Source organism: Enterobacter sp. 18A13 (assembly GCF_007035975.1).
Classification (GTDB): domain Bacteria; phylum Pseudomonadota; class Gammaproteobacteria; order Enterobacterales; family Enterobacteriaceae; genus Enterobacter; species Enterobacter vonholyi.
Genome location: NZ_AP019634.1, coordinates 2742084 through 2798943, shown reverse-complemented (window position 1 = coordinate 2798943; position 56860 = coordinate 2742084). Strand labels below are relative to the sequence as shown.

57 protein-coding genes and 1 pseudogene (2 of these 58 only partly in view) are annotated in these 56860 nt (G+C 54.9%); 31 read left to right on the top strand and 27 right to left on the bottom strand.

Annotated features, from left to right (window positions below; translation table 11 throughout):
* Positions 1–237, bottom strand: partial view of a pyruvate kinase gene (gene pyk, locus FOY93_RS13620; protein ID WP_008500455.1) — the 5' portion only. The gene continues 1206 nt to the left of window position 1, outside the view; only the first 237 of its 1443 coding nucleotides appear in the window; its start codon is at positions 235–237; the stop codon falls past the left edge of the window.
* 140 nt (positions 238–377) lie between these two features.
* Positions 378–1247 (bottom strand): MurR/RpiR family transcriptional regulator, encoded by an 870-nt coding sequence (locus FOY93_RS13615; protein WP_143345261.1) that lies wholly within the window; start codon positions 1245–1247, stop codon positions 378–380.
* 356 nt (positions 1248–1603) lie between these two features.
* On the opposite strand from FOY93_RS13615, the gene zwf reads away from it, so the two are divergent.
* The 3 genes from zwf to kdgA all read left to right on the top strand — a co-directional run bounded on the left by zwf (position 1604) and on the right by kdgA (position 5805).
* Positions 1604–3079: a glucose-6-phosphate dehydrogenase gene (gene zwf / locus FOY93_RS13610; protein WP_008500457.1), complete on the top strand. Its 1476-nt coding sequence runs from the start codon at positions 1604–1606 to the stop codon at positions 3077–3079.
* A 233-nt stretch (positions 3080–3312) separates the two neighbouring features.
* Positions 3313–5124: a phosphogluconate dehydratase gene (edd, locus tag FOY93_RS13605; protein ID WP_143345260.1), complete on the top strand. Its 1812-nt coding sequence runs from the start codon at positions 3313–3315 to the stop codon at positions 5122–5124.
* A gap of 39 nt (positions 5125–5163) precedes the next feature.
* Positions 5164–5805: a bifunctional 4-hydroxy-2-oxoglutarate aldolase/2-dehydro-3-deoxy-phosphogluconate aldolase gene (gene kdgA / locus FOY93_RS13600; RefSeq protein ID WP_063409039.1), complete on the top strand. Its 642-nt coding sequence runs from the start codon at positions 5164–5166 to the stop codon at positions 5803–5805.
* Positions 5806–5846: 41 nt separating this feature from the next.
* Here the strand turns inward: kdgA and purT are convergent, their stop codons facing one another.
* The gene (gene purT, locus FOY93_RS13595) at positions 5847–7025 is read right to left on the bottom strand and encodes a formate-dependent phosphoribosylglycinamide formyltransferase (RefSeq protein WP_063409040.1); all 1179 of its coding nucleotides are present in this window, start codon (positions 7023–7025) and stop codon (positions 5847–5849) included.
* A 171-nt stretch (positions 7026–7196) separates the two neighbouring features.
* On the opposite strand from purT, the gene FOY93_RS13590 reads away from it, so the two are divergent.
* Both FOY93_RS13590 and ptrB read left to right on the top strand, forming a co-directional pair.
* Entirely contained in the window at positions 7197–7844 is a 648-nt protein-coding gene (locus tag FOY93_RS13590; protein ID WP_111964812.1) for a tellurite resistance TerB family protein, read from the top strand.
* Between the two features lie 85 nt (positions 7845–7929).
* Positions 7930–9990 (top strand): oligopeptidase B, encoded by a 2061-nt coding sequence (gene ptrB, locus FOY93_RS13585; RefSeq protein ID WP_133294686.1) that lies wholly within the window; start codon positions 7930–7932, stop codon positions 9988–9990.
* Here ptrB and exoX read toward each other — a convergent pair.
* The 3 genes from exoX to FOY93_RS13570 all read right to left on the bottom strand — a co-directional run bounded on the left by exoX (position 9987) and on the right by FOY93_RS13570 (position 11665).
* Entirely contained in the window at positions 9987–10649 is a 663-nt protein-coding gene (exoX, locus tag FOY93_RS13580; RefSeq protein WP_010432611.1) for an exodeoxyribonuclease X, read from the bottom strand. The two genes, ptrB and exoX, sit on opposite strands and share 4 nt — an antisense overlap.
* 24 nt (positions 10650–10673) lie before the next feature.
* Positions 10674–11324, bottom strand: a complete 651-nt coding sequence (locus tag FOY93_RS13575; protein ID WP_133294685.1) for a carbon-nitrogen hydrolase family protein — start codon at positions 11322–11324, stop codon at positions 10674–10676.
* A 110-nt stretch (positions 11325–11434) separates the two neighbouring features.
* Entirely contained in the window at positions 11435–11665 is a 231-nt protein-coding gene (locus FOY93_RS13570; RefSeq protein ID WP_008500465.1) for a DNA polymerase III subunit theta, read from the bottom strand.
* Positions 11666–11802: 137 nt separating this feature from the next.
* Between FOY93_RS13570 and yobA the strand changes: the two genes are divergently transcribed.
* Genes yobA through FOY93_RS13555 form a run of 3 tightly spaced genes read left to right on the top strand, consistent with a single transcriptional unit; the run spans position 11803 to position 13400 of the window.
* On the top strand, positions 11803–12174 hold the full coding sequence (yobA, locus tag FOY93_RS13565) for a CopC domain-containing protein YobA (protein ID WP_115875680.1): 372 nt from the start codon (positions 11803–11805) through the stop codon (positions 12172–12174).
* 1 nt (position 12175) lies between these two features.
* A complete protein-coding gene (gene copD / locus FOY93_RS13560) occupies positions 12176–13045 on the top strand; it encodes a copper homeostasis membrane protein CopD (protein WP_133294684.1) in 870 nt (289 codons plus the stop codon).
* Positions 13046–13061: 16 nt separating this feature from the next.
* Positions 13062–13400, top strand: a complete 339-nt coding sequence (locus FOY93_RS13555) for a YebY family protein (protein ID WP_111964807.1) — start codon at positions 13062–13064, stop codon at positions 13398–13400.
* Between the two features lie 440 nt (positions 13401–13840).
* Here the strand turns inward: FOY93_RS13555 and FOY93_RS13550 are convergent, their stop codons facing one another.
* Both FOY93_RS13550 and FOY93_RS13545 read right to left on the bottom strand, forming a co-directional pair.
* A complete protein-coding gene (locus tag FOY93_RS13550; RefSeq protein WP_143345259.1) occupies positions 13841–14737 on the bottom strand; it encodes a glycosyltransferase family 17 protein in 897 nt (298 codons plus the stop codon).
* Between the two features lie 173 nt (positions 14738–14910).
* Positions 14911–15852, bottom strand: a complete 942-nt coding sequence (locus tag FOY93_RS13545) for a VirK/YbjX family protein (RefSeq protein ID WP_133294682.1) — start codon at positions 15850–15852, stop codon at positions 14911–14913.
* Between the two features lie 167 nt (positions 15853–16019).
* On the opposite strand from FOY93_RS13545, the gene pphA reads away from it, so the two are divergent.
* A complete protein-coding gene (gene pphA, locus FOY93_RS13540; RefSeq protein ID WP_111964804.1) occupies positions 16020–16664 on the top strand; it encodes a protein-serine/threonine phosphatase in 645 nt (214 codons plus the stop codon).
* A 34-nt stretch (positions 16665–16698) separates the two neighbouring features.
* On the opposite strand, the gene FOY93_RS13535 is transcribed toward pphA, so the two are convergent.
* The 4 genes from FOY93_RS13535 to yebS all read right to left on the bottom strand — a co-directional run bounded on the left by FOY93_RS13535 (position 16699) and on the right by yebS (position 22451).
* The gene (locus FOY93_RS13535; RefSeq protein WP_008500472.1) at positions 16699–16938 is read right to left on the bottom strand and encodes a YebV family protein; all 240 of its coding nucleotides are present in this window, start codon (positions 16936–16938) and stop codon (positions 16699–16701) included.
* A gap of 107 nt (positions 16939–17045) precedes the next feature.
* A complete protein-coding gene (gene rsmF, locus FOY93_RS13530; RefSeq protein WP_133294681.1) occupies positions 17046–18488 on the bottom strand; it encodes a 16S rRNA (cytosine(1407)-C(5))-methyltransferase RsmF in 1443 nt (480 codons plus the stop codon).
* 77 nt (positions 18489–18565) lie between these two features.
* The gene (locus tag FOY93_RS13525) at positions 18566–21199 is read right to left on the bottom strand and encodes a PqiB family protein (protein WP_168708035.1); all 2634 of its coding nucleotides are present in this window, start codon (positions 21197–21199) and stop codon (positions 18566–18568) included.
* Positions 21168–22451, bottom strand: coding sequence for a membrane integrity lipid transport subunit YebS (gene yebS / locus FOY93_RS13520; RefSeq protein WP_045908227.1), 1284 nt, complete (start codon positions 22449–22451; stop codon positions 21168–21170). The genes FOY93_RS13525 and yebS overlap by 32 nt, the downstream gene beginning before the upstream one ends.
* 132 nt (positions 22452–22583) lie before the next feature.
* Here yebS and FOY93_RS13515 point away from each other — a divergent pair, with 132 nt between their 5' ends.
* The 4 genes from FOY93_RS13515 to htpX all read left to right on the top strand — a co-directional run bounded on the left by FOY93_RS13515 (position 22584) and on the right by htpX (position 27007).
* On the top strand, positions 22584–23081 hold the full coding sequence (locus tag FOY93_RS13515) for a GAF domain-containing protein (protein ID WP_133294679.1): 498 nt from the start codon (positions 22584–22586) through the stop codon (positions 23079–23081).
* Between the two features lie 96 nt (positions 23082–23177).
* A complete protein-coding gene (proQ, locus tag FOY93_RS13510; protein WP_028018656.1) occupies positions 23178–23864 on the top strand; it encodes an RNA chaperone ProQ in 687 nt (228 codons plus the stop codon).
* Positions 23865–23883: 19 nt separating this feature from the next.
* The gene (prc, locus tag FOY93_RS13505; protein ID WP_127731432.1) at positions 23884–25932 is read left to right on the top strand and encodes a carboxy terminal-processing peptidase; all 2049 of its coding nucleotides are present in this window, start codon (positions 23884–23886) and stop codon (positions 25930–25932) included.
* A gap of 193 nt (positions 25933–26125) precedes the next feature.
* Positions 26126–27007: a protease HtpX gene (gene htpX / locus FOY93_RS13500; RefSeq protein WP_014884290.1), complete on the top strand. Its 882-nt coding sequence runs from the start codon at positions 26126–26128 to the stop codon at positions 27005–27007.
* A gap of 50 nt (positions 27008–27057) precedes the next feature.
* Here the strand turns inward: htpX and FOY93_RS13495 are convergent, their stop codons facing one another.
* Positions 27058–28431, bottom strand: coding sequence for an MFS transporter (locus tag FOY93_RS13495; RefSeq protein ID WP_133294678.1), 1374 nt, complete (start codon positions 28429–28431; stop codon positions 27058–27060).
* A gap of 179 nt (positions 28432–28610) precedes the next feature.
* Here FOY93_RS13495 and kdgR point away from each other — a divergent pair, with 179 nt between their 5' ends.
* Positions 28611–29402 (top strand): DNA-binding transcriptional regulator KdgR, encoded by a 792-nt coding sequence (gene kdgR / locus FOY93_RS13490; RefSeq protein WP_111964800.1) that lies wholly within the window; start codon positions 28611–28613, stop codon positions 29400–29402.
* Between the two features lie 61 nt (positions 29403–29463).
* Here the strand turns inward: kdgR and FOY93_RS13485 are convergent, their stop codons facing one another.
* Complete coding sequence (locus FOY93_RS13485; RefSeq protein ID WP_111964799.1) at positions 29464–29703, bottom strand: YobH family protein; 240 nt, start codon at positions 29701–29703, stop codon at positions 29464–29466.
* 161 nt (positions 29704–29864) lie between these two features.
* On the opposite strand from FOY93_RS13485, the gene mgrB reads away from it, so the two are divergent.
* The 7 genes and pseudogenes from mgrB (at position 29865) to rlmA (ending at position 35098) form a co-directional block, all read left to right on the top strand.
* Entirely contained in the window at positions 29865–30008 is a 144-nt protein-coding gene (gene mgrB / locus FOY93_RS13480; RefSeq protein ID WP_013096124.1) for a PhoP/PhoQ regulatory lipoprotein MgrB, read from the top strand.
* Between the two features lie 74 nt (positions 30009–30082).
* Positions 30083–30373 (top strand): YebO family protein, encoded by a 291-nt coding sequence (locus tag FOY93_RS13475; RefSeq protein WP_111964798.1) that lies wholly within the window; start codon positions 30083–30085, stop codon positions 30371–30373.
* A gap of 23 nt (positions 30374–30396) precedes the next feature.
* Positions 30397–31386, top strand: coding sequence for an MBL fold metallo-hydrolase (locus FOY93_RS13470; protein WP_143345258.1), 990 nt, complete (start codon positions 30397–30399; stop codon positions 31384–31386).
* Positions 31387–31911: 525 nt separating this feature from the next.
* Positions 31912–32056 (top strand): annotated as a pseudogene (locus FOY93_RS13465) (DUF2627 domain-containing protein).
* A 13-nt stretch (positions 32057–32069) separates the two neighbouring features.
* Positions 32070–32279: a transcription antiterminator/RNA stability regulator CspE gene (gene cspE, locus FOY93_RS13460; protein ID WP_001062678.1), complete on the top strand. Its 210-nt coding sequence runs from the start codon at positions 32070–32072 to the stop codon at positions 32277–32279.
* A gap of 231 nt (positions 32280–32510) precedes the next feature.
* Positions 32511–34217, top strand: a complete 1707-nt coding sequence (ftsI, locus tag FOY93_RS13455; protein ID WP_143345257.1) for a peptidoglycan glycosyltransferase FtsI — start codon at positions 32511–32513, stop codon at positions 34215–34217.
* 65 nt (positions 34218–34282) lie between these two features.
* Positions 34283–35098 carry a 23S rRNA (guanine(745)-N(1))-methyltransferase gene (gene rlmA / locus FOY93_RS13450; RefSeq protein WP_133294675.1) on the top strand — a complete coding sequence of 272 codons (816 nt, stop codon included), beginning with the start codon at positions 34283–34285 and terminating at the stop codon, positions 35096–35098.
* Here rlmA and mntP read toward each other — a convergent pair.
* The 5 genes from mntP to manX all read right to left on the bottom strand — a co-directional run bounded on the left by mntP (position 35095) and on the right by manX (position 39250).
* On the bottom strand, positions 35095–35661 hold the full coding sequence (mntP, locus tag FOY93_RS13445; protein ID WP_127731419.1) for a manganese efflux pump MntP: 567 nt from the start codon (positions 35659–35661) through the stop codon (positions 35095–35097). The two genes, rlmA and mntP, sit on opposite strands and share 4 nt — an antisense overlap.
* A gap of 398 nt (positions 35662–36059) precedes the next feature.
* Positions 36060–36518, bottom strand: a complete 459-nt coding sequence (locus FOY93_RS13440; RefSeq protein ID WP_111964794.1) for a DUF986 family protein — start codon at positions 36516–36518, stop codon at positions 36060–36062.
* Positions 36519–36573: 55 nt separating this feature from the next.
* Positions 36574–37425 (bottom strand): PTS mannose transporter subunit IID, encoded by an 852-nt coding sequence (locus tag FOY93_RS13435; RefSeq protein WP_028018668.1) that lies wholly within the window; start codon positions 37423–37425, stop codon positions 36574–36576.
* Between the two features lie 12 nt (positions 37426–37437).
* The gene (gene manY, locus FOY93_RS13430) at positions 37438–38238 is read right to left on the bottom strand and encodes a PTS mannose transporter subunit IIC (RefSeq protein ID WP_008500490.1); all 801 of its coding nucleotides are present in this window, start codon (positions 38236–38238) and stop codon (positions 37438–37440) included.
* 46 nt (positions 38239–38284) lie between these two features.
* Positions 38285–39250: a PTS mannose transporter subunit IIAB gene (manX, locus tag FOY93_RS13425; RefSeq protein WP_136195766.1), complete on the bottom strand. Its 966-nt coding sequence runs from the start codon at positions 39248–39250 to the stop codon at positions 38285–38287.
* Between the two features lie 463 nt (positions 39251–39713).
* Between manX and yoaE the strand changes: the two genes are divergently transcribed.
* Positions 39714–41273, top strand: coding sequence for a CNNM family cation transport protein YoaE (gene yoaE, locus FOY93_RS13420; RefSeq protein WP_111964792.1), 1560 nt, complete (start codon positions 39714–39716; stop codon positions 41271–41273).
* Between the two features lie 6 nt (positions 41274–41279).
* Here the strand turns inward: yoaE and FOY93_RS13415 are convergent, their stop codons facing one another.
* From FOY93_RS13415 to pabB, 4 genes are all read right to left on the bottom strand, one after another.
* Positions 41280–42878 (bottom strand): EAL domain-containing protein, encoded by a 1599-nt coding sequence (locus FOY93_RS13415; RefSeq protein WP_133294672.1) that lies wholly within the window; start codon positions 42876–42878, stop codon positions 41280–41282.
* A 130-nt stretch (positions 42879–43008) separates the two neighbouring features.
* A complete protein-coding gene (sdaA, locus tag FOY93_RS13405; RefSeq protein ID WP_023312197.1) occupies positions 43009–44373 on the bottom strand; it encodes an L-serine ammonia-lyase in 1365 nt (454 codons plus the stop codon).
* Positions 44374–44557: 184 nt separating this feature from the next.
* Complete coding sequence (locus tag FOY93_RS13400) at positions 44558–45136, bottom strand: CoA pyrophosphatase (protein WP_143345256.1); 579 nt, start codon at positions 45134–45136, stop codon at positions 44558–44560.
* Positions 45137–45142: 6 nt separating this feature from the next.
* Positions 45143–46468: an aminodeoxychorismate synthase component 1 gene (gene pabB / locus FOY93_RS13395; protein WP_133294670.1), complete on the bottom strand. Its 1326-nt coding sequence runs from the start codon at positions 46466–46468 to the stop codon at positions 45143–45145.
* 61 nt (positions 46469–46529) lie between these two features.
* Here pabB and FOY93_RS13390 point away from each other — a divergent pair, with 61 nt between their 5' ends.
* Positions 46530–46712 (top strand): YoaH family protein, encoded by a 183-nt coding sequence (locus FOY93_RS13390; RefSeq protein ID WP_008500497.1) that lies wholly within the window; start codon positions 46530–46532, stop codon positions 46710–46712.
* A 6-nt stretch (positions 46713–46718) separates the two neighbouring features.
* Here FOY93_RS13390 and FOY93_RS13385 read toward each other — a convergent pair whose 3' ends face one another.
* On the bottom strand, positions 46719–47063 hold the full coding sequence (locus FOY93_RS13385; RefSeq protein ID WP_008500498.1) for a RidA family protein: 345 nt from the start codon (positions 47061–47063) through the stop codon (positions 46719–46721).
* A gap of 133 nt (positions 47064–47196) precedes the next feature.
* On the opposite strand from FOY93_RS13385, the gene yoaA reads away from it, so the two are divergent.
* The 5 genes from yoaA to rnd all read left to right on the top strand — a co-directional run bounded on the left by yoaA (position 47197) and on the right by rnd (position 53576).
* On the top strand, positions 47197–49107 hold the full coding sequence (yoaA, locus tag FOY93_RS13380) for a DNA repair helicase YoaA (protein WP_143345255.1): 1911 nt from the start codon (positions 47197–47199) through the stop codon (positions 49105–49107).
* 66 nt (positions 49108–49173) lie between these two features.
* Entirely contained in the window at positions 49174–49869 is a 696-nt protein-coding gene (gene tsaB, locus FOY93_RS13375) for a tRNA (adenosine(37)-N6)-threonylcarbamoyltransferase complex dimerization subunit type 1 TsaB (RefSeq protein ID WP_023293934.1), read from the top strand.
* 37 nt (positions 49870–49906) lie between these two features.
* Positions 49907–50488: a Slp family lipoprotein gene (locus tag FOY93_RS13370; protein WP_111964786.1), complete on the top strand. Its 582-nt coding sequence runs from the start codon at positions 49907–49909 to the stop codon at positions 50486–50488.
* A gap of 203 nt (positions 50489–50691) precedes the next feature.
* On the top strand, positions 50692–52377 hold the full coding sequence (fadD, locus tag FOY93_RS13365; RefSeq protein WP_072253790.1) for a long-chain-fatty-acid--CoA ligase FadD: 1686 nt from the start codon (positions 50692–50694) through the stop codon (positions 52375–52377).
* A gap of 71 nt (positions 52378–52448) precedes the next feature.
* The gene (rnd, locus tag FOY93_RS13360) at positions 52449–53576 is read left to right on the top strand and encodes a ribonuclease D (RefSeq protein WP_143345254.1); all 1128 of its coding nucleotides are present in this window, start codon (positions 52449–52451) and stop codon (positions 53574–53576) included.
* 74 nt (positions 53577–53650) lie between these two features.
* Here the strand turns inward: rnd and minE are convergent, their stop codons facing one another.
* The 3 genes from minE to minC are packed head-to-tail and all read right to left on the bottom strand — an operon-like array spanning position 53651 to position 55467.
* The gene (gene minE / locus FOY93_RS13355) at positions 53651–53920 is read right to left on the bottom strand and encodes a cell division topological specificity factor MinE (protein WP_008500504.1); all 270 of its coding nucleotides are present in this window, start codon (positions 53918–53920) and stop codon (positions 53651–53653) included.
* Between the two features lie 3 nt (positions 53921–53923).
* Positions 53924–54736 carry a septum site-determining protein MinD gene (gene minD / locus FOY93_RS13350; protein ID WP_023312187.1) on the bottom strand — a complete coding sequence of 271 codons (813 nt, stop codon included), beginning with the start codon at positions 54734–54736 and terminating at the stop codon, positions 53924–53926.
* A 23-nt stretch (positions 54737–54759) separates the two neighbouring features.
* Positions 54760–55467 (bottom strand): septum site-determining protein MinC, encoded by a 708-nt coding sequence (minC, locus tag FOY93_RS13345; protein WP_143345253.1) that lies wholly within the window; start codon positions 55465–55467, stop codon positions 54760–54762.
* 123 nt (positions 55468–55590) lie between these two features.
* Here minC and FOY93_RS13340 point away from each other — a divergent pair, with 123 nt between their 5' ends.
* The 3 genes from FOY93_RS13340 to ycgN form a co-directional block, all read left to right on the top strand.
* Positions 55591–55866, top strand: a complete 276-nt coding sequence (locus FOY93_RS13340) for a YcgL domain-containing protein (RefSeq protein ID WP_029742143.1) — start codon at positions 55591–55593, stop codon at positions 55864–55866.
* Positions 55867–55913: 47 nt separating this feature from the next.
* Positions 55914–56573, top strand: a complete 660-nt coding sequence (locus tag FOY93_RS13335; protein WP_024909871.1) for a fumarylacetoacetate hydrolase family protein — start codon at positions 55914–55916, stop codon at positions 56571–56573.
* Positions 56574–56666: 93 nt separating this feature from the next.
* Positions 56667–56860 carry the 5' portion of a cysteine cluster protein YcgN gene (gene ycgN / locus FOY93_RS13330; protein ID WP_024909872.1) on the top strand. It continues 247 nt past the right edge of the window, so 194 of the gene's 441 nt are visible here — the first part of the coding sequence; the start codon lies at positions 56667–56669; its stop codon lies beyond the right edge, outside the window.

The window sequence follows — 56860 nt, the reverse complement described above, 5'->3', positions numbered from 1 at the left end:
CGATACACGGATTTTTGGACCCTGCAAATCGCCGAGGATAGCAACATGACGGCCCAGTTTTGCTGCAATTTCACGCACTTTATCGGCACGTAATTTATGGTCTTCTGGCGTACCGTGAGAGAAGTTCATACGCACCACGTTGGCACCGGCGGCGATAATTTTTTCGAGATTATTATCGCGATCGGTGGCCGGGCCTAAGGTGGTTACGATCTTGGTTCTGCGAAGCCTTCTGGACATGTAATACTCCGTTGACTGAAACAACTTTGGTGTTGCGTGAACATTGAATCGGCCTTCATCTGCTGCAAGGCAGCGGCGAGGGGACCGAATGCCGTAAATCGTTACATCGTCATTATTCGTGACGTATTCGTTATCAACTATCAGGGAACATCGCTCTTTATAAGCAATTCTTTATCAAAACGCGATTCCTTCAGCGCTTCCTTGACCCGCTTCAAGTTATCCCGGAATTTTGCCCCGCGACGTAGGGTAAAACCGGTCGCAAGCACGTCAATCACGGTGAGCTGGGCCAGTCGGGAGACCATCGGCATATAAATGTCTGTGTCTTCCGGCACGTCGAGGGTGATTGCCAGCGTTGCCTCACGCGCCAGCGGCGTGCCGGCTGTAGTGAGGGCAATCACCATGGCATCGTTTTCACGGGCCAGCTGCGCCAGCTCTACCTGACTTTTGGTGCGGCCGGTATGCGAAATCAGTACCACGACGTCATCTTCACTGCAATTCATACAGCTCATGCGTTGCAGCACAATGTCATCGGAATAAATAACCGGAACGTTAAAGCGGAAAAATTTATTCATGGCGTCATGCGCGACGGCCGCCGACGACCCGAGCCCAAAGAACGCAATTCGCTTGGCCTGGGTGAGTAAATCCACCGCGCGATTCACGGAGCTCATGTCCAGAGACTGACGGACGTGGTCAAGCGAAGCCATGGCCGACTCAAAAATTTTCGTGGTATAGGCATCAACGCTGTCGTCTTCATCCACATTACGATTAACATAAGGGGTGCCGTTAGCCAGACTTTGTGCCAGATGCAGTTTAAAATCAGGAAAGCCGCGCGTTTCCAGACTGCGGCAAAAGCGATTGACCGTGGGTTCGCTAACACCCGCTTCCTGTGCCAGAGCGGCGATGCTTGAATGAATCGTCTGAGCGGGGGAGGCCATAATGACCTCGGCCACTTTACGCTCGGATTTGCTAAGGTGTTCCAGTTGAAACTGGATTTTTTCCAGCATGTTCATGTTAACAGGACGCTCATGGGTGTAAACGATTTCATAAATTGATGAAATCGAGATTCGATTTAGCCGATATTACCCTTGTGGCTTCCATTAAGGGTAACAATCGACAAGATAATGTTGTTGTTTTTTTTCATTACTTGATCGGTGTCGGGTTTTGCTATGACCCTGTTGCGCAAAGAAACGACGGTTGTTGCGTCATTAAGCCGTCGAAATCATCCGAAGGGTGAAAAATCGCGGTATCGCACGCGACGATAAGCGCAAATGGTTTCGGGAATGACGTAAAAGCAGTACAGTGCATTGTAATAAAATTACAACGATACCTGGCAGAAGCACCAGGTGATCCAACTGAGGAGAATGACATGGCGGTAACGCAAACAGCCCAGGCATGTGACCTGGTCATTTTCGGCGCGAAAGGCGATCTTGCACGCCGAAAATTGCTGCCTTCCCTGTATCAACTGGAGAAAGCGGGCCAAATTCATCCGGATACCCGTATCCTGGGTGTAGGGCGCGCCGACTGGGACAAGGACGCTTATACCAAAGTCGTCCGCGAGGCGCTCGAAACTTTCATGAAAGAAAAAATTGATGAAAGTTTGTGGGATACCCTGAGTGGACGCCTCGATTTCTGCAACCTGGACGTGAATGACGTCAGCGCATTCGCCCGCCTGGGCGCGATGCTGGATCAGAAAAACCGTGTCACCATTAACTATTTCGCCATGCCGCCAAGCACCTTCGGCGCCATTTGCAAAGGTCTGGGCGAAGCCAAACTGAACGCCAAACCGGCGCGCGTCGTGATGGAGAAGCCGCTGGGTACGTCGCTGGCAACCTCGCGCGAAATCAACGACCAGGTGGGCGAGTTCTTTGAAGAATGCCAGGTCTACCGTATCGACCACTACCTCGGTAAAGAGACGGTTCTGAACCTGCTGGCGCTGCGTTTCGCTAACTCCCTGTTTGTGAATAACTGGGACAACCGCACTATCGACCACGTGGAAATCACCGTGGCGGAAGAGGTGGGGATTGAAGGCCGCTGGGGTTACTTTGACCAGGCCGGTCAGATGCGCGACATGATCCAGAACCACCTGCTGCAGATTCTGTGCATGATTGCCATGTCTCCTCCGTCTGACCTGACGGCTGACAGCATCCGCGACGCCAAAGTGAAAGTGCTGAAGTCGCTGCGCCGCATCGACCGCTCCAACGTGCGCGAGAAGACCGTTCGCGGCCAGTACACCGCCGGGTTTGCGCAAGGCAAAAAAGTGCCAGGCTACCTGGAAGAAGAGGGCGCGAACAAGTCCAGCAACACCGAGACGTTCGTGGCGATCCGCGTGGATATCGACGACTGGCGCTGGGCGGGTGTTCCGTTCTACCTGCGCACCGGTAAGCGTCTGCCGGCCAAATGTTCCGAAGTGGTTGTCTACTTTAAGAACCCGGAATTGAACCTGTTCAAAGAGTCCTGGCAGGAACTGCCGCAAAATAAACTGACCATTCGTCTGCAGCCGGACGAGGGCGTGGATATCCAGATCCTGAACAAAGTGCCGGGCCTGGATCATAAACACAACCTGCAGACCACCAAGCTGGATCTGAGCTATTCCGAAACTTTCAACCAGACGCACCTGGCCGATGCTTACGAGCGTCTGCTGCTGGAAACCATGCGCGGTATTCAGGCGCTGTTCGTGCGCCGCGATGAAGTGGAAGAAGCATGGAAATGGGTCGACTCCATCACCGAAGCCTGGGCTGCCGATCAGGATGCGCCAAAACCGTATCAGGCGGGCACCTGGGGACCTGTCGCGTCGGTGGCGATGATCACCCGCGATGGCCGCTCCTGGAACGAGTTTGAGTAAGATAATCCGCTAGCCCGAAAGTGTTATTTTACCGGTAACATGATCTAACACAGCTAGTGGCACAATTTTCAACTTTTAAGCTCCGTGTGGATTCACCCGCGGAGCTTTTTTTATTACACTGCCGGAAGTGATTTTGCCCCTGAGCTCCGGACAGCAAGCGTTTCAGCGTTGTTAACAACTGCCAGCGACTTTGTAAACTCCCGAGCCCGGACAGATAAATGAGAGGAGCTTTTATGAATCCGACATTGTTACGCGTAACACAGCGCATTATTGAGCGCTCGAAAGAGACCCGTTCGGCCTACCTCGCCCGGATTGAGCAGGCAAAGAGCAACACCGTCCACCGATCTCAGCTGGCCTGCGGTAACCTGGCGCACGGCTTCGCCGCCTGCCAGCCTGACGATAAAGCGTCGCTGAAAAGCATGTTGCGTAACAATATCGCCATCATTACCGCTTATAACGATATGCTCTCCGCGCACCAGCCCTATGAGGTTTACCCGGATATCATCCGTAAAGCGCTGCACAGCGTGAATGCGGTGGGCCAGGTCGCGGGTGGGGTACCCGCCATGTGCGACGGCGTAACGCAGGGTCAGGACGGTATGGAGCTCTCCCTGCTGAGCCGCGAAGTGATTGCCATGTCCGCGGCGGTGGGTCTTTCACACAACATGTTTGATGGCGCGCTCTATCTCGGCGTGTGCGACAAGATTGTCCCGGGTCTGGTGATGGCGGCGCTGTCGTTTGGGCATCTGCCTGCTATCTTCGTGCCGTCCGGTCCAATGGCAAGCGGCCTGCCGAACAAAGAAAAAGTGCGTATCCGCCAGCTGTACGCGGAAGGGAAAGCAGACCGTCAGGCGCTGCTGGAGGCGGAAGCCGCGTCCTATCATGCGCCGGGGACCTGTACGTTCTACGGTACGGCTAACACTAACCAGATGGTGGTGGAGTTTATGGGGATGCAGCTTCCGGGCTCGTCCTTTATCCAGCCGGATGCGCCGCTGCGCAAGGCGCTGACCGAGGCCGCGGCCCGTCAGGTTACGCGTCTGACCGGAAACGGCAACGAATGGATGCCGATGGGTAAAATGGTCGATGAAAAAGTCATCGTCAACGGGATTGTCGCGCTGCTGGCAACCGGGGGGTCAACCAACCACACCATGCACCTGGTGGCTATGGCGCGTGCGGCGGGCATTCTGATTAACTGGGATGACTTCTCCGAGATCTCTTCCGTGGTGCCGCTGATGGCACGCCTGTACCCGAATGGCCCGGCGGACATCAACCACTTCCAGGCCGCTGGCGGCGTACCGCTGCTGATGCGCGAGCTGCTGAAGGGCGGTCTGCTGCATGAAGACGTGAATACCGTGGCTGGCTTTGGCCTGCAGCGCTACACCCAGGAGCCGTGGCTGAACAACGGCGAGCTGGACTGGCGTGATGGGGCGAGCGCGTCTCTTGATGCGCAGGTTATCGCCACTATCGACAAACCGTTCTCTCCTCACGGTGGCACCAAAGTGCTGAGCGGTAACCTCGGTCGCGCGGTGATGAAAACCTCTGCCGTACCGGAAGAGAACCAGGTTATCGAAGCGCCGGCGGTGGTGTTTGAAAGCCAGCACGATGTATTACCTGCCTTTGACGCCGGCCTGCTTGATAAAGACTGCGTGGTGGTGGTGCGTCACCAGGGGCCTAAAGCTAACGGGATGCCAGAATTACATAAACTTATGCCACCACTTGGTGTATTATTGGACCGCCGTTTCAAAATTGCTTTAGTAACCGATGGACGCCTCTCAGGGGCATCCGGTAAAGTGCCTTCAGCCATCCACGTGACGCCTGAAGCTTACGACGGCGGTTTACTGGCGAAAGTGCGTGACGGTGACACGATCCGCGTGAACGGTCAGACAGGTGAGTTAACCCTGCTGGTCGATGACGCCGAGCTGGCGGCACGTCAGCCCCATATTCCTGACCTGAGCGCATCGCGCGTGGGGACCGGACGCGAAATGTTCAGCGCGCTGCGTGAGAAACTCTCCGGTGCGGAGCAGGGCGCTACCTGTATTACGTTTTAAGACGACTTGATTTTAACGATCTGGCGAGAGAAAACTCTGATGAAAAACTGGAAAACAAGTGCAGAATCAATCCTGACCACTGGCCCTGTCGTGCCGGTTATCGTGGTAAACAAGCTGGAGCACGCTGTACCGATGGCGAAAGCGCTGGTTGCGGGTGGCGTTCGCGTTCTGGAAGTGACCCTGCGCACCGCCTGCGCGATGGATGCCATTCGCGCGATTGCCAAAGAAGTGCCGGACGCCATCATCGGTGCGGGTACCGTGACGAACGCAAAACAGCTGGCTGAAGTGACCGAAGCGGGCGCACAGTTTGCCATTAGCCCGGGGCTGACCGAGTCGCTGCTGAAAGCCGCGACCGAAGGCACTATTCCACTGATCCCGGGTATCAGCACCGTCTCCGAACTGATGCTGGGCATGGACTACGGTCTGAAAGAGTTTAAATTCTTCCCGGCTGAAGCGAACGGCGGCACCAAAGCGCTGCAGGCGATTGCGGGTCCATTCTCTCAGGTACGCTTCTGCCCGACGGGCGGCATCTCTCCTGCCAACTACCGTGACTACCTGGCACTGAAAAGCGTCCTGTGCATCGGTGGCTCATGGCTGGTTCCGGCGGATGCGCTGGAAGCGGGCGACTGGGATCGCATCACCAAACTGGCTCGCGAAGCGGTAGAAGGCGCGAAGCAGTAAGTCTCTCGTCGCATGAAAAACGGGCCTTTCGGCCCGTTTTTTTATCCCGTTACCTTAACGCTTGCTGCGGCCGCTTTGGCTCTCGCCACGGCGTCGTCAACGTTATCCCCGGTGGCTAACGCCACGCCAAGACGCCGGGTTCCATCAATCTCAGGCTTGCCGAACAAACGTACCTGCAACCCGGCACCCACCGCCCCGTCGACATTATCAAACGTGACGTTCTGGCTGGTTAACTGCGGCAGGATCACCGCCGAGGCGGCCGGGCCGTACTGACGGATACCGCCGACGGGCAGGCCGAGGAAGGCGCGCACGTGCAGAGCGAACTCGGAGAGATCCTGCGAAATCAGCGTCACCATGCCGGTGTCATGCGGGCGAGGGGAGACTTCGCTGAAAATCACCTCATCACCGCACACAAACAGCTCGACGCCGAACAGGCCATAGCCGCCCAGCGCCAGGACGGTTTTACGGGCGATCTCCTGAGCACGTTCCAGCGCCAGGGCGCTCATCTGCTGCGGCTGCCAGGATTCGCGATAATCGCCATCTTCCTGGCGGTGGCCAATCGGGTCGCAGAAATGGACGCCGTCAACGGCGCTGACGGTCAGCAGGGTGATCTCGAAATCAAACTTCACGACGCCTTCGACGATGACGCGACCGGCGCCGGCGCGGCCGCCCTGCTGGGCGTACTCCCACGCCTTTTCCAGCGTGCTGCTGTCGCGAATAAAGCTCTGTCCTTTACCGGAGGAGCTCATCACCGGCTTAACGATGCACGGGTAACCAATCTCCTCAACGGCCTGCAGGAATGCCGCCTTATCGCCAGCAAAACGATAGCTCGACGTGGGCAATCCCAGCTCTTCTGCCGCCAGGCGACGAATGCCTTCGCGGTTCATGGTCAGCTTTGCGGCTTTCGCGCAGGGCACCACGCGCTGGCCTTCCTGCTCAAGCGCGATCAGCGTATCGGTGGCAATGGCTTCAATTTCCGGCACGACAAAATCAGGTTTCTCGCGCGTAATCAGCTCGCGAAGGGCATCGCCATCCAGCATGTTAATCACATAAGAACGATGGGCGACGTGCATGGCTGGCGCGTCGGCGTAACGATCCACGGCAATCACTTCAACGCCTAAACGCTGGCACTCAATGGCGACTTCTTTGCCCAGCTCGCCCGATCCCAACAGCATCACTCGCGTCGCCGCAGGTCGCAGCGCGGTTCCTAAACGAATCATAACAATCCCCCTGAAAAAGTTGCGGGCAGTATAAACGAAAACGTTTGCGTCTGTCTTGTACACGGCCAGGTGAGGGGAGAAGAAATTTGCGCTTCTTTAGCCCGTCCAGACATTTCCTGACGCCTGCTCGCTTACGCTGTGGATCATGTTCACCGTTAAGTGAGGGAAATCATGTCTGGCTGGCTAAATCAATTGCAATCCCTGTTAGGGCAGAAAACATCGTCTGGCGAGCGGGACCTGAGCAAACTGCTGGTACCCGGGGCGCTAGGCGGACTGGCAGGCCTGCTGGTCGCGAATAAATCCTCGCGCAAGCTGCTGGCAAAGTACGGGACAGGCGCACTGCTGGCCGGTGGGGGCGCCATTGCGGGTACCGTCCTGTGGAACAAATACAAGGACAGGGTTAGGACCGCGCACAGTGATGAACCACACTACGGCGAGCACACCTCGCCGCTGGATCTGCGTACCGAACGGCTGATCCTGGCGCTGGTCTTTGCCGCGAAAAGTGACGGACATATCGACGATAAGGAACGACTGGCGATCGAGCAGCAGCTGCGTGAAGCCGGCGTTGAAGAGAAGGGCAGAACGCTGGTGGCGCAGGCCATCGAACAGCCTCTGGAGCCGCAGCGTCTGGCACAAAGCGTGAAAAATGAGGAAGAGGCGCTTGAACTCTATTTCCTCAGCTGTGCCGCCATCGATATCGATCACTTTATGGAGCGGAGCTACCTTAATGCCCTGGGAGATGCGTTAAAGATCCCACAAGACGTGCGCGAAGGCATTGAGCGGGATATCCGGGAACAAAAACAGGCGTTACAGGGATAGTTCTCGCCGTTGCGACCCTGTTTCGCTTGCATCATGCGTGGGTTTTGCCAACCTTATAGGGTGTAAAACGAAAAAGAATGATGACATGCCACCGAAAGCCCGACGTATACCTTATGCGATCACCACGCATGGCGATACGCGTATAGACAATTATTACTGGCTACGGGACGATTCGCGCTCCCGGCCAGATGTGCTCGACTACCTGCACGAGGAAAACGACTATGGCCGCAAGGTCATGTCCAGCCAGCAGACGCTTCAGGACCAGCTGCTGAATGAAATGGTGCAGCGTATTCCTCAGCGCGATATCTCCGCGCCCTGGACCAAAAACGGCTATCGCTATCGCCATATTTACGAGCCCGGCAATGAGTATCCCATCTATCAGCGCCAGTCGGTGTTAAGCGCCGAATGGGACGAGTGGGATATTCTGCTGGATGCCAACCAGCGCGCTGCACACAGCGAGTTTTATACCCTGGGCGGCATGTCCATTTCGCCTGACAATGCGGTGATGGCACTGGCGGAGGATTATCTCTCCCGCCGCCAGTACGGCCTGCGGTTTCGCAATCTGGAGACCGGCAACTGGTATCCGGAAATGCTGGAAAACGTCTCCCCGGATTTTGTCTGGGCGAATGATTCCGAGACGGTTTACTACGTCAAAAAGCACGCCTCGACGCTACTGCCTTATCAGGTATGGCGGCATACCGTGGGAACGGACTCCGCTGACGACGAGCTGGTTTATGAAGAGAAAGACGAAACGTTTTATGTCAGCCTGCATAAAACCTCCTCGCGCCACTATGTGATTATCTTCCTTGCCAGCGCGACGACGTCGGAAGTTCTGCTGCTGGATGCCGAACTGCCTGACGCCCAGCCGCTCTGTTTCCTGCCGCGCCGCAAGGATCACGAGTACAGCCTGGATCACTTCCAGCATAGCTTTTATCTGCGCTCCAATCGTGAGGGCAAAAACTTTGGTCTCTATAAAACCAAAGTGCGCGATGAACGCAAGTGGGAGGTGCTTATCCCCGCGCGTGATCAGGTGATGCTGGAAGGGTTCACCCTGTTTACCGACTGGCTGGTGGTGGAAGAGCGCCAGCGCGGGCTGACCAGTATCCGGCAAATCAACCGCAAAACGCGGGAAGTGGTCGGGATTGCGTTCGACGACCCGGCCTATGTGACGTGGATTGGATTCAATCCCGAACCCGAATCATCGCGGCTGCGCTACGGCTACTCATCCATGACCACACCGTACACCCTGTTTGAGCTGGACATGGATACCGGGCAGCGCCAGGTGATTAAACAGACCGAGGTAAAAGGTTTTGAGTCTGAAAACTACCGCAGCGAGCACCTCTGGGTCACCGCCCGGGATGGCGTTGAGGTCCCCGTCTCGCTCGTCTATCACCAAGCCCATTTCCAGAAAGGCAAAAACCCGATCCTGGTTTACGGCTACGGGTCGTATGGCTCAAGCATGGACGCCGATTTCAGCAGCAGCCGGTTAAGCCTGCTCGATCGCGGTTTTGTTTTCGCCATAGCCCATATTCGCGGCGGCGGTGAGCTGGGCCAGCACTGGTATGAAGACGGGAAATTCCTGAAAAAGAAAAACACCTTCAATGATTATCTCGACGTCTGCGATGCGCTGATTGAGCAGGGCTATGGCGATCCGCAACTCTGCTTTGGCATGGGCGGCAGCGCGGGCGGCATGCTGATGGGGGCGGTTATCAACCAGCGTCCCGACCGCTTTAAGGGGATTGTCGCGCAGGTACCGTTTGTCGATGTGGTCACGACCATGCTCGATGAATCAATCCCTCTTACCACCGGGGAGTTTGAAGAGTGGGGAAATCCGCAGGATGAGATGTACTACCGCTATATGAAAGAGTACAGCCCGTACGACAACGTGGAGGCGAAAGCCTACCCGCACATGCTGGTCACCACCGGTTTGCATGATTCTCAGGTGCAGTACTGGGAGCCGGCAAAATGGGTGGCAAAGCTGCGGGAGCTGAAAACCGATGACAATCTGCTGCTGCTGTGTACCGATATGGACTCCGGACACGGCGGGAAATCGGGACGATTTAAATCGTACGAAGGGGTTGCCCTGGAATATGCCTTCCTGATTGGCCTGGCGCAGGACACGCTGCCAGGCCGTGCGGAGGGTTAAGCGTCGCCCAGATAATGTTTCAGCGTTAAGCGCAGTTCCGGACTCATTCTGTCGAGGTTGTTATACAGCCAGCGCAAATAGCCCGGGTCTTTATCCGCTACCTCAGACACCGGCTTCCCGCGATATTTACCAAAGGTAAATGTGGTCAGTAACGCGGGGCGTCCGGTGATCGTCGCCATATCATCCGGTGTCCAGCCTGAGATATTCATAATATCAATCAGTAACGCGGCGGTGATATAGCAGTCATACAGGGCGCGGTGATGGTGAAGCCCCTCAGGGGTACGAACGCTGAGCTTGCGGGACTTGTACAGCGCCATATTGCTGTATTTAATGCCCGGCCAGAGACGACGCGCCAGCTTCATTGTGCAAATCCATTCGCCCGGCATTTCAGGTAGCACCCGGCGGTCAAAGCTGGCGTTATGCGCGACGTACCACGGGCTACCGTAGTAGTGCGGAATGATCTCTTCAATCCAGGGCTTATCCGCCACCATCGATTCTGTAATGCGATGGATAGCCATCGCCTGGGGGCTGATGGGGCGATCGGGACGCACCAGATGGCTCATTGGGTTGACGATTTTACCATCAACCACGTCGACAGAGGCCACTTCCACTATTCCGCCCTGAAGATCGCAAGTTTCGGTATCGATGACGCGCAGCATTGAAAACTCCTGAGCTTAAAACGCCTAGCCTAAAGGAATGATATCGCCTTGCCAACCCTCTCCGCCGAGCGTGCCGGTCACCAGAAGCTCGCCCTTATCCGCGCGGACGATCAGCTGGCCTTTATCATCCCATAGCGCGCTGCCGCCGCAGGCATTCGCCATTAGCACCGCAATAGCATATTTATGCGCGAAGCGCTGCAGGTTACTGATGGACTGCCGCCAGCGATTATCCCCCACCGACTGGCAGCTGGTAACAAGCGTTGCTCTGGGATCGAGATTGGGAGAGTCGGGATGTGCATCAATGATGCTAAGGTGCTTGTCCCCCGGCACCAGGCTGGCTCCGCGCCCTTGCGGATAGCGCAAAATGCGATGGCAAGCAGGCGAAAACAGCACAAGACCTTTCTGTCTCTGCCCATCCTGAACCAGGGGGAGTCCCGCAATAACGGTAATCTGGTAAAAATGTGCCGCGTTAAGCAGCGGCTCCAGCTGCGCGTCATCGGGTGGGGGAGGTAGCGTCGGCGCGCCAGAGCCCGTTAAGGAGAGTTCAGGGAAGACCAGCAGATCGCACCCCTGCCGTGCGGCTTCGGCGATGAAGCGCAGGTGGTGCGTAACATGGTCATTCACACTCTGATGCAGCCCGCCATACTGGGCTGCCGCTATGTTCCAATGTGACATCGTGACTTCCTTATACACTGAGTCGCAGGGATTTAAGAATACACCTAAATTTATCAGGGTTTTCTTATCCTGCCAGATTCCGCGTAAGGAAGTGTAACGACCTGTTAAGCTTATTTAACTTTAGGTTCGTACGGTAAACGGGAGAGGTTAACCGAGGCGAGACGGTGGGCGATTAATCTTTCGCGAAACCAGTCGCGCAGATGGGCGGGTTGTTCCCGTTCAACGACTTCAGCCACGACAGGCATGTTGTAACGCTCTTTGAACGCGACGCCAGCGGCAGCGAGATCGACATTCACTTTATCCATCTCGTCCTGCGGAAGGGCGGCCAGATTGATCTTCATTACCTTCTCCTTTTTCTGCGGCGGCAACGTTACCGCGATTGCACGACGATGACAAGCGGAGGCAGGATGATCCTCGACTCGTTTATTATACAGCGTTATTCTTTAGCATACAGACATAACAAAAAGGAATGATTGCGATGGGTTTCTCCGCCTCCCGCGCGGTATGCGCACTGGTTTTTGTGGCCTCGACAATGATGGCGCCCTCCGCGCTGGCACATGCACATCTTAAACAGCAGAGCCCGGCAGCGGACAGCGTGGTGAGCGCTCCGCAGGCACTTACGCTGAATTTTTCAGAAGGCATCGAACCGGGGTTTAGCGGTGTGGTGGTAACGGATGCGCAAAAGCAGGTCATCAAAACGGGAACCGCCACGCGCGACGAAAAGAACAAGGCGCAACTCACCGTTCCGCTGGAACAAACGCTGACGTCAGGAACGTACCAGGTAGACTGGCATGTCGTCTCCGTAGACGGCCATAAAACCAAAGGCAGCTATCACTTTAGCGTGAAATAGCATGCTGGCGCTGTGTTATATCGGGTTGCGCTTTATCCATTTCGGGGCGCTGATGCTTGTTTTTGGCAACGCGCTTTACAGCGTCTGGTTTGCGCCTTCCTCTCTCCACCGCCTGATGTCCCGGCGATTTCAGCTGCAGCAGAAAGTGGCGGCCTTAATGAGCCTGGCGGCAGCGCTCCTGATGTTTATGCTTCAGGGCGGACTGATGGGTAACGGCTGGGGAGATGTGTTTGCCCCGCAGGTCTGGTACGGCGTAATGAGGACGCAGTTTGGCGGCGTCTGGCTGTGGCAAATCATACTCGCTGCGACCACGGTCGGCGCAGCATGGCTCGCACCGCTGAAAGGTTCGCGGCTGCTGCTGCTTACGATGGGCCAGCTTATTCTGCTGGCTGGGGTAGGGCACGCGGCAATGAACGACGGTCCGATGGGGGCGTTGCAGCGTCTTAATTATGCTTTTCACCTGATCTGCGCCGCAACCTGGCTTGGCGGATTACTGCCTCTGCTGTTCTGCATGCGCCTGGCTAAAGGACGCTGGCAGAATGCCGCCATTTATACCATGATGCGCTTTTCGCGCGTGGGCCATTACGCCGTCACGGGCGTGCTGCTCAGCGGAGCGATCAATGCGCTCATGATACTGGGTGTCCATATTCCCTGGCAGGCTGGTTACGTACAGTTTTTGTTGTTCAAATGTGCGCTGGTGGCGTTGATGGTGGTAATTGCGCTGGCAAATCGGTATTTTCTGGTGCCACGGTTTCGTCCGGAGAGCGGGCGAGCACAACAGATTTTTATCAGGATGACGCAGGCAGAAGTGGTGCTGGGAGCGCTGGTGCTGGCAACGGTCAGTCTGTTCGCCACCTGGGAACCCTTCTGATAAGGTTAAATATCATATGAAAAAGACAGTACTTTCTCTCATCTTGCTGGCCTGTACGGGGAGCGCGCTTGCCGCACCGCAGGTTATCACCGTCAGCCGTTTTGAAGTGGGTAAGGACAAATGGGCTTTCAATCGCGAAGAGGTGATGCTGACCTGCCGTCCGGGCCATGCGCTGTATGCGATCAACCCGAGCACGCTGGTGCAATATCCGCTGAATGATATCGCAGAGCAGCAGGTAGCCAGCGGAAAGAGCAGCGGACAGCCGATTAGCATTATTCAGATCGATGACCCGTCGCATCCGGGACAAAAAATGAGTCTGGCACCGTTTATCGAGCGCGCCGACAAGCTCTGCTAACGTTCGGGTTTCCAATAAAAAACCGCAGATGCTTGCGAAAGCACTGCGGTTTTTCACATTTAATGATGCTCTGGCGCTTTTTTTCCGACCGCTTTAGCTGTGGACTGGAAAACCTGGCGTCGTCATCTATTCTTAAAAGGCAAGGCGACTTAGCCTGCATTAATGCCAACTTTTAGCGCACGGCTCTCTCCCAAGAGCCATTTCCCTGGACCGAATACAGGAATCGTATTCGGTCTCTTTTTATCTGTATGTTTTTTAAAGCATTTTTCGGTGCTGACTCGACATCATCCGAAACTTTCTCGAACTTTCCATATCCTGTCTAAACCATAACATACTCAGGACCGCGTGCGTCCAGGGTTTTTTGGGATCTTTGTTAAAATTTTGTGGCCGAGCGACCGCTGAGCAAACGCCTCCTGACGTTCGAAAGGGCAACCCTTAAGTTAAATAATGAACGCGCTGAATTTGTCTTTGTGTTGGACAATGTACTCAGGGAAGTTTTCAACCGTTAGCTCTTGCCTGATTAACGTCCTGTCCCGCCCCCAGATATCTTCCGCGTTTTTAATGACCTTCATGATGTGTTCCGGGTTGTTAAACTCAGGGTGATCGTATTCAGTATGGGAAATGGTCGACATTTTTTCTGAGATGCGCTCGGGTGTCATCACCCATGAGAAATGCCACCCACCATTTTCAATGATGCGGTTGTTAATCTTGAACCAGTTCCACTTTAGCCAGGACCAGTTTTTAACACTTCGGGTGCGTTTAAGATTCCTGAATGATTCAGGTTCACCGCCAAAGAAGTTAACGAGATTTTTATACTGGGTGGCTCTCGGTAATTTACATTTTCTTGGCGTGTTATCTGTATTAAAAACCTGCAGGTTAAACTGATAATTATAAAAATTCTGATAAATAGTAGTGCAGAGCTTTTTGGGGTTTATCGATGCTACTACCTGAGGTGAAAATATCTCGTCCACATCGGAAACTAAAATCAAATCATCATCGCTGGCATGGGACAAACCCTGCATGATGGCATTCCTCTGCGCGGCTTCATTTGCCCACGCATCCACTACCATTCCCTCTGGCAAACCCGGGATCACCTCTCGGGCCGGATGTGATTCTTCAGCGGCTTTCGTAATCGGTTCTTTATCATGCACAACGTAGATAATTTTATCTTTAAACTGACGGTATTTATTAATGTCAAAATGCAGCTGCCTCTTTTTACCGGTAAAGGTATGCGTTGACTCAACGATAACGAAGCGATCGACAACGTCCGCTAGCGTGTTCAGCCTGATTTCGAGAAGCATATCTTCGTCGTAATATAAGAAGCAGTCATAGATCATTACCGAAGTCCCTCATTTTTGCGCCCACATTGCGCTTTTTCCAACGCATTCGCCGGTATCATTTCGCGCAATGCTAACTGAGCGCACTCGCCCTGCGCAATAGTACACTGCTTTATTATTCATCCTATAAATAGATTGCATCCACTATGCAGTGAGCGAAGACGCCAGCCAGGCTAAAAGTGGGACTTAACGGATACCTCTATTTCATCAAGCAGCTCAAAGCGGCGGCGGTATTCGGCACGTTTTTTACTGGCGATCTCTTCAAGCGATTTACGCTCCATCTGTAGCGGCAGCTGCCAGCAGAAGGCCGAGAGCTTTTTACCGTCCAGCGATGCCCAAAATTCATCGTAGCTGGCATGGAAATGGCGACCTTTGCTCAGGCGATACCGCAACGCGCGGAAAACGTGACCCTCATCGCTGACGGCAAAAATCGCCCGGACGGATGACTGCGCAGCCAGCTGGAAGAGGACTTCCATCAACACCCGTTTGGGGAAAAGACCATGACAGGCGCGGGTGGCCTGTTTAATGACGTCTCGCGATACGCAGCGGCGGGGTCCCTGAAGCCCGCCAATCACCATGACTTGCTGACCATTGCTGCGCGCGACGCTAAAGGTCAGGCTGGCCAGCAGCGTGTCCTCGTTGTCGCGTAGCCACAGCGTGCTTTCGCCTTCGCGCTCGGCTTTCCCCGCAGAGGAAGCATTGACCGTATAGGTTACACCGTCTTTTGCATGGAACTGCGCAACGGCTTGTTCCTGCGGGCTGGTCAGGGCCTGGGCGAGACCGCTCTCTTTCAGGCTGTCAATCCAGTAATAATGGTTAACGATAGCGTCGGCGCGATCGTTAGCCGTCAGGCCGCGCATCAGGTACTGCCGGTGGGTCTTGCTCGGCAATGTAATTTGAGAGGCCAGCAGCCTGTCAAAATCGTCGCGACCCGAAAGGGTTTCCAGCATGCGATGTGTAGAAGACCAGAACACCAGCGAACGTAACAGGAACTTCAGGCGATATTCGCGTTTGCGCCAGATCGGCCCCGGAACGCGTTTGCCGTTCACCAGCTCGGAAATAATATTTGTGCGATGCGGATAGAAAACATCGTTATGCAGGTGCGTATTAGACACGTGAAGACCCCTCTTTTTTTTCTGCCCTTATTCTAAAGAGCCAGGAAAAGGGGATTAATAGCGCGAGGATCTTTATTTCTGTTTGGTTTACCGTTTGTTTGATTTCGTGATGACCACGCCTGTCCGTCGACTTTTCTGCGGCAGCTATACTGTTTAAAGGAGGTGCTATGTATCAGCGAATTGAAGGTGGAATGTGGCGTCACGTCTGGGTTGTCAGCGATATACACGGTTGCTACCAGTGGCTTATGGATGAACTTAAACGCCGTCATTTTAATCCGTATGAGGATTTACTTATTTCTGTCGGGGATATGATCGATCGTGGCCCTGATAGCGTTAAATGCCTGCAGTTAATTAATGAAAAATGGTTTCGTGCCGTGCGGGGAAACCATGAGCAAATGGCGCTCGACGGTCTGGATAATAACGATTTTTCTCTCTGGATGATGAATGGCGGAATGTGGTTTTCGCATCTTGAACGCGATCGGCAACAGCTTGCACTGTCGTTGCTTGACGCCTGTCGCGACTTACCGCATATCATCGAGATAACCTGTGCGAACGGTCTTAATGTGATTGCCCATGCTGATTATCCGGCCGCGGAATACCGCTGGCAAAAACCTGTCAGTGACCAGCGCGTCTTATGGAACCGCGATCGGTTGATGGGGTTTATGGTGGGTAAAGGAGAGGGCATCAGCGGCGCGGATCATTTCTGGTTCGGACATACGCCCGTCGACAGAAGGTATGATTTTGACAATCTCCACTACATTGATACGGGTGCCGTATTTGACGGTTACTTTACGCTGGCTCAGCTGCAGTAATAAATAACCCGCCTTCGGGCGGGTTCTCTTTAGGTCAGGCAAGACGCATGACCCAGGCATCGGTTTTACTATCGTAATGCTCACGGTAAAGGACTGAATGTTCGCCATCAAGTATTGCCGGGACGCTGGTGTCTGCATCCCATGCATCAAGCTGCATGCACAAATCCGGGTCGGATTTGCAGGGAATACTTAACGTTCGATCGCCTTGTGCTTCGCCGCGCAGCTCTGCGTCGTCGATCTCAAAAGCGCCAATACGCACGCTGGTTTTCGTCATAGTGCTCTCCGGGTCGGTTGTCAAAAATCTGGTATGACCAGTGTGGCCACCCATTTTTGATCGTAGACAAAGAGAGCAAAATCGCCAGTAAAAAAATGCGCTTTTTATCAATCCGTGCGATCGTTACCGGTAAACAGCCGACCGTCCCGAACCAGCTCGCGTGGATAGCTGTTTTTCAGCCTTGAGCCGACCTTTTTTGCCAGGCCCAGCGGGTATCCCTGATACGTTACAATCACTTCATCGCCTGATGGCGTGCTCTCCGGATAGACATCGCGACCACGGTACCACTCTTCGGCTTCCTGATGCGTCAGGGCAAAGGTATTGTCGCGTCCGGCAAGGGCGATTACGGCCTCATGCTGCCAGCGATACCCTTTATTATGCACTTCCGCCAGGCGGATCCCGATTCGGGAAAAACGGACCTTTCCGATGAGCGGCTCGATCTGTGCCGGGAACAGCCATATCTCTTTATCACGCATCCAGGGGCGCAGGCTCTCATCCCAGACCAGTCCCGCTTTTTTAGCGGCGGCTTCAAGCTGTGCGGTTTCTCGACCTTTAAGGGGGGAAAACGGGAAGTTACCGACCTTGAATTTAGGTGCGGGCAGGGGAGCCACCACCTGCGTTTTACGCAGACGCGCCACAAAGAACCCTTCGCAGTCGTAAATCTGCGGGAAAACATGGAGGAACCCCTCCGGGGTGACAGCCTCCTGTGCTGAGGCGAACAGATCGTCGAGCGGCAGAAACTCGACCGCATCCGGATATTGCGCTTGCAGCCACAGGCAGACATCTTCGTTCTCATCGCGGTTTAAGGTGCACGTCGAATAAACCAGCGTGCCGCCGGGGCGCAGGGCATGGAATGCGCTGTCGATCAGCTCTCGCTGCGTGGCCGCGATCTCAAGGTTGCTCTCAACTGACCAGTTTTTTAACGCATCGGGATCTTTACGCACCACCCCTTCGCCTGAGCAGGGGGCGTCCAGCAGAATGGCGTCGAAGACTTCCGGCAGGGCGGCGCCAAACACACGTCCGTCGAAATGCGTCAGGGCAACATTATGAATACCGCAGCGGCTGATGTTGGCATGCAACACCTTCACGCGGCTGGCGGAAAACTCGTTGGCGAGGATCGCCCCTTGATTACCCATACGGGCGGCAATTTGGGTGGTTTTTGAGCCGGGCGCGGCGGCAACATCCATTACGCGCTCTGGCGAATTGCCATCGGCAAACAGGGCGGCAACCGGCAGCATCGAGCTGGCTTCCTGAATATAGAACAGACCGCTCAGATGTTCAGCGGTACTGCCCAGCGGCAGTGAAGCTTCGTCATCGCGTTCTATCCAGAACCCCTCAGCGCACCACGGTACCGGCGTAAGCTGCCAGCCGTACGGAGCGACCAGCGCCAGAAAATCATCGACGCTGATTTTCAGCGTGTTGACGCGAATACTCCGGCGTAACGGACGCTGGCAGGCGGCGATAAAATCGTCTAACGACAGGTGAGAAGGAAGCGCCTCGCGCATATGCGCCAGGAATTGTTCGGGAAGAAATACGGAGTTTTGAGCCACGGGCACACCACAGGGAAAAATTCAGGTGCGCAGTGTAGCATAAAGGCTCCGGTGCGTTGACACCGGAGCCTGTCAGATTAACGCGGCAGGGCGGTTCCCCATTCGCGCCACTCTTTTGGTTCGCTCTCGAGCAGCAGGAAGTGTTTACCCGGCTGCGCTTTTGGCGCCAGCGGCGTTCCCGGCGGCGTGGCAAACGCGATACCGCCGCGAATGAACTGGTTGAAGGTGCCGGTTTTCACCACGCCTCCCGTCAGGCCAAAGTCCAGCGAATAGCCGGATGCCAGCCAGAATACCGAGTTATTTCGAACCAGGTGCTGGTAACGTTCGCTAATACGTAATGCCACCATCACGCGGTCGGAGAGCGTACCGAGCGTCAGGCCCGTGACCGTACCCACTTCAATACCGCGGAATAGTACCGGAGTGCCGATGTTCAGCGAGCCCGCTTCCGGCACTTCCACCACGATGCTCAGGCCGCCAAGGTAGCGCGAGTCGGTGATCGTGGCTTCCTGCAGCTCGAAATCACGGCGGGCATTGCCCTGGCCTGGCTCAACGTTGATGTACGGCTGCAAAATGGTGTCGAGGTGCTCAACGCCAGCGGCCGAGATCTGCGGCGTGACCACCGAGAAGCGCGAGCCGGTGCGGGCGAAGGTCTGCACATATTCCGGGTAGAGCACGGCAGTGGCCTGCACCTCGTTGCGCGAGGTGATCAGCGTCAGCTTCTGGATCTGCCCGATATCAATGCCCAGATAGCGGATTGGCATGCCTTCCGCCAGCTTGCCGGCATCAAAGGCGTGCAGGGTAATCTGCCCACCCACCGCGCGGGCGGCGGTCTCGGATGGGAAGAGAATACGCTTATCGCCTTTACGCAGATTCGCGCCCGCACCGCTGAGGTTATCGAAGCTAATCGCCCCCCGCAGCGCGCGTGACAGCGGAGAGGCCTGTACGGTTAGCCCGTTACCGTTAAGCTGAACTTTCGCGCCGCCTTCGGCCCAGAAGACGCTGTTTGGCGTCAGCAGCTTGCGGTACTCCGGCTTGATATGCAGTTCGATATCGAACGCGTCCGCACGGGGTCGAACGGTGATCACTTCCCCGACTTCAAACTTGCGATACAGCACCACGGAACCCGCCTGTACGTCCGGCAGCGTCTCGGCGCTTAAGGTCAGCGTGGTGGTAGGAAGATCGCTCAGGCTGTTTTCAACCGCTTTCTCCAGGTTGGCATACAGCGGATAGCTGTCGCGCACGGGGCCTTTATTCCCCGGCAAAATGCGGATACCGCCGTTAACCCATTCGCTGGCGCTGGCGCCGAGGAACTCCACGCCGTCCAGACCCACCTTCACGTCGACGCGACTGTTCACCACGAATTTGCTATCGCCATGCACCAGGTCGCTGTATTGCGGATCGATGGCGACCGAGAAAGTCACGCCATTCGCGGAGAGCTTACGCTCCAGCACCTGACCAACCTGCACGCCGTGTAAAATTAACGGCTGTCCGGCTTCGATACCGTAACTTTCTGGCGCATTCAGCGTGACCGTCACTACGCCCGGCTTTTGCAGCAGGGCTTTATCAGCCGGCGCAATCACGAAGCTATTGCGGGGTTCACCTTCGCCAGGGATGAGCTCAAACGTATTGCCGGTCAACAGCGTGCTGAGGCTGGCATCGTTCAGAGAGAGCTTTGGACTGCGCATTTCGATGCGCGTTTTCTCGCGCAGGAGATCGACCACGCTCGGGTCGACCGTCATTTCGCCGGTGACCGAGCCGCCCGGGTTGAGCGTCATTTTGGTGAGCTGACCAACCTGCAATCCCTGATACATCAGCGGTGTTGAACCCGCTTTTAGCCCTTTAGCATCGGGCAGGGCGAGTTTGACGATCACGCCGCGCTGGCTGTGCGCCAGGTCAGCGTACAATCCAAATGAATCATCAGCGGTGGCAGGGCTTGAGTTTTCCGGGGAGTCAAAGGCAATGGCACCATTAACCAGCGCGGCCAGACTCTCCAGCTTCACTTTCGCACCGCTCAGGCTGAGGTCCGCGTCCACCCCGGACACGTTCCAGAAGCGGCTGCCTTTTTTCACCAGATTGGTGAAGCGACGCTCGATCAGCACGTCAATGGTGACGCCCTGTTTATTTGGGTTGATCGCGTAATCGTACACACGGCCAACCGGGATTTTGCGGAAATAGACCAGTGAGCCACTGTTCAGAGAACCGAGATCCGGCGCCTGCAGATGGATCATTAAATCGCCGTTATTGAGGCGGTACTTCGGCTGTGTATCCAGGGCAACAAAGTGATCCTGCGGCTCTCCTTTACCCGGCATCATGCCAATATAGTTACCGCCCACGAGCGCATCCAGCCCGGACACACCGGCCAGAGAGGCTTTTGGCGTCACCAGCCAGAACTGCGTTTCACTGCGCAGGGCATCCTGCATGTCAGATTTAATACTGACCCGCACCTGAATCTTGTTCAGCCCTTTTCCAAGAGAGATGTCCTGAACCGTACCCACTTCAACCCCCTGGAAGCGAACGGGCGTTCGCCCGGCGACGATGCCGTCGGCGGTCTGGAAATCAATGGTGACGGTGCTACCGCGATCTTCATAGCTCGTCCAGATAAGCCAGCCTGCAATCATCAGGGCGATGACGGGCAGCAACCAGAATGGCGAAATGCGGCGTTTTGTTTTAATTCTCGCTTCAGTCGGCGAAGCGGGGGTTTCCTGACTCATGTGCATCCCAAAGTAAGCGGCTATCCAGCCATTCCACAGCAAGAATAGTCAATATCACCGCAGAGCCGAAATAAAAAGCCGCGGGTCCCATTGTAAAAGCAAGTAACTGGTCGCGATTGATGAGAGACATCATCAGCGAAATTACGAACAAATCTAACATTGACCAGCGGCCAATCCAGGTGACGAATCGCAGAAGCAGAATGCGGGTTCGTAAGCCTTGTTCACACTTTAAGTGAATGCTGATGAGCAGGGTAATCATCACCACCACTTTGGTAAAGGGAACCAGAATACTGGCAATAAAAACGATCGCCGCCACCCCGACATTGCTGTGCGCAAGGGAGATAATCCCGGAGAGGATAGTATCCTCCTGACGTCCGCCATTCACGTAAATGATGGAAATAGGCAGCATATTGGCGGGGATCAGAAACACCAGGGAGGCGATCAGCGCCGCCCAGCATTTTTGCAGGCTGTTGTTTCGACGCAGCCTTAATGGAATGTGGCACCGCGGGCAGCGTCCGCGCGGGTCGGGTAACCCGGTATAGTGGCAACCCAGACAGACGCGCAGATTTTCATCGGGACGGGTGGCGGGGCGCTGCGGGTAAAATCGCTCCCAGAGCTGCTCAACGTTCAGGTGTATCAGCGTCAGGATGCTCAGCAATACCAGACAGATGAAGGCAAAGAGTCCGATGCCGGGCTGCAAAAAGGCATAGTCCTGTACCTTTATTGACGCAACGCCCACGCCGACCAGATAAATATCCAGCATCACCCACTCTTTGAGTTTATCCAGCATCAGCAGCACCGGGCGAAGGTTCATGCCGAGAATATTGCCAAACCAAAGATAGGCAATGGCGGCGACCAGCACCAGCGGCGCACCAACGGTGCAGAACAGCACCATGGCGGCGGTGATGGGATCGCCCTGACGGGTCATCTGCCAGATACCCTGCAGCACGTTGGCGTCAATGCGCACGCCAAGCAGGTAGAGTTTCAGCAGCGGTTCGCTCCAGGCGAAGGGCATCAACAGCAGCATGGTGACGGCCATGGCGGCGAGGCGGGTCAACGACCAGTCGCGACCATCGCGAATTTTAGCGTCGCAGCGAGGACAAAAGGCACTTTGGTGCGATTTCATCTTCGGCAACATAAAAAGCGTATCGCACTGGGGGCAACGCTGATAATGTGCACGAGGCAAAGCTTCGCTTACCGTATGGACAGTTATCTTTCTCGTCGGCGTAATTTTGGTTGTTTTTAAGGCCATCAGCTGCGCACAAATAAGTATTGTTGAAAGTTATAATAACTCATGAACGGATTCATCTTGAGCATGAGCGCATTTAATGCTTATTTTAATAGGCTATGCGGTAAATTTGTAAGACAACTAAGTGATTGAATAATGAACAAAACAGAATTCTACGCGGATCTGAACCGCGATTTTAAGGCATTGATGGCGGGTGAGACCAGCTTCTTAGCCACTCTGGCAAATACTAGCGCATTGCTGTTTGAACGTCTCTCTGACGTAAACTGGGCCGGCTTTTACCTTCTGGAAGGTGAAACGCTGGTGCTCGGTCCTTTCCAGGGCAAACTGGCCTGCGTGCGTATTCCGGTAGGGCGTGGCGTATGCGGCACGGCGGTGGCAGAGAATCAGGTCCAGCGTGTGGAAGATGTCCATGCGTTTGACGGACACATTGCCTGTGATGCTGCCAGTAATTCTGAAATCGTTTTGCCGCTGGTGATCAAAAATCAGATTATTGGCGTTCTGGATATCGACAGTACGGTCTTCAGTCGCTTTACAACCGAGGACGAACAGGGGCTGCGCGAGCTGGTGGCGAATCTGGAAAACGTACTCGCTGCAACCGATTATCAAAAATTCTTTGCGAGCGTCGCAGGATAATCAACGGATAACGTAGCATTTACTGATAGCGTCATTATAATGACGCCTGTTCATGCCTGCGCTTGTTGGCAACGTCCGTTGTAATCAGGAAATTTCATGGAAAATCAACCTAAGTTGAATAGCAGTAAAGAAGTTATCGCATTTCTGGCCGAGCGTTTCCCGCAGTGCTTCAGCGCGGAAGGTGAAGCTCGTCCCCTGAAAGTCGGTATTTTTCAGGATCTGGTGGCGCGTGTTGAAGGGGAAATGAACCTCAGCAAAACTCAGCTGCGTTCCGCCTTACGTCTTTATACTTCGAGCTGGCGTTACCTGTACGGTATCAAACCAGGCGCTACCCGCGTGGACCTCGACGGCAACCCTTGCGGTGAGCTGGACGAGCAGCACGTTGAGCACGCGCGCAAGCAGCTTGAAGAAGCCAAAGCACGCGTTCAGGCACAACGTGCAGAACAGCAGGCGAAAAAACGCGAAGCCGCCGCGGCAAACGGCCAGGAAGAAGCGCCTCGTCGTGAGCGTAAACCACGCCCTGCGCCGCGCCGTAACGATAATAACGATCGCAAACCGCGTGCAGACAAACCAGCAGCAAAAGCCCCGCGTGCCCCTCGTGAAGAGCCGCGCCATACGCCGGTTTCTGACATTAACGCTCTGAGCGTGGGTCAGGCGCTGAAGGTAAAAGCGGGTAACAATGCTATGGACGCCACCGTACTGGAAATCACCAAAGATGGCGTTCGTGTACAGCTGACTTCTGGTATGTCAATGATTGTACGCGCAGAACACTTGTTGTTCTGAAACGGAGGCCAAGCCTGGCATGAACACTTTTTTTAAGCTCACCGCGCTGGCGGGTCTGTTTGCTATAACAGGTCACGCTTTTGCAGTGGACGATATCACGCGTGTTGATCAAATTCCGGTACTCAAGGAAGAGACGCAGCACGCGACGGTGAGCGAGCGCGTGACCTCACGTTTTACCCGCTCGCACTATCGTCAGTTCGATCTCGATCAGGCCTTTTCGGCCAAAATCTTTGACCGCTATCTGAACTTGCTGGATTACAGCCATAACGTTTTGCTCGCCAGCGATGTCGAGCAGTTCGCTAAGCGCAAATCCGAGGTGGGTGACGAGTTGCGTTCAGGCAAGCTGGATCTGTTCTACGATCTCTATAACCTGTCGCAAAAGCGTCGTTTTGAACGCTATCAGTACGCGCTTAAAGTGCTGGAACGTCCAATGGACTTCACCGGCAACGACACCTTTAATCTGGATCGCAGTAAAGCGCCCTGGCCAAAAGATGAAGCCGAGCTGAATGCGCTTTGGGACGGCAAAGTTAAATACGACGAACTGAGCCTCAAGCTGACCGGCAAAGACGAAAAAGAGATCCGTGACACGCTGACGCGTCGTTATAAATTTGCTATTCGTCGTCTGGCGCAGACCAACAGCGAGGATGTTTTCTCACTCGCGATGACCGCCTTTGCGCACGAAATCGATCCGCACACCAACTACCTCTCTCCGCGCAACACTGAGCAGTTCAATACCGAAATGAGCCTGTCTCTGGAAGGTATCGGCGCGGTTCTGCAGATGGACGATGATTACACGGTGATCAATTCAATGGTCGCGGGTGGCCCGGCATCCAAAAGCAAAGCGATTAGCGTAGGCGATCGTATTGTGGGGGTTGGACAAACCGGCCAGAACATGGTCGATGTGATCGGCTGGCGTCTCGATGACGTGGTTGCGCTGATCAAAGGTCCGAAAGGCAGCAAGGTACGTCTGGAAATTCTGCCTGCCGGTAAAGGCACCAAAACCCGTATCGTTACCCTGACCCGCGAGCGTATCCGTCTGGAAGACCGCGCGGTGAAAATGTCGGTGAAAACCGTGGGTAAAGAGAAGGTTGGTGTCCTGGATATTCCTGGCTTCTACGTGGGGCTGACGGACGATGTGAAAGTTCAGCTGCAGAGGCTTGAAAAGCAGAACGTTAGCAGCATCATCATCGACTTGCGCAGTAACGGCGGCGGTGCGCTGACGGAAGCGGTTTCACTCTCTGGCCTGTTCATCCCATCTGGCCCGGTGGTTCAGGTGCGAGATAACAACGGTAAAGTCCGTGAAGATGCCGACAACGACGGTGTGGTCTACTACAAAGGCCCGCTGGTGGTCCTGGTTGACCGCTTCAGTGCCTCCGCGTCTGAGATCTTTGCCGCTGCAATGCAGGACTATGGCCGCGCGCTGATCGTCGGTGAGCCAACCTTCGGGAAAGGCACCGTTCAGCAGTACCGCTCTCTGAATCGTATTTACGATCAGATGCTGCGTCCGGAATGGCCTGCGCTGGGCTCGGTTCAGTACACCATTCAGAAATTCTACCGCGTGAACGGCGGCAGTACGCAGCGTAAGGGCGTCACGCCGGACATCATCATGCCGACTGGCACCCAGGAGACGGAAACCGGCGAGAAGTTTGAAGATAACGCGTTGCCGTGGGACAGCATCAATGCCGCGACTTACGTGAAGGCGGGTGATATGACCCAGTTTGGCCCTGAACTGCTGAAAGCGCATAACGACCGCATCGCGAAGGATCCGGAATTCCAGTACATCATGAAGGATATTGCACGATTCAATGCCCTGAAAGATAAGCGGAATATTGTTTCTCTGAATTACGCACAGCGTGAGAAAGAGAACAACGAAGACGACGCAACTCGCCTGGCGCGTATCAACGATCGCTTCAAGCGCGAAGGTAAGCCTCTTCTCAAGAAACTGGACGATCTGCCAAAAGATTACCAGGAGCCGGATCCGTATCTGGACGAGACGGTGCATATCGCTCTCGACCTGGCGAATCAGGAAAAAGAGAAACCTGCCGTACAGCCCGCTCCGGCAAAATAACCTCCTGACAGGCACAAGAAATTGTGCCTGTTTCTTTTTGTTCTGCATCCTTCCGTCAGTCAGATTTCCAATTGTGTAAAGTTGTGTCTTTCTGGTGACTTACGCCCGTTTGATGCTTGAAAATAGCCGCAATACCCATACGATGTGGGTAATCGCATAGTGCGTTTTGTTAAACTGAGGTAAAAAGAAAATTATGATGCGAATCGCGCTCTTCCTGCTCACCAACCTGGCGGTTATGGTGGTTTTCGGGCTCGTGCTAAGCCTGACAGGAATTCAGTCGAGCAGCGTTCAGGGTCTGTTGATTATGGCGCTGCTGTTTGGTTTTGGTGGCTCGTTCATCTCCCTGCTGATGTCGAAGTGGATGGCACTGAAATCGGTGGGTGGTGAGGTTATTGAACAGCCGCGTAACGATATGGAACAGTGGCTAATGAATACGGTGGCTCAGCAATCCCGTCAGGCAGGGATCGCCATGCCGCAGGTGGCGATTTACCATGCCCCGGACATTAACGCTTTCGCCACGGGCGCCCGTCGTGATGCGTCGCTGGTGGCCGTCAGCACCGGATTGCTGCAGAACATGAGCCGTGACGAAGCCGAAGCGGTTATTGCCCACGAAATCAGCCATATCGCCAACGGTGACATGGTGACCATGACCCTGATTCAGGGCGTGGTAAACACCTTCGTGATCTTCATCTCCCGTATTCTGGCGCAGATCGCGGCAGGCTTTATGGGCGGAAACCGTGACGAAGGTGAAGAGAGCAACGGCAACCCGCTGATCTACTTCGCCGTTTCGATGGTTCTGGAGCTGGTATTCGGTATTCTGGCCAGCATCATCACCATGTGGTTCTCCCGCCACCGTGAATTCCACGCGGATGCCGGCTCGGCGAAGCTGGTTGGTCGTGAGAAGATGATTGCCGCGCTGCAGCGCCTGAAAACCAGCTATGAGCCGCAGGAAGCGAACAGCATGATGGCCTTCTGCATTAACGGTAAGTCCAAATCGCTGAGCGAGCTGTTTATGTCTCACCCGCCGCTGGATAAACGTATTGAAGCGCTGCGCAGTGGGGAATACCTGAAGTAAGGCAAAGAACCCTACTAAGCCGGGCAGGAGAACACTCCGCCCGGCTTTTTTTATGCCTGAACTCTGGGCTGGGTCACACGCAGGCCGCTGACGACCGCCGCGAGCGAGGCAAGGGCTCCCGCGGAGAGAAGCGCAACATGGTTGCCGTTTTGCCCGGCGAGGTTAAACATCAGGGCGACCAGCGCTGCGCCGCTGCTTTGTCCCAGAAGGCGCGCGGTTCCCAGCATGCCGCTGGCACCTCCGCTGCGATGGCGCGGCGCGGAGGTGATGATGGTGTGATTGTTAGGGGACTGGAACAGGCCAAACCCTGCGCCGCACAGGATCATGCGCCAGATGATGTCCAGATCGGTTGGCGATGACGGTAGCAGAGCCAGCGCGAAAAGGCCTGTCGCCATCACCGCAAGCCCCAATGCTCCCAGTAAACCGGCATGGACGCGTTCAATGAGGTAACCTGCCAGCGGCGCCATCACCATTGTCGCCAGCGGCCAGGGGGTTAACAGCAGGCCGGTCTCCACTTCTGAACGGCCTACCACGCTCTGCAAAAAGAAGGGCAGAGAAACCAGGGCCAGCATCTGGGCGCAGAAGGAGCAGACGGACGTGCAAATGGAGAGGGAAAAGAGGGGGATACGCAGCAGGTCAACGGGCAGTAAAGGCACAGGGAGAGTGAGCTGGCGGCGAACAAACAAGAAGCCGATCGCCAGCAGGGCGATAAGCTCCACACCGGTAAGCATCAGGGACTGTCCCTGCGCAAAGCCGCTCAGCGCCGTAATCAGCAGGCCAAAGGTCAGGGCATTCATCACCGCACTCGCCACGTCGAAGCGCGGCATGGTGCTTTTGGGACCGTTAGCGGGTAGAAAGCGCAGGGCAAAGAAGATGGCGACAATACCCAGCGGCACGTTAATGGCGAACAGCCATTGCCATGACGCAACGGAAAGGATCGCCGCCGCAATGGTTGGTCCGGCGGCGGAAGAGACGGCGACAATAAACGAGTTTATCCCCATGCCGCGCCCCAGATGGCGTTGCGGATAAATTAAGCGGATCAACGCCGTGTTTACGCTCATGAGCGCCGCGCCGCCAAAACCTTGCGCAATGCGGGCAAGCGTCAGGGTATGCAGTGAATCTGAAAGGGCGCATAACAACGACGTGAAGGTGAAAACCACCAGACCGCACTGATACACCCGACGGTAACCGAACATATCGCCCAGGAAAGAGAACGAGAGCAGGGAAACCACAATCGCAATCTGATAGGCGTTAACGATCCATATCGAACTGGCGGGAGAGGCGTGCAGGTCGCTGGCGATGGTTGGTAGGGCAACGTTCGCGATTGCGCCGTCAAGGACGGCCATTGAGATACCGATAATGATGGTGGCTATCGCGCCATACCGCAGGGGTAAAGGCAGGCCATCGGAAAGGGTCTTTTCCATTAAGATTAAAAAAGCTCAGCGTGAAATTATTCTCAGGATAACTATTTTAGCATTGCTACAGCCGCGATATGTCGCAGATTTGTAACGAAGTAAACGCGGATTGATTGCAGGTGACATGACGGGAACTTATAATAAAAACCGGTTCTGATTTTTATAAAACACTCTCTATGAGGTGGTAAATGGCTATTGCGGATTTGGATAAACAGCCAGATTCTGTTTCTTCCGTGCTGAAGGTGTTTGGCATCTTACAGGCGCTGGGAGAAGAGCGTGAAATAGGTATTACAGAGTTGTCGCAGCGCGTGATGATGTCTAAAAGCACCGTATATCGCTTTTTGCAAACCATGAAGTCGCTGGGCTATGTCGCCCAGGAAGGCGAATCTGAAAAATATTCTCTGACGCTGAAGCTGTTTGAGCTGGGTGCCCGCGCGCTACAAAATGTTGACCTGATCCGCAGCGCTGATATTCAGATGCGCGAAATCTCTCGTCTGACTAAAGAGACCATCCATCTCGGTGCGCTGGATGAAGACAGCATTGTTTACATCCATAAAATCGACTCCATGTACAATCTGCGCATGTATTCGCGCATTGGTCGTCGCAACCCACTCTACAGTACCGCGATTGGTAAGGTTCTGCTGGCGTGGCGCGATCGTGAGGAAGTGAAGCAGATCCTCGAAGGGGTGGAATACAAGCAAAGTACCTCACGAACCATTACCAGCACAGACGCGCTTTTAACGGTGTTGGATCACGTACGCGAGCAGGGGTATGGCGAAGATAATGAAGAGCAGGAAGAAGGGCTGCGCTGCATCGGCGTTCCGGTGTTTGACCGCTTTGGCGTGGTGATTGCGGGCTTAAGTATCTCCTTCCCGACTTTACGCTTCTCCGAAGAGCGTTTGCATGAGTATGTGGCTATTCTGCACACTGCCGCACGTAAAATTTCTGCACAGATGGGATATCACGAATACCCGTTTTAATCCCTCTTCGGAAAAAAAGCCGCATCTGATGCGGCGTTTTTTTTCATCATAATCAGACTGATTAGCCATTATCAATCACGACGGATGTTTTACGCAGTACAGGGCAGTGGGTTAAGCCAACGATCCCGCTGTCAGTATGCAGATACTGGGCTGTGCTCATTCCTTGTGCTGTTAAATATTTACACTGAATGCCTAACCCGGCTGCGTTTTCGGTGCTCCCCACGAGCACGCCATAGCCCGATAACAGAAGGCCAATCCAGACAAGGGCGAGTACAATAATTGTTCGAACAATAAAGCGCATCATTACCTCTTTTATCGTTGTTATCGTAATGCTAGCGTAATGTGTTTACGTGATGAAACAAGTGCATGATTCTGAAAAAAAGCGTGATAGAGGCATAGTTAGTCCTTGTTTAAGATAAGCGTGATAACCTCGCTGCATCAGGTTTTAAGACGGAGTGTGGAGTGAAAAAAATACGCTGGGTGATTCTGGTTATCGTGCTGATCGCGTGCGTGGTGTTATGGACGCAGACGATCAATGTGATGTGCGATCAGGATGTACAGTTTTTTAGCGGCGTTTGCGCAATCAACAAGTTTATTCCGTGGTAAGAGACATTTTTTCTCAACGTGATTTCCTTCCTTCGCGCCAGTGGTAAAATAGACGTTTTTATTGAGGTGGTGAAATGGGTGAGTTACTGAATTCAGGGCTGCTGAATATAGCATCCCTGATGATTTCTTTGGTTGTTCTGCTCGTGGGTCTGGTCATTTGGTTTTTCGTGAACCGAGCCAGCTCCCGGACTAACGAGCAGATCGAACTGCTGGAAGCGCTGCTCGATCAGCAAAAACGTCAGAATGCGCTGCTCCGTCGTCTGTGTGAGGCTAACGAACCGGAAGAGAAAGACGCGCCGAAAGACGCGGTCGTCGAAGAAAACAAAGACGAAGATGACTTTATCCGCCTGGTGGCTGAGCGTTAATCTTTTTGTCCTGGGAGGTGGCTGTGGTCTGGAAAAACCCCTGGTATGACCCCTCCCTGAAACATCATACCCCGAACGGTTTTCGTAATATTCTCCCTGTCGGACATCAACCCGGCGACATTGACCGTTGGCGTAAAGCGCGTAAAGAGGCCGGTTTACCGAAACCACCTGCGCTGGGTTATGAAGATTTTATCCAACATTGGTGGCAACCTGTAGAGCTCACGCAACCTCATGGAGATGGGGTGTGGTGGCTCGGACACGCGAGCGTGTTGCTGCAGCTGGACGGTAATATCATCCTTACCGATCCGGTGTTTTCACGGCGCGCTTCTCCGCTCCCTTTCCTGGGACCACAGCGCAAAACGCCTCCCGTACTGTCTGTCGAGCAACTTCATCAGCTTGATGCGGTCGTCATCTCCCATAATCATTACGATCATCTTGATGACGCGACCATTCGCCGAATTCTCAAGCGCTTTCCCGACGTTAGTGTTTTTGTTCCCCTGGGTCTGGGAGACTGGTTTCGTCGTCGGGGAACAAAGCGCGTAGTTGAGCTTGACTGGTGGCAGAGTTTCACCTGGCAGGGGATGACGCTGACCGCCGTACCGGCACAGCACTGGAGCATGCGCACGCCATGGAACCGCAATCGTTCCTTGTGGTGCGGCTGGGTGATGGAAGGACGGCATCACCGTTTCTGGTTCAGCGGTGATACCGGCTATTCACCTGAGCTGTTGTTGATTCCTGAACGCCTGGGCCAGATAGATGCTGCCGCCTTACCGATTGGTGCCTATGCCCCACGATGGTTCATGGCTGTCCATCATATGGATCCGCAATCTGCGGTGGCATTGTGGCAGCAGCTGGGCTGTCCACTGACGTTTCCCATCCACTGGGGCGTATTTGAACTGGCAGATGAAGCGCTAGATGAACCTGTGCAGGAGTTAACTAACGCGCTCGATAATTTAGCACCAGTTAATCATTCTTTCAGGATACTGAAAATTGGTGAATATTTATCCTTATAAACCAAGCGTTAAATTGTTGCATATATTCTTGATGTAAACGCTCGCAGGAATGTTTTATTTTTATCGAAACGTTTTGCTTGCCTTCTTTTGATGCAGAGTCATAAAAATTTCATTATTTTGGTGCATAACGCTGTTTATTAACTGGTGCATTTTAATACAGACGGAAGTGGTTTTTTAACAGTGTTTTTTCTCTGAAACAATTTGGTCGCGTTACAATGATTTAAGCATAAGTTTTCACAAATTGTTCTAACTCAATCAAGACGTAAGATTTCTTTTCCCGGTTGCTGGACGGTTCGTAATGATTGAGCTATGTTAAAAAAGTCTTAGATTACAGCGGTTGTGCAAGCAATGCTGGGTCTTTGTTACGCAGCAGGGCTGTCTGTACATGATGCGCATAATTGTGCAAAACCTGACAGGCACTGTTCGAATTTGTGCGGCGGATCGAGACATGTTTAAAAATGGCTTGCCATATTAAACATAGTGTGTGATAACACGTTTTGGGTCAAACGAGGTACAGTTCTGTTTATGTGTGGCATTTTCAGTAAAGAAGTCCTGAGTAAACACGTTGTCGTTGAATACCGCTTCTCTGCCGAACCTTATATTAGTGCCTCATGCAGTAATGTCTCAGTTTTATCTCAGTTAATGCCTGCGGGCTAAGAAAACACTCTAAGGAATTTTGCAAAATGGCAAAGATTAAAGGTCAAGTTAAGTGGTTCAACGAGTCTAAAGGTTTTGGTTTCATTACTCCTGCTGACGGCAGCAAAGACGTGTTCGTACACTTCTCTGCAATCCAGGGTAACGGCTTCAAAACTCTGGCTGAAGGCCAGAACGTTGAGTTCGAAATTCAGGACGGCCAGAAAGGCCCAGCTGCAGTTAACGTAACTGCTATCTGATCGAACCGCTGCTGACTGAAGCGCTTAGCACTTCACTCTCAGACATAAAGCCTCGCATACCGCGGGGCTTTTTTATGTCCCTTATCTTTCAAAATATTACCATTCGCGGTCTTGTTAGTAACTTGTTGCAAAGCTGCGAGGTTAGTAGCACTGTTTTGCCACCCATAACGCATCTTTTCCCGTTAAATCAGGGCGTTGTTTTACAGTCCTGGGGTTCAGGTGAAGAAGAAAATGATTACGACCGCTGGCAATTTCACGCCGGCGCGTTTTGCACTGCTCTGCTTAGCGATTTTTTGTAGTCTGGCTTTTTTGCTGGGCCGTGTTGCCTGGCTGCAAATCATCAAGCCTGACAATCTGGTAAAGCAGGAAGATATGCGATCCCTCCGCCAGCTGACGATTGATGCGCCGCGCGGCATGATAATGGATCGCGCAGGTCGACCCCTGGCGGTGAGCGTGCCCGTCCGGGCCGTCTGGGCCGATCCTAAAACGGTGCTGGCAAAAGGGGGAGTTGGCGTTGATGAACGCTGGCAGGCGTTGGCAAATGCGCTGCATCTCTCCCTGGGCACACTCTCGGCGCGAATTAACGCCAACCCGCAGGGGCGTTTTATTTATCTTGCCCGCCAGGTCGATCCCGCACAGGCAAAGTGGATCGATAAGCTGAATCTGCCCGGCATCAATTTACGTGATGAATCCCGCCGTTTTTATCCTGCAGGCCATGTGGCAGCGAACCTGATTGGCTTCACCAATATTGACGGGCAGGGCATTGAAGGCGTGGAAAAAAGCTTTAACGCGCAGCTGATCGGCAAGGCCGGAGTTCGGCAGGTAAGGGAAGACCGCTACGGTCGCGTGGTTGAAAACCTGACGGAAGTGGCACCCTCGCCAGCGCATAACATTCAGTTGAGTATTGACGAGCGGCTGCAGACCATTACTGAAGATGCGCTCGATAATGCCGTGGCCTGGAACAAGGCCGAGTCGGGAGCATCGGTACTCATCAATATCCCAACCGGGGAAATACTCGCGATGGCGAGCTATCCAGATTTCAATCCCAATAATCGGGAAGGTGCGACGATAAATGATTTTCGCAACCGCGCGATCAGCGACACGTTCGAGCCCGGTTCGACCGTCAAGCCGCTGGTACTGATGACGGCCCTGCAGCAGGGTCTGGTTCAGCCCGACAGCGTGATTGACACTCATCCGTATACCCTTGACGGGCATCGTATCCGCGATGTGGGCTATTATCCTGAACTGACGATGACCGGGATCCTGCAAAAATCGAGCGACACCGGCGTGTCCCGACTTTCGCTGGCGATGCCTGTCCAGCATCTTATTGATACCTATCGAAACTTTGGTTTTGGTACGAATACGGGGCTTGGCTTAACGGGGGAGAGCGCGGGGCTACTGCCCCAGCGTAAATACTGGAGTCAGCTCGACCGGGCGACCTTTGCCTTCGGCTACGGGCTGATGGTAACGCCGCTCCAGCTGGCTCACGTCTACGCCACGATTGGCGGCTTCGGGCTCGAGCGACCTCTTTCGATTACGCGTATCGATCCACCCGTTATCGGGCACCGCGTCATGCCGGAAGAGATTGCGCACGAGGTGGAGCACATGATGGAGAGCGTCGCGCTGCCCGGCGGCGGGGGCGTGAAGGCGGCCGTTCGTGATTACCGGGTGGCGGTGAAAACCGGTACGGCGAAGAAAATTGACGATAGCGGGAAGTACGTCGATAAATACGTCGCCTATACTGCCGGCGTTGCGCCTGCCAGCGATCCGCGATTTGCCCTGGTGGTGGTCATTAACGATCCGCAAAATGGCGCCTACTACGGCGGGGCCGTCTCCGCGCCTGTCTTCAGTGAAATTATGGGTAACGTGCTGCGTCTGGAAAATGTGAAACCTGACGGGCTACCGGCGGGTTCCGATCACCTGATCGTTATGCGTTAACCGGGCGTTTATAACCAGGGCGAATAGCGGTACACTTCGCCCTTTGATTATGCTCCGGAGTCACCATGTCCTTCAGCTGTCCTCTTTGCCACGCGCCCCTGACGCACTCAGATAAAAGTTATACCTGTCCGCAGGGGCATCAGTTTGATATGGCAAAAGAAGGCTATGTGAATCTTTTGCCGGTGCAGCATAAGCGTTCCCGCGATCCAGGCGACAGTGCAGAGATGATGCAGGCGCGTCGCGCGTTTCTTGATGCCGGGCACTATCTGCCGCTGCGGGAGGCCGTCGCGCATATGGTGAATGACATACTGCCTGCTTCAGCCACCGCCGTGCTGGATATCGGCTGTGGGGAAGGGTACTACACCGCACGATTTGCAGAGGTTGCCCGTGATAAGGGTCTAAACACATTCGGTCTGGACGTGTCGAAAGTGGCCATTCGTGCGGCGGCAAAGCGTTACGCGGAAGTGATGTTCTGCGTGGCATCCAGCCACCGACTGCCGTTTGATGATGCCAGCATGGATGCTGTTATCCGCATTTACGCGCCCTGCAAAGCGGAAGAACTGGCTCGCGTGGTGAAACCGGGCGGATGGGTTATCACCGTGACGCCGGGCCCGCGCCATCTGATGGAGCTGAAAGGTCTGATCTACGACGAAGTACGTCTGCATGCCCCTCATTCTGAACAGCTGGCCGGTTTTAGCCTGAAGCAGGAGCAAACCGTGGCGTATGATATGTCGCTCACAGGGGAAGAGGCCACCGCGTTGCTGCAGATGACGCCGTTCGCATGGCGGGCAAAACCGGAAGTATGGGGAACGTTAGCTGCACACACAATATTTCACTGCCAGACGGATTTCAGCATCCACGTCTGGCAGCGCGAAGATTAACCGGCGAAGTGTGCCCAGAGGATCTGGGCACCAATGCCAATGAGCACAATCCCGCCCAGGATCTCTGCGCGTTTACCCAACAACGGGCCGATAAACCGTCCGACCATCATGCCCAGCGTGGACATAATCAGGGTTGCACAGCCAATGGCCAGCGCGGTGGCGATAATATTGACCTGCAGGAATGCCAGACCGACACCGACGGCCATCGCATCAAGGCTGGTGGCAATTGCCGTGGTGACCAGTAGCCAGAATCCGTGGCGCTGCTGCGGCTCCTCGTCATCTTCATCACCGCCGCGAAAACCTTCAATGACCATTCGGCCTCCGAGGAACACCAGCAGGACGAAGGCAATCCAGTGGTTCCACTCCAGCACGAACTGGCTGGCGAGCATGCCAAGTCCCCAGCCGATAAGCGGGGTCAGCGTTTCGATCGCACCAAAAATCAGGCCGGTACGCAGGGCTTCTGAGAATTTAGGTTTGTGAAGCGTGGCGCCTTTTCCGATGGATGCAGCAAATGCGTCCATGGACATGCCAAAAGCGAGGAGGATCGTAGCGGAGATATTCATAACAGCGTCCAGACCGGGGATATCCATATGACACATCACTGCCCCCAGTAAACAGCAGTTGATGTATCTATGGTCTCGCCTGATCCCAATGCACATAAGATGTGCAGTAAGCGATCCGTACGCGCCACGTTTTTCAACGAGTATGTTGACACGTACATTTCCTGTAAACAGGAAATCGGCTACTCCCCAACGACGGGCGCAACCTTAACATATTTTGAGAATATAAAACAACAATGAGGAGGCATTATTTAAAACGTTTGTTGATAACGATTTTCATTTGTCTTTAAGCGTGAAGATATCGTTAACAAATAGAGATCAAATTAACGAATGGGATATAGCAACGGCTATATTTCTTGCACAAGACAAACGCAGAATATAGCCGTTGCTATATATCTAAGCTATTGAGTTTTCAGGAGTAAATTGTATATCTTTTCCAGATCGTCAATATTCTTCACCCGAATAAGCAGGCGGCGTTGTTCTAATTGCATCACCAGCACGCCGTCTTCCGACAAATTCATCTCTTTAATACGGTTATATTCTATCCATACATTGGCGAAGAAAAATCCGCGTGATTTAAAAATGATTTTCGGCGTACGGATCCAGAACAGATAAACAGCCATTAATGCCAGCGCACATAATAACCATGTGGTTAATATTGCACCATGGCTGGTGACGTTATTGTAAATAAGAATAACGATGAGACCCGCGAAGATAAACGCATCCACGCGCCCGCGTCGCAGAAGGGGAAGGGAGAGCAGCGTCTCGCCGTGACGGCGCGGCATGATGAACTCGTCATAGATCGCGTAAGCCAGAAGGGCAGCAATAAATAGAACCAGTACGATGTCCGTGACAGTCATTCATCCTCCAGATAAAAAAAACCGGGGGCAAGCCCCCGGCCAATAGCGTTGAAACTTAGAGACCCAGCAGGCCGACAGCGTAGCCCGCGATACCGATGATGAAGAAGCCAACGATAATCCACAGCGGGTTCACTTTCTTACGCAGCAGCCACATGCAGGCGAAGGTTAACAGCAGCGGCACCAGGCCCGGCATCAGCTGATCCAGAATCGTCTGCACGGTGGTGACGCGGGTCTGACCATCCTGACCGGTGATTGTCGATACCACCAGTGGGATGTTCACGTGCGTCCACTTGTTAACCAGTGCTCCCATGACAAACAGGCCCAGGATTGACGCCCCCTCAGTCAGTTTCTGCAGGAAGCCGCCGCCCATGTCCTTAACGATGTCCACCCCTTTACGGTAGCCGTAGGCCACACCGTAGTAACGGGTCAGCAGACGCACGGCGTTAAACAGGATGAAGAACAGCAGTGGGCCAAGCAGGCTGCCGCTCATCGCGATACCTGCCCCCAGCGCTGCGAAGACCGGACGCACGGTACCCCAGAAGATAGGGTCACCGACACCGGCCAGCGGACCCATCAGGCCGACTTTAATACCGTTGATGGCACCATCGTCGATCTCTGCGCCGTTTGCACGCTGTTCTTCCATCGCCAGCGTTACGCCCAGAACCGGAGCCGCAACGTAAGGATGAGTGTTAAAGAATTCCAGGTGACGCTTGATCGCCTGACGGCGCGCTTCGTTGTTTTCCGGATACAGGCGTTTGATCGCCGGAACCATGGAGAAGCAGAAGCCGAGCGCCTGCATACGTTCGAAGTTCCATGAACCCTGAAACAGGTTAGAACGGATGAACACGCCACGAATATCACCCGGAGTGAGTTTTTTCTCGGTGGTAGTTTTTGTCATATCAACCATTTCGCTCACCTGTTAGTCCAGTTCGTTATCGAGATCGTTGTTACCAGCAGCCTGCGCTGGGGCACCCGCGACGCGGTTATATTTCGGGCTGAGCTGGATGTAGAGAATCGCCATTACCGCACCAATAACACCCAGTGCAACCAGGTTGAAGTTGGTGAAGGCAGCGGTCACGAAGCCGAGGTAGAAGAACGGCATCAGGTAGCCTGCCCGCATCATGTTGATGACCATCGCATAACCGACGACCACGATCATACCGCCCGCGATATTCAGACCGCCGGTGACCACTTCAGGAATGGCGTTCAGCATGCTCTGCACTTCGCTGGTACCGACAGAGATCGCCACGATAACCGCCGGGATCGCGATACGCATCGCCTGCAGGAACAGGGATGAAACGTGGATCCACGACAGTGCCGTGAGGTTGCCGTTTTCGGCCGCCTTATCCGCCGCGTGCTGGAAGGCAACGGTGATAGTACGAACGATGATAGTCAGCACCTGGCCTGCGGCTGCCAGCGGGATCGCCAGGGCGATACCTGCACCAATACTCTGGTGACCGGCAATAACCAGAACGGTAGAAATGATAGAGGCCAGCGCGGCATCGGGCGCAACCGCCGCACCGATGTTCATCCAGCCCAAGGCGATCATTTCCAGGGTACCACCGATGATGATACCGGTTTTCATGTCACCCAGAACGGCCCCAATCAGCGTACAGGCCACCAGAGGACGGTGGAACTGAAATTCATCAAGTACGGATTCCATACCCGCAATACATGCGACCACGAACACCAGCACAATCTGAAGAGTGGTAATCTCCATTGCACTTCTCCTATTACATAAACTTTATATGAGAACCGGCGGGGGCTTATTTCCCAACTTTGCCGATCAAATCCATCATTTTCAGTTTTTGATCCGTGGAAACCTTACGGGCTTCCAGTTCAATACCGCGCGCATTCAGCTTGTTGAATGCCTCGATATCTTTCGCATCGACTGAAATGGCGTTGTTGACCTGCGTTTTGCCCTGACGGAATGCCATACCACCAATGTTCACGGAGGTGATTTTCACGCCGCCTTCAACAATGCGCTCAACGTCTGTCGGGTTAGTGAACAGGAGCATCACGCGTTCGCCCGCGTATTTCGGGTTGTTGTAAACGCGAATCATCTTGGCGACATCCACGACGTGCGCGGTAACGCCAGGAGGAGCAACCTGAGTCAGAAGGGTTTTACGTACGGTATCGGCGGCCACTTCGTCGCTGACCACGATGATGCGTCGAACGTTGGTCTCTTTGGTCCAGCGCGTGGCAACCTGACCGTGGATTAAGCGGTCATCAATACGCGCAAGGCCGATCACCATGTAATCGTTCGGGCCCATTGGTTTTGCCGGTGCAGCTGCTTTTGGTGCCGCAGCAGGCGCAGGGGCAGGTTTTTCAACCGGCTGTGCTTTCAGGGCTTTTACCCCTTCGCGACCGGTTTCAACGGCCAGCGCAACCAGCTCATCGAAGGACGGATTGTCGTCTCGCGCCATGAGGGTTTCCACCAGCATGGGAATATTGACCCCGGCGACAACTTCATAGTGCTCTTTATCGACGACAATGCGGCTGGCGGCATTGAACGGGCTGCCGCCCCATGTATCAACGAGAAACAGCACGCCTTTGCTGGTATCCAGCTTCGCGAGCTGAGCGTTGTACTTCTCTATCAGCGTCTCGGCGTTTTCACCGGGAACGAAATCGATCCAGCCGACGTTTTCCTGCTCGCCCAACAGCATCTCTGCCGTTTTGAGTAGCTGCTCAGCAGCCCAACCATGTGTGCCTATGACAATAGCAATGGTCACTTGCTACCTCCTTTTATTATCATTAATACGCCTGCCAGGCAGCCGTACTGAGAATCGTATTGGCGAACCGAATCGATTCAGATAAGGGTTAGAGTTCAAAAAAACTAAGACTTCCGCGAATTATTTTAGATAGTGAAAAAATAATTTATGTGATGAAGATCCGTAATTTAGCCTCGCGTTAGAGATTTATCCGTAGAGTAAAGCCGCTGTGTTACAGAACTTTGCAAAGGAACGTAAATCTTTGCTAAAAACACATTGTCTCTGATATGTTTAGCCTCCGTTTAATTGTTCAGGAGTATAGGGCTACAGCCCACTATATGGACCGTCACCGACGTCAGTCATCTGCCAGGCCATTTCGCGCCTTATTCACCGGCGATCCTCGCCACGTATCGACTCTGTCTACCTCTGTTTTGCCCACGTTGAGTGGGGCACCGTTTCGTCATTCCTTTAGCAGGAGCTTGTCATGGAATTCTTAATGGACCCGTCAATCTGGGTGGGATTGCTCACGCTGGTAGTGCTCGAGATTGTTCTCGGCATTGATAACCTGGTGTTTATCGCCATCCTTGCGGACAAACTGCCGCCAAAACAGCGTGATAAAGCGCGTCTGATTGGTCTCTCGCTGGCGCTGGTCATGCGACTGGGACTGCTCTCCGTCATCTCCTGGATGGTCACGTTGACCAAACCGCTGTTCTCCGTCATGGATTACACCTTCTCAGGGCGTGATTTAATCATGCTGATCGGGGGGATATTCCTGCTTTTCAAAGCGACGACGGAGCTACACGAGCGGCTGGAAAACCGTCAGCACGATGATGGGCACGGTAAAGGTTATGCCAGCTTCTGGGTGGTAGTGCTGCAGATTGTGGTGCTTGATGCCGTCTTCTCGCTGGATGCGGTGATCACGGCGGTCGGCATGGTGAATCATCTGCCGGTAATGATGGCGGCTGTCGTCATTGCGATGGCGGTCATGCTGCTGGCCTCAAAGCCTCTGACGCGCTTCGTCAACCAGCATCCGACGGTGGTCGTGCTGTGTCTGAGCTTCCTGCTGATGATCGGTCTGAGCCTGGTGGCGGAAGGTTTTGGCTTCCATATTCCAAAAGGCTACCTGTACGCCGCGATTGGCTTCTCGATCCTGATCGAGCTGTTCAACCAGATTGCGCGTCGTAACTTTATTAAGCAGCAGTCAAATCAGCCGCTGCGCGCCCGTACCGCAGATGCCATTCTGCGCCTGATGGGCGGTCGCCGTCAGGTGAACGTTCAGTCTGATTCCGAAAACCACAACCCGGTTCCGGTGCCTGAAGGGGCGTTTGTAGAACAGGAACGCTACATGATTAACGGCGTGCTCTCTCTGGCCTCCCGCTCGCTGCGCGGCATCATGACGCCGCGCGGTGAAATCAGCTGGGTCGATGCTAACCTGAGCGTGGATGAAATTCGCCAGCAGCTGCTCTCTTCACCGCACAGCCTGTTCCCGGTTTGTCGCGGCGAGCTGGATGAGATCATCGGCGTCGTGCGGGCGAAAGAGATGCTGGTGGCCCTGGAAGAGGGCGTCAACGTGGAAGCCGTTGCTGCCGCATCGCCTGCGATTGTCGTACCGGAAACGCTGGATCCGATCAACCTTCTCGGGGTGCTGCGCCGCGCTCGCGGTAGCTTTGTTATCGTCACCAACGAGTTTGGCGTGGTGCAGGGGCTGGTCACGCCGCTGGACGTGCTGGAAGCGATTGCCGGTGAATTCCCGGATGAAGACGAAACGCCAGAGATCGTTGCCGACGGTGAAGGCTGGCTGGTTAAAGGTACCACCGACCTGCACGCGCTCTCGCATACGCTGGGGCTGGAAAACGTCATCAACGATGAAGAAGACATCGCGACCGTTGCCGGTCTGGTTATCGCGGTTAACGGGCAAATCCCGCGCGTCGGAGATGTGATCGAGCTTTCGCCGCTGCACATTACGATCGTTGAAGCCAACGACTATCGCGTTGATATGGTGCGTATTGTTAAAGAACAATCTGCCCACGACGAAGATGAGTAAGCCGGCTTAGCGCAGCGGCATTAAGGGCACGATGTGCCCGTTATGATGCGCTGGCGGGGACGCGCTTCCCGCCAGCCACTTAGGAAAATCCCGTAGCGGCATCGGCCGCGCATAGAAAAAGCCCTGCAGAACAGGCACGCCATGGCGGCGCAAATAGCGCGCCTGCTCCTCTGTCTCGACCCCTTCAGCAACCAGTTCAATATTCAGCCGCTGGCCCAGCGCAATAATCATATCCGTCACCGTTGAATTCACGGCGTCTGTACCAATGGCGGTGGTGAAGGACTGGTCAATTTTCAGCACGTCCGGGTGCAGCTTTTCAAGCCAGGAGAGAGAGCTGTTGCCGGTGCCAAAATCGTCGATAGCGAGCTTCACCCCTTTGCGATGCAGTTCGCGCACGATGCGATAATCCGCATCCAGCAGCGCATCCCGTTCCGTTAGCTCAATCACCAGCTGCTGGCGCGGACTGGCGCTGAACCATAGACGGTTCAGGTCCTGTATCAACACCGCGTTACGGAAATGGCTGGCAGCGACGTTAAGGCCGATGTGAAAACCGGCGCTGGCGGGAAAGTAGCCTATCTGGCGCACCGTTTCGGCGATCACATAGCGGGTCAGGGGGACAATCAGGTTATGTTCTTCTGCCAGAGGAATAAACACTTCCGGAGAGATCCATCCCTGACGCGGATTATTCCAGCGCAGCAGGATCTCCACGCCAGTGCACGCCTGGGTACGGGCATTCACCAGCGGCTGGCAGAAAAGCTCAAATTCCCGGCCCGCAATCCCCATATCGATCTCCCACGTGAAGCTCATCCGGTTTGCCGTTGCCAGCCAGGCGAGATAGCCCAGCAGCAGGCTCAGCATAAGCCCGAGAGGCAGCTGGGCTGGCAGGCTTTTTAAGGCTAACTCTCCAGGGCCTGGCCCGCTGACCGTAATGGTGAAAGGATTTCGGGTTGATGATTGCTGGAAAAGCGAGCCTTCCTTATCAAACGTCAGGCTGTCGCTGACGCGTTGTCCATAGCGCAGAAAGCGATCGCCTACGGTCAGCGCCACGTCATTGATGAGCGGGCGCTGGGGCTCCAGAATCATTTTGGCGATCAGATCGATATTAATGATCTCGATGACGCCTGCTTCACCGTCCTGAGAAACAGGATACCACTGGATCAATATCGGGCTACCCTTAAGCAGCCACTGGTCGCTCGATAAAATCAGCTTCGCTGTGCTGGCGGGTAATTCTTTCAGGAAGTCGCGAACGGGCACATTGCGGCTGCCGAAAATACTCGAGCAGTACAGAATACCGTCTTTAATCAGGGCGATGGAGCGTACCGTCTGCAAAATGGCTGCCTGCTTTCGCAGCGCGAGGTGCGCCTGCGGGCAGGGCTGCCCCACCAGGGGCTGCAGCACGCTGCGGCGGTTCTCTAAAGAAAGCAGGACGTTATCAAGGGCGCGAACGGTGTGGCTGGTAAAATCGAGGATCCGCTGTTGGTTAACATTGCGCTGCGAAATAAAGCGAATGCCTAACGTCAGGATGAGCGTGAGGAGCGCAACCGTGACACAGACGATAACGCGTTTTCGGCGATAGTTTTTAATGATCGTTTGTGCAGTTTGCATGAACGGTCGCCTGATAAGCCACCAGCCACAAAAGCCGGACGCAACAGTGAAAGTGTAGTGGGGAAAGCAGAAGGAGACGAGAAAGAAGAGGGAAATTCGCCCATCCGTTGCAGATGGGCGAAAAGCAGTATTAGTCGCACTGCACCTTAATGGCCAGGCCACCACGGGACGTCTCGCGGTATTTCGCGTTCATGTCTTTACCGGTTTCGTACATGGTTTCAATCACCTTATCCAGCGATACGCGAGGTTCGCTGGTACGGCGCATCGCCATACGTGAGGCGTTGATGGCTTTCACCGAGGCAATCGCGTTACGCTCGATGCACGGCACCTGCACCTGGCCCGCGACCGGATCGCAGGTCAGACCGAGGTTATGCTCCATACCGATTTCAGCCGCCACGCAGACCTGCTCAGGGCTTGCGCCCAGCAGCTCTGCCAGGCCCGCCGCCGCCATGGAGCAGGCAACGCCAACTTCACCCTGACATCCTACTTCAGCACCGGAAATGGAGGCATTCATTTTGTACAGCGCACCGATGGCACCTGCCGCCAGGAAATAGCGGATGTAGATATCAGGCGTCACGGGCTCAATAAAGTGATCGTAATACGCCAGCACTGCCGGAACGATACCGCACGCGCCGTTAGTTGGCGCCGTCACGACGCGTCCACCGGCGGCGTTTTCTTCGTTAACCGCCAGGGCAAACATGTTTACCCAGTCGACCACGTTCATCGGGTCGTTGGAAAACTTGTCCGTGGTCACCAGCATACGGCGCAGGGCGGAGGCACGACGCGGCACGCGCAGTGGACCCGGCAGAACGCCTTCGGTGTTCATCCCGCGATCGATACAGGCGCGCATGGTTTGCCAGACGTTGGCAAAATAGTCTTCAATCTCTTTCTTGCTGTGCAGGGCCAGTTCGTTCTGCATCACCATGCCGGACAGTGAAAGACCGGTCTCTTTGCAGTAGCCCAGCATCTCGGTAGCCGATTTGAACGGGTACGGTACGCTGACGTCGCCGACGCTATCTTTGCCAAAATGCTCTTCATCCACGATGAAGCCACCGCCGATGGAGTAGTACGTTTTGCTGTAAATCTCTTTTTCACCGCTGTAAGCGTGAATGGTCATGCCGTTTTCATGCAGCGGCAGGTTGTCGCTACGGAAACGCATGCCGTCATCCTGCGGGAAATCGACTTCCTGCTGGCCGTTTGCCAGCAGCAGGCGGCCGCGTGTTTCCACGTCGCGGATGAATGCCGGGATGGCATCAATATCAACGGTATCCGGCATATTGCCTGCCAGACCCATAATAATGGCGATATCGGTGTGGTGGCCTTTACCCGTTAATGACAGCGAGCCGTAAACATCCACGGCGACACGGGTAACGCTTTCCAGTAATCCTTTTTCGACCAGATCATCGACGAACTGTTTACCGGCCTTCATCGGGCCAACAGTATGGGAAGACGAAGGGCCAATTCCCACTTTGAACATGTCGAATATACTAATCACTTTCACACTCCTGACAGGGTTACCGGGGTTCCAGTAACGATGTTATAACTGCGCATAGTGTAAGAGGGAACACCGACCTCGGCTTAACTATTCACATGAATTAAACTAATGGTTGACGATGGGTTTTGCTAATAGCGCGACGCGGATCGCAAACCTGCGAAAAAGGATGGAATGTAAAGTATAGTCAAGGCTTCAGGCCGATTTGCAACGCCAGTTCACGAATAATGCCCGCCGTCATGCCCCAGACAAAATAATGCTGATACCAGGACAACCAGACCCGATGGTCATGCCCTCGTCGATGAATATCCAGCGGATGATAACGGCTTAGCCGGAGCGCCTCTTCAAGCGGCATTTCAAACACTGCAGAGACTTCATCGACGCTGGCGTGATACTGCAGGTCCGGCGGGATAATACCTACCACCGGCGTGACCTGAAAACCGGTGACGCTATCTACGGGCGGCAGCACGCCAATGATCTCCACCGTCTCAGGCGGAATGGCAACTTCTTCCTGCGCTTCACGCAGCGCGGCGGCAATCAGCGAGGCGTCGGAGCTGTCTACTGCGCCACCCGGAAAGGCGACCTGACCCGCGTGCTTGCGTAAATGGGGAGAACGCTGGGTGAGCAGCAGGCCCGGCTGCGCGCGACGCACGACCGGGATCAGCACGGCCGCCTGACGCTGATTCAGCGCCTCGCGGTTGACCTGTGGTCTTAGTAGCTGAAATCGAGATAAAAAATCATCCAGCGTCAGGTTCTCTTTTTCCACCCGTGATTACTCCAGTTGTTTCAGGATACGGTTAACTTTATCAAAGGTTTCCTGATATTCCGCGTCGACCTGGCTGTCGGCAACAATACCGCCCCCGGCCGAACAGTAAAGGTTTCCGTCGCAGGCCGTCAGCGTGCGAATGGTAATGCTGGTATCCATGGTGCCGCACAGGCTGATATAGCCGATGCTGCCGCACCAGGCGTTGCGGCGGTGCGGCTCCAGCTCATCAATGATCTCCATCGCCCGCACCTTTGGCGCGCCGGTGATGGAGCCACCCGGAAACGCGGCGCGGAGCAGATCGCAGGCGGTGCGAGAGGCGGGCAGACGCGCGGTTATGGTGCTGACCAGATGATGCACTGCCGGGAAAGGCTCGACGACAAACAGTTCCGGCACGCGCACGCTGCCCGGTTCGGCGACACGGCCGATGTCGTTACGCATCAGGTCCACAATCATCAGGTTCTCGGCGCGGTCTTTCGGCGAGGCGGCAAGTTTTTCCGCCTGCTGGCGATCGGCGTCGGGATCGGCAAGACGCGGCAAGGTGCCTTTAATAGGACGGGTTTGAATCGTGCCCTCGGCCAGATGAATAAATCGCTCGGGTGACAGACTGAGTATTGCACCCTGTTCCAGACGCACAAACGCGCTAAACGGCGCCTTGTTGCTGGCATTAAGACGGGTAAACGCCTGCCACTCGTCTCCCTGATACGTCGCCTGGAAACGCTGGGCGAGGTTAACCTGATAGCAGTCACCGCTTTGCAGGTATGCCTGAACGCGAGCGAATTTTTCGGCATACTCCGCTGCACTCATATTTGAGCGCCAGCCGGAGGTCAATGTGAACGTCTGTGCCGGTGCAGGCTGCTGCGATTCAAGCCACGCCAGACGCGCCTTCACGTCATGATGGCTCAGCAGGGAAACCGTTTTTTTCTGGTGATCGACAATTAACGCCCAGTCGTACAGCCCCACGGCCATGTCGGGCAGGGAAATATCAGCCTGCGCATGCTCGGGCAGCGCTTCGAAACGGCGACCCAGATCGTAGCCAAACAGGCCCAGCGCGCCTCCCTGAAAAGGGAAGTCCGGGTTCGGCGCGGCTGATAAGCCCAGCGCGTTAATGGCTTGCTGAAGCTGCGCCAGCGGATCGCCAGTTAAGGACAGGTCATCGGTTGTCAGCGTCTTTAGCGGATCGGCCACCAGAATGTCGAAGCGGCTGTAGGGGTGGTCCGCATGACCGGAGTGCAGCAGCATCGCAAACGGAAGATGGCTCAGGCGGGCAAACCAGTATTCAGCGGCGTCTGTTCGCCAGGGCAGGGTAATAACAGTGGGGAAGCGCATGTTCATGTGTGGCATACTACCGGGCAGCGTGAAATAATTAGCGCGAATAATTTAGCAGGAGTTGACGATGTTTGCAGGTTTACCTTCTCTGAGCCATGAACAGCAGCAGAAAGCGGTTGAGCGAATTCAGGAACTGATGTCCCAGGGGATGAGCAGCGGACAGGCGATTTCCCAGGTGGCGGAAGAACTGCGCGCCACGCATACCGGCGAGCGGATCGTGGCGCGTTTCGAGGATGAAGATGAAGAGTAATCGTGCTTAAACCGCCGCGATAATCTTAATCTCTACCTTGTATTCCGGCTTCATCAGCGTGGCCTGTACGGTGCAGCGTACAGGCGCGTGACCCGCCACAACCCACGCATCCCAGGCTTTGTTCATTGCCGCGAAATCATCTTTGTTTGCCAGGAAAATCGTCGCATCCAGAATGCGGGATTTGTCGCTGCCCTGTTTTTCCAGCACCGCATCAATCTGCGCCAGAGTGTTAGCCGTTTGCTCGAACGCATCCGCATCCAGGTTAGCCGGTACGCCGGTGTAGTAGAGCGTCTGGTTATGGATAACCACATCAGACCAGCGGGCTTCGGCATCAATGCGCACAATTGTCATAAACGTTTCCTCGTTATTTTTCGTCGTCAGGCGGCAAGACTGCCATATTGTTCTCGTGTCGTCACTATTTGGGGTGGCACAGGAGAGGATGGGCTGACATAATCCCTGTGCAAAAATACAGTGAGAGAGCACCGTGGCAGACGATTTTTCCCCTGAAGGTCAATTAGCGCAGGCTATTCCCGGCTTCAAACCCCGTGAACCTCAGCGCCAGATGGCGCATGCCGTTGCACGCGCCATTGATAAGACTCAGCCGCTGGTGGTCGAAGCAGGAACCGGCACGGGTAAAACGTATGCTTACCTTGCTCCGGCGCTGCGGGCCAAAAAAAAGGTGATCATTTCCACCGGATCGAAGGCGCTGCAGGATCAGCTCTACAGCCGCGATTTGCCCACGGTGGCCAAGGCGCTGAAATTCAAAGGCCGTTTGGCCCTGCTGAAGGGACGCTCTAATTATCTCTGCCTGGAACGTCTTGAGCAGCAGGCGCTGGCGGGCGGCGACCTGCCGGTGCAAACCCTGAGCGACGTCATTATTCTTCGCGCCTGGGCGAACCAGACGGAAGAGGGCGATATCAGCACCTGCGCGAGCGTGCCGGAAGATTCCCCGGCCTGGCCGCTGGTGACCAGCACTAACGACAACTGTCTCGGCAGCGACTGTCCGCTGTATAAAGACTGCTTCGTGGTGAAAGCGCGCAAAACGGCGATGGATGCGGATGTGGTGGTAGTGAACCACCATCTGTTCCTCGCGGATATGGTCGTCAAGGATAGCGGTTTCGGCGAGCTGATTCCGGAGGCGGACGTGATGATCTTCGACGAGGCCCACCAGCTTCCGGATATCGCCAGCCAGTACTTTGGTCAGTCGCTTTCCAGCCGCCAGCTGCAGGATCTGGCGAAAGATTTCACCATTGCCTACCGGACCGAACTCAAAGATACCCAGCAGCTGCAGAAGTGCGCCGACCGTCTGGCGCAGAGCGCGCAGGATTTCCGTTTACAGCTCGGCGAGCCGGGCTATCGCGGCAACCTGCGCGAGCTGCTGGCGGACAAAAACATCCAGCGCGCGCTGCTGCTGCTCGATGATGCCCTTGAACTCTGCTACGACGTGGCGAAACTGTCGCTTGGACGTTCCGCCCTGCTGGACGCGGCCTTCGAGCGCGCCACGCTGTATCGCGGGCGGCTCAAACGGCTTAAAGAGATCAATCAGCCGGGGTACAGCTACTGGTATGAATGCACTTCGCGGCATTTCACGCTGGCGCTCACGCCGCTGACGGTGGCGGATAAATTTAAAGAGGTGATGGCGCAAAAGCCGGGAAGCTGGATCTTCACCTCGGCAACCCTGTCGGTGAATGACGATCTGCATCACTTCACCGAGCGTCTCGGCATTGAGCAGGCGGAATCCTTGCTCCTGCCCAGCCCGTTCGATTACGAAAAGCAGGCGCTGCTCTGTGTTCCCCGTAATCTGCCGCTGCCGAACCAGCCGGGTGCGGCGCGCCATCTGGCCGCGATGTTAAAACCGATGATCGAGGCCAACAACGGCCGCTGTTTTATGCTCTGCACCTCTCACGCTATGATGCGCGACCTCGCCGAGCAGTTCCGCGCCAACATGACGCTGCCGGTGCTGCTGCAGGGCGAAACCAGCAAAGGTCAGCTGCTCCAGCAGTTTGTCAGCGCCGGAAATGCCCTGCTGGTAGCCACCAGCAGCTTCTGGGAAGGGGTGGACGTGCGCGGCGATACGCTCTCGCTCGTGATCATTGATAAGCTTCCGTTTACCTCCCCGGACGATCCGCTGCTCAAGGCGAGGATGGAAGACTGCCGCCTGCGCGGCGGCGATCCGTTTGATGAGGTTCAGCTCCCGGATGCGGTCATTACCCTTAAGCAAGGGGTAGGGCGCCTAATCCGTGACGTCACCGATCGGGGCGTGCTGGTCATTTGCGATAACCGGCTGGTGATGCGTCCTTACGGGGCAACCTTCCTTGCAAGCCTGCCGCCCGCGCCGCGGACGCGGGACATAAAACGCGCGGTGCGTTTCCTGGCAAATCCAACGGCGGAGTAATTTACCCCGGAGTGTGCTAAGATGCGCGCCATTTTGTGACTGACCCTTGCGAGAGCGCGACGACTGATGCGAATTCTGGCTATTGATACCGCGACAGAGGCTTGCTCTGTCGCTCTGTTGAACGACGGTGCTGTTTCTGCCCATTTCGAAGAGTGCCCCCGGGAACACACCCAACGCATTCTGCCCCTGGTAAAAGCCATTTTAACCCAGGGCAACACCTCTTTAACCGACCTCGACGCGCTGGCCTTTGGCCGTGGCCCCGGAAGCTTTACGGGCGTACGTATCGGGATTGGCATTGCGCAGGGGCTGGCGCTGGGCGCCGAACTGCCGATGATCGGCGTCTCTACCCTCGCCACCATGGCGCAGGGAGCATGGCGCATGACCGGGGCAACGCGCGTGCTGGCCGCGATTGATGCCCGCATGGGCGAAGTTTACTGGGCCGAATACACCCGCGACGAGCAGGGCGTGTGGCACGGTGAAGAGACGGAAGCCGTGCTTAAGCCGGAAGCGGTCACTGAACGACTGAAGCAGCTGTCAGGCGAGTGGGCAACCGTCGGCACCGGCTGGCCAGCGTGGCCTGAGATGGCGAACGACACCGGGTTGACGCTGGTGGACGGCAACATGCTTCTGCCGGCTGCGGAAGATATGCTTCCGATTGCCAGCCAGCTGCTCGCAGCAGGCAAAACCGTGGCCGTTGAACACGCGGAGCCGGTTTATTTGCGAAACACCGTTGCGTGGAAGAAACTTCCGGGCCGCGAGTGAATCTCAGTAACAGGAACTGAGAAAAAGGAGTCGCATCATGGCGGTCCAGACTAAAGTAGTACGCCTTATTATGGCAGGCGCAGTTGCCATAGCACTGAGCGGATGCGTTTCCGTTCCTGATGCGATTAAGGGCACCAGCCCGACGCCACAGCAGGATCTGGTTCGGGTGATGAATGCCCCTGAGCTGTACGTCGGCCAGGAAGCGCGCTTTGGCGGTAAGGTGATAGACGTACAAAACCAGCAGGGGAAAACCCGCCTGGAGATCGCAACCGTTCCGCTGGACAGCGGCGCGCGGCCTGTACTGGGCGAGGCCTCTCGCGGGCGTATCTACGCGGACGTGAGTGGTTTCCTCGATCCGGTCGATTTTCGCGGACAGCTAGTGACCGTTGTCGGGCCGATTACCGGCGCCGTACAGGGCAAAATCGGCAGCACGCCGTATAAATTTATGACCATGCAGGTCAACGGATATAAGCGCTGGCGGTTAGCACAGCAGGTGATCATGCCGCCTCAGCCGATCGATCCGTGGATGTGGGGTCCGCATCCTTATCGTTACGGCTACCCGGGCTGGGGCTGGTATAACCCGGGACCTGCACAGGTACAGACGATCGTTACTGAGTAACTTACTGTTATTGTTAGAAAAGAGACAGCGGCTCAGCCGCTGTCTCTGTTTTTTTACGGATAAAACGAAAAAAAAGAGTGACGCGCTTCGCAACCTTAAATCTGAACAATTAATAAACTGGTACGCTGAGTTAATATAATGTTAACAAACTGTTTATTATCGGGGTTGTGATGACGACGAACACTCATTTCAGAGGTGATGCATTGAAGAAGGTTTGGCTTAACCGTTATCCCGCAGATGTTCCTGCTGAGATCAATCCTGACCGTTATCAATCCCTGGTGGAATTATTTGAACACTCGGTAAGGCGCTACGCGGACCAGCCCGCATTCGTGAATATGGGCGAGGTGATGACGTTCCGTAAGCTGGAGGAGCGCAGCCGGGCGTTTGCGGCGTATCTTCAGGAAGGGCTGGGGCTGCAAAAAGGGGACCGCGTCGCGCTGATGATGCCAAACCTGCTGCAATACCCGGTGGCGCTGTTCGGTATCCTGCGTGCCGGGATGATTGTCGTCAACGTCAACCCGCTGTACACCCCGCGCGAGCTGGAGCATCAGCTTAACGACAGCGGCGCGGTCGCGATTGTCATTGTGTCCAACTTTGCCCATACGCTGGAAAAAGTGGTCGACAAAACCCAGGTGAAACACGTCATCCTGACGCGCATGGGGGACCAGCTCTCTACCGCCAAAGGCACGCTGGTTAACTTTGTCGTCAAATACGTCAAGCGTCTGGTGCCAAAATATCACCTGCCGGACGCTATCTCCTTCCGCAGGGCGCTGCATGCGGGCTATCGGATGCAGTACGTCAAGCCGGAAGTGGTCTCAGAAGATCTCGCCTTCCTGCAGTATACCGGCGGTACCACCGGCGTGGCGAAAGGCGCTATGTTGACCCACCGCAACATGCTGGCGAACCTTGAGCAGGTCAACGCAACCTACGGGCCGCTGCTGCATCCCGGCAAAGAGCTGGTCATTACGGCGCTGCCGCTGTACCACATTTTCGCACTGACCATGAACTGCCTGCTGTTTATTGAGCTCGGCGGTCAAAACGTGCTGATCACCAACCCGCGCGATATCCCGGGACTGGTGAAAGAGCTGGCAAAATACCCGTTCACCGCCATGACCGGGGTAAATACCCTTTTCAACGCGCTGCTTAATAACAAAGAGTTCCAGCAGCTGGACTTCTCCACGCTGCACCTCTCTGCGGGCGGCGGCATGCCGGTCCAGCAGGCGGTTGCCGAGCGCTGGGTGAAGCTCACCGGTCAGTATCTGCTGGAGGGCTATGGCCTGACGGAATGCGCGCCGCTGGTCAGCGTTAACCCGCATGATATCGACTATCACAGCGGAAGCATTGGTCTGCCCGTTCCTTCCACTGAAGCGAAACTGGTCGATGATAACGATAATGAAGTTGCGCCGGGTGAGCCGGGTGAGCTGTGCGTCAAAGGTCCGCAGGTGATGCTGGGCTACTGGCAGCGTCCCGACGCGACCGACGAAATCATCAAAGACGGCTGGCTGCATACCGGTGACATCGCGGTGATGGATGAGGAAGGCTTCCTGCGTATTGTCGATCGCAAGAAAGATATGATTCTGGTCTCCGGCTTCAACGTCTATCCGAATGAGATCGAAGACGTGGTTATGCAGCACAGCGGCGTACTCGAAGTGGCAGCAGTAGGGGTGCCTTCCGGCAGCAGCGGTGAAGCGGTGAAGATATTTGTGGTCAAGAAAGATCCTTCTCTCACCGAGGAAGCGCTGATAACGTTTTGTCGTCGTCAGCTGACGGGCTATAAAGTGCCGAAGCTGGTGGAATTCCGCGACGAGTTGCCGAAATCCAACGTCGGGAAGATATTACGACGAGAATTACGTGACGAAGCCCGTGCCAAAGTAGACAATAAGGCCTGAGCTTCACGCTAATCGCCCAGACGCCGGTTAAGCCGGCGTTTTTTATGGGCGCAAACAAAAGAGAATCCGTTTTGAATTACCAGATGATCACGACTAACGACGAGCTGGCTTCGCTGTGCGAAGTGACGCGCGACTTTCCTGCCATTGCCCTGGATACCGAGTTTGTCCGTACCCGAACCTATTATCCGCAGCTGGGTTTGATTCAGATGTACGACGGTAAACACGTGTCGCTGATCGACCCTCTCGGCATTACCGACTGGACGCCGATGCGTGACCTGCTGCTCGATACCGCCGTGACGAAATACCTGCACGCGGGCAGTGAAGATCTGGAAGTCTTTCTGAACACCTTTGGCATCATGCCTCAGCCGCTGATTGATACGCAGATCCTCGCGGCGTTCAGCGGTCGTCCGCTGTCGTGGGGTTTTGCCGCCATGGTGGAGGAGTATACGGGCCTGACGCTGGATAAGAGTGAATCCCGCACCGACTGGCTGGCGCGTCCGCTAACCGCACGCCAGCTGGAATATGCGGCGGCAGACGTGTTTTACCTGCTGCCGATCGCCGGACAGCTGATGAAAGAGGCGGAAGCCTCCGGATGGCTCGCTGCTGCGCTGGACGAGTGCCGAATGACCCAGCAGCGCCGTCAGGAAGTGGTGGATCCGAAAGAGGCATGGCGCGATATCAGCAACGCCTGGCAGCTGCGAACGCGTCAGCTGGCATGCCTGCAGCTGCTGGCAGACTGGCGCTTGCATAAAGCACGCGAGCGCGACCTGGCCGTTAACTTCGTCGTCCGTGAAGAGCATCTCTGGGCGGTGGCGCGCTATATGCCGGGCAGCCTCGGCGAGCTTGACAGCATTGGGCTTTCGGGCAGCGAGATCCGTTTCCACGGTAAAACCCTGCTGGCGCTGGTCGCAAAAGCGCAGGAGCTGCCGGAAGATGCGCTGCCGGAACCGCTGCTGAACCTGATGGACATGCCGGGCTATCGCAAGGCTTTCAAGGACATCAAAGCGCTGGTGCAGGCAGTTGCAACCGAAAGCAAACTGAGCGCGGAACTGCTCGCCTCACGTCGTCAGATTAACCAGCTGCTGAACTGGCACTGGAAGCTGAAGCCGCAGAATGGCGTGCCGGAAATGATGGCGGGATGGCGCGGGGAATTGATGGCCGATCGCCTGAATACGCTGCTGGAAGGCTATCCGCGATAAAAAATATGCCGGGTGATAAACCCGGCATATTCCCCCGGTGGCGCTGCGCTTACCGGGGCTATGAAATCACAAACCTACGGACGCGACTCTTCCGCTTCCGGGAGCGTCACGTTCAGCTCCAGAATCGAAATATCCCCGTCTTTTTGTTCCAGCTGCACCGTCACCATCTCCGGGTCAATCTGCACGTACTTACAGATCACTTCCAGGATGTCCTTGCGCAGCTGCGGCAGGTAGTGAGGCTCGGCGTCGCTACGACGACGCTCCGCAACGATAATTTGCAGACGTTCTTTTGCGATGTTGGCGGTGTTCTTTTTCCGCGAGAGAAAAAAGTCCAGTAATGCCATAACTTATCCTCCGAACAGGCGTTTGAGGAAACCTTTCTTCTCTTCTTCAATGAAGCGGAAAGGACGTTCTTCTCCCAGCAGACGGTCAACGGTATCGGCGTAAGCTTTACCTGCATCTGCCATTGTATCAAGGATCACTGGCTCGCCCTGGTTAGAGGCGCGTAACACGGACTGATCTTCCGGGATAACGCCGACCAGCTTAATGCGCAGGATCTCAAGCACGTCTTCCATGCTCAGCATGTCACCTTTGTTCACGCGGCCCGGATTGTAGCGGGTGAGCAGCAGGTGTTCTTTAATCGGGTCTTCGCCATTTTCCGCACGACGGGATTTAGAGGCGAGGATCCCCAGAATGCGGTCTGAGTCACGCACGGATGAAACTTCAGGGTTGGTGGTGATGATCGCTTCATCAGCGAAGTAGAGCGCCATCAGGGCACCGGTTTCGATGCCGGCAGGGGAGTCGCAGACAATGAAGTCGAAATCCATTTTTTTCAGATCGTCGAGCACCTTTTCCACCCCTTCACGGGTCAGGGCGTCTTTGTCACGCGTCTGAGATGCCGGGAGAATGTAGAGGTTCTCGGTGCGCTTGTCTTTAATCATCGCCTGGTTCAGCGTGGCATCGCCCTGAATGACGTTCACAAAGTCATACACGACGCGACGCTCACATCCCATGATGAGGTCGAGGTTACGCAGACCGATATCGAAGTCGATAACGATGGTTTTCTTTCCCTTCTGGGCCAAACCAGTAGCGATGGCCGCGCTGGAGGTGGTCTTGCCAACGCCTCCTTTACCCGAAGTAACAACAATAATGCGTGCCATAGAAATTCCTTGTTAAAAAGGGATCAATTCAACGGTTGAACGGTCAACGCGTCGTCTGCCAGAAGCAGGCGAGCCGCTTTGCCATAAAATTCGGCTGGGATCTTGTCGCTCAGCCAATATTCACCTGCGATGGACACCAGTTCCGCCGTCAGGTGAGTACAAAATATTTGCGCATCTCGATCGCCACTTGCACCTGCGAGCGCACGTCCACGCATCATACCGTATACGTGAATATTGCCATCTGCAATCAGCTCAGCGCCAGCACTGACGTGGCTTGTAACAATCAGATCACAGTTTGGTGCATAAATGCGCTGACCGGAACGAACCGGCACATCAATCATTCGCGTTTTTGTGACGGTAGTAACGTTTTGCACCGCAGGAGGGGGGGGTTCGACGGCAACGGGGGCCGCACGCGAGGCTTTTTCTTTGCCCTCATTCAGAAGGGGCAGCCCCGCACGCTCAATTTCCGCTTTCAGCTCAGAATCTTTGCAGCCGCTGATGCCCACGATACGCAGTCCGGTGGAGGAGACGGCCTGCTGGAGAAGTTTCCAGTTTACCGGCGCCTCAAGACCGCTGACGTTGATCACAACAGGGGCGTGCTTCAGAAAGGCGGGAGCCTGAGCGATTTTGTCTTCTAACGCCTGACGAATAACCTCGGGTTTTGCATCATGCAAATGTACCACTGATAAGGTGAAGCTACTGCCTTTAAGCTCGATGGGCGTGTTTGACATCCTGGCCTTACTCAATTTGCTATTAACCGCAACCACTCGCTGCGATATTCCGAAGAGTATCAGGCATGTTATAGTCAGGAGTATATTGAGGCAAGCAACCACCCATTAATTCAGAGTAAAAACATGTTTTGTGTGATCTACAGAAGTACAAGCCGTGACCAGACCTATCTTTATGTCGAAAAGAAAGACGATTTTTCACGCGTGCCTGAAGAATTAATGAAGAACTTTGGCCGACCACAGCTGGCTATGCTGCTGCCGCTTGATGGTCGTAAGAAACTGATTAATGCCGATCTGGATAAAGTGAAAACGGCCTTAGCCGAGCAGGGCTATTATTTACAGCTTCCACCGCCACCCGAGAATTTATTAAAACAGCATCTTGAGGCGAACGGTAAAAAATAGCCTCAACTGTTTTTGCGCACAACACATCAACCGTTTAGGGGTCGACCATGTATCAACATCATAACTGGCAAGGTGCATTACTGGATTATCCCGTCAGCAAAGTGGTTTGCGTAGGCAGCAACTATGCAAAACATATTCAGGAGATGGGCAGCGCGACGCCAGAAGAGCCGGTTCTGTTTATTAAGCCTGAAACGGCGCTTTGCGATATCCGCCAGCCGCTGGCGCTGCCGCAGGGGCTCGGCTCGGTGCATCACGAAGTGGAACTTGCCGTGCTGATTGGTGCAACGCTTCGCCAGGCCTCAGAAGAACATGTTCAGAAAGCGATTGCCGGATACGGCGTGGCGCTGGACCTGACCCTGCGTGACGTGCAGGGAAAAATGAAGAAAGCAGGGCAGCCGTGGGAAAAAGCCAAAGGGTTTGATAATTCCTGCCCGATCTCGGCGTTTGTGCCGGTGAGCGAATTTACCGGCGATCCGCAGGATACCCCACTCAGCCTGAAGGTTAACGGCGAGATCCGCCAGCAGGGCACCACGGCAGACATGATCCATAAGATTGTGCCGCTGATCGCCTACATGAGCCGCTTCTTTACCCTGAAACCGGGTGATGTGATCCTGACCGGCACGCCGGAAGGCGTTGGCCCGCTCGTGAGCGGTGACGAGCTGGAGGTCGGTTTTAACGGTCTGTCGCTGAAAACCCGCGTGCTGTAATCCCATCTTGCCGCCTGAAGAGGGCGGCAAAACTTGCAACAACGTGCCAGACTCGTTATAAGGTGCGCTTTCTTTTGACGTGTGGACATCCTGATGAACGACATCCCTTTCTGGCAAAGCAAAACTCTCGACGACATGACTGACGCGGAATGGGAATCATTGTGCGACGGCTGCGGGCAGTGCTGCCTGCACAAGCTGATGGATGAAGATACGGATGAAATCTACTTCACCAACGTTGCCTGCAAGCAGCTAAACATTAAAACCTGCCAGTGCCGCAACTATGAGCG

Excerpts from the sequence above, each read along its gene's own strand:
- FOY93_RS13615 (WP_143345261.1), bottom strand. The coding sequence starts at position 1,247 with ATGAACATGCTGGAAAAAATCCAGTTTCAACTGGAACACCTTAGCAAA.
- zwf (WP_008500457.1), top strand. The coding sequence starts at position 1,604 with ATGGCGGTAACGCAAACAGCCCAGGCATGTGACCTGGTCATTTTCGGC.
- edd (WP_143345260.1), top strand. The coding sequence starts at position 3,313 with ATGAATCCGACATTGTTACGCGTAACACAGCGCATTATTGAGCGCTCG.
- kdgA (WP_063409039.1), top strand. The coding sequence starts at position 5,164 with ATGAAAAACTGGAAAACAAGTGCAGAATCAATCCTGACCACTGGCCCT.
- purT (WP_063409040.1), bottom strand. The coding sequence starts at position 7,025 with ATGATTCGTTTAGGAACCGCGCTGCGACCTGCGGCGACGCGAGTGATG.
- FOY93_RS13590 (WP_111964812.1), top strand. The coding sequence starts at position 7,197 with ATGTCTGGCTGGCTAAATCAATTGCAATCCCTGTTAGGGCAGAAAACA.
- ptrB (WP_133294686.1), top strand. The coding sequence starts at position 7,930 with ATGCCACCGAAAGCCCGACGTATACCTTATGCGATCACCACGCATGGC.
- exoX (WP_010432611.1), bottom strand. The coding sequence starts at position 10,649 with ATGCTGCGCGTCATCGATACCGAAACTTGCGATCTTCAGGGCGGAATA.
- FOY93_RS13575 (WP_133294685.1), bottom strand. The coding sequence starts at position 11,324 with ATGTCACATTGGAACATAGCGGCAGCCCAGTATGGCGGGCTGCATCAG.
- FOY93_RS13570 (WP_008500465.1), bottom strand. The coding sequence starts at position 11,665 with ATGAAGATCAATCTGGCCGCCCTTCCGCAGGACGAGATGGATAAAGTG.
- yobA (WP_115875680.1), top strand. The coding sequence starts at position 11,803 with ATGGGTTTCTCCGCCTCCCGCGCGGTATGCGCACTGGTTTTTGTGGCC.
- copD (WP_133294684.1), top strand. The coding sequence starts at position 12,176 with ATGCTGGCGCTGTGTTATATCGGGTTGCGCTTTATCCATTTCGGGGCG.
- FOY93_RS13555 (WP_111964807.1), top strand. The coding sequence starts at position 13,062 with ATGAAAAAGACAGTACTTTCTCTCATCTTGCTGGCCTGTACGGGGAGC.
- FOY93_RS13550 (WP_143345259.1), bottom strand. The coding sequence starts at position 14,737 with ATGATCTATGACTGCTTCTTATATTACGACGAAGATATGCTTCTCGAA.
- pphA (WP_111964804.1), top strand. The coding sequence starts at position 16,020 with ATGTATCAGCGAATTGAAGGTGGAATGTGGCGTCACGTCTGGGTTGTC.
- FOY93_RS13535 (WP_008500472.1), bottom strand. The coding sequence starts at position 16,938 with ATGACGAAAACCAGCGTGCGTATTGGCGCTTTTGAGATCGACGACGCA.
- FOY93_RS13525 (WP_168708035.1), bottom strand. The coding sequence starts at position 21,199 with ATGAGTCAGGAAACCCCCGCTTCGCCGACTGAAGCGAGAATTAAAACA.
- yebS (WP_045908227.1), bottom strand. The coding sequence starts at position 22,451 with ATGGCCTTAAAAACAACCAAAATTACGCCGACGAGAAAGATAACTGTC.
- FOY93_RS13515 (WP_133294679.1), top strand. The coding sequence starts at position 22,584 with ATGAACAAAACAGAATTCTACGCGGATCTGAACCGCGATTTTAAGGCA.
- proQ (WP_028018656.1), top strand. The coding sequence starts at position 23,178 with ATGGAAAATCAACCTAAGTTGAATAGCAGTAAAGAAGTTATCGCATTT.
- prc (WP_127731432.1), top strand. The coding sequence starts at position 23,884 with ATGAACACTTTTTTTAAGCTCACCGCGCTGGCGGGTCTGTTTGCTATA.
- htpX (WP_014884290.1), top strand. The coding sequence starts at position 26,126 with ATGATGCGAATCGCGCTCTTCCTGCTCACCAACCTGGCGGTTATGGTG.
- FOY93_RS13495 (WP_133294678.1), bottom strand. The coding sequence starts at position 28,431 with ATGGAAAAGACCCTTTCCGATGGCCTGCCTTTACCCCTGCGGTATGGC.
- kdgR (WP_111964800.1), top strand. The coding sequence starts at position 28,611 with ATGGCTATTGCGGATTTGGATAAACAGCCAGATTCTGTTTCTTCCGTG.
- FOY93_RS13485 (WP_111964799.1), bottom strand. The coding sequence starts at position 29,703 with ATGCGCTTTATTGTTCGAACAATTATTGTACTCGCCCTTGTCTGGATT.
- FOY93_RS13475 (WP_111964798.1), top strand. The coding sequence starts at position 30,083 with ATGGGTGAGTTACTGAATTCAGGGCTGCTGAATATAGCATCCCTGATG.
- cspE (WP_001062678.1), top strand. The coding sequence starts at position 32,070 with ATGGCAAAGATTAAAGGTCAAGTTAAGTGGTTCAACGAGTCTAAAGGT.
- ftsI (WP_143345257.1), top strand. The coding sequence starts at position 32,511 with ATGATTACGACCGCTGGCAATTTCACGCCGGCGCGTTTTGCACTGCTC.
- rlmA (WP_133294675.1), top strand. The coding sequence starts at position 34,283 with ATGTCCTTCAGCTGTCCTCTTTGCCACGCGCCCCTGACGCACTCAGAT.
- mntP (WP_127731419.1), bottom strand. The coding sequence starts at position 35,661 with ATGAATATCTCCGCTACGATCCTCCTCGCTTTTGGCATGTCCATGGAC.
- FOY93_RS13440 (WP_111964794.1), bottom strand. The coding sequence starts at position 36,518 with ATGACTGTCACGGACATCGTACTGGTTCTATTTATTGCTGCCCTTCTG.
- FOY93_RS13435 (WP_028018668.1), bottom strand. The coding sequence starts at position 37,425 with ATGGTTGATATGACAAAAACTACCACCGAGAAAAAACTCACTCCGGGT.
- manY (WP_008500490.1), bottom strand. The coding sequence starts at position 38,238 with ATGGAGATTACCACTCTTCAGATTGTGCTGGTGTTCGTGGTCGCATGT.
- yoaE (WP_111964792.1), top strand. The coding sequence starts at position 39,714 with ATGGAATTCTTAATGGACCCGTCAATCTGGGTGGGATTGCTCACGCTG.
- FOY93_RS13415 (WP_133294672.1), bottom strand. The coding sequence starts at position 42,878 with ATGCAAACTGCACAAACGATCATTAAAAACTATCGCCGAAAACGCGTT.
- pabB (WP_133294670.1), bottom strand. The coding sequence starts at position 46,468 with ATGAACATGCGCTTCCCCACTGTTATTACCCTGCCCTGGCGAACAGAC.
- FOY93_RS13390 (WP_008500497.1), top strand. The coding sequence starts at position 46,530 with ATGTTTGCAGGTTTACCTTCTCTGAGCCATGAACAGCAGCAGAAAGCG.
- FOY93_RS13385 (WP_008500498.1), bottom strand. The coding sequence starts at position 47,063 with ATGACAATTGTGCGCATTGATGCCGAAGCCCGCTGGTCTGATGTGGTT.
- tsaB (WP_023293934.1), top strand. The coding sequence starts at position 49,174 with ATGCGAATTCTGGCTATTGATACCGCGACAGAGGCTTGCTCTGTCGCT.
- FOY93_RS13370 (WP_111964786.1), top strand. The coding sequence starts at position 49,907 with ATGGCGGTCCAGACTAAAGTAGTACGCCTTATTATGGCAGGCGCAGTT.
- minE (WP_008500504.1), bottom strand. The coding sequence starts at position 53,920 with ATGGCATTACTGGACTTTTTTCTCTCGCGGAAAAAGAACACCGCCAAC.
- minD (WP_023312187.1), bottom strand. The coding sequence starts at position 54,736 with ATGGCACGCATTATTGTTGTTACTTCGGGTAAAGGAGGCGTTGGCAAG.
- minC (WP_143345253.1), bottom strand. The coding sequence starts at position 55,467 with ATGTCAAACACGCCCATCGAGCTTAAAGGCAGTAGCTTCACCTTATCA.
- FOY93_RS13340 (WP_029742143.1), top strand. The coding sequence starts at position 55,591 with ATGTTTTGTGTGATCTACAGAAGTACAAGCCGTGACCAGACCTATCTT.
- FOY93_RS13335 (WP_024909871.1), top strand. The coding sequence starts at position 55,914 with ATGTATCAACATCATAACTGGCAAGGTGCATTACTGGATTATCCCGTC.